48 protein-coding genes, 2 pseudogenes and 1 riboswitch are annotated in these 57,671 nt (G+C 65.3%); of the genes and pseudogenes, 25 read left to right on the top strand and 25 right to left on the bottom strand.

All coding sequences use genetic code 11. From position 1 onward, the window contains the following. The first annotated feature begins 18 nt into the window (after nt 1-18). Nucleotides 19-468, top strand: coding sequence for a DUF4383 domain-containing protein (locus tag FDW81_RS09450; protein WP_138133930.1), 450 nt, complete (start codon nt 19-21; stop codon nt 466-468). Between the two features lie 183 nt (nt 469-651). Here the strand turns inward: FDW81_RS09450 and FDW81_RS09445 are convergent. Together FDW81_RS09445 and FDW81_RS09440 are read right to left on the bottom strand one after the other, a co-directional pair. Further along, nucleotides 652-2,132: pseudogene (locus FDW81_RS09445) on the bottom strand (gamma-glutamyltransferase family protein); the annotation flags it as partial. A gap of 135 nt (nt 2,133-2,267) precedes the next feature. Next, on the bottom strand, nt 2,268-3,536 hold the full coding sequence (locus FDW81_RS09440) for a S8 family serine peptidase (RefSeq protein ID WP_138133929.1): 1,269 nt from the start codon (nt 3,534-3,536) through the stop codon (nt 2,268-2,270). A gap of 271 nt (nt 3,537-3,807) precedes the next feature. Between FDW81_RS09440 and FDW81_RS09435 the strand changes: the two genes are divergently transcribed. The 4 genes from FDW81_RS09435 (at nt 3,808) to FDW81_RS09415 (ending at nt 7,770) form a co-directional block, all read left to right on the top strand. Further along, the gene (locus FDW81_RS09435) at nt 3,808-5,349 is read left to right on the top strand and encodes a sodium:alanine symporter family protein (RefSeq protein ID WP_138133928.1); all 1,542 of its coding nucleotides are present in this window, start codon (nt 3,808-3,810) and stop codon (nt 5,347-5,349) included. Between the two features lie 277 nt (nt 5,350-5,626). Further along, on the top strand, nt 5,627-5,905 hold the full coding sequence (locus FDW81_RS09430; RefSeq protein WP_138133927.1) for a DUF4190 domain-containing protein: 279 nt from the start codon (nt 5,627-5,629) through the stop codon (nt 5,903-5,905). Nucleotides 5,906-6,118: 213 nt separating this feature from the next. Continuing rightward, on the top strand, nt 6,119-6,493 hold the full coding sequence (locus tag FDW81_RS18110; protein ID WP_171027158.1) for a hypothetical protein: 375 nt from the start codon (nt 6,119-6,121) through the stop codon (nt 6,491-6,493). 494 nt (nt 6,494-6,987) lie between these two features. Beyond that, nucleotides 6,988-7,770 carry a GntR family transcriptional regulator gene (locus FDW81_RS09415; protein WP_138133926.1) on the top strand — a complete coding sequence of 261 codons (783 nt, stop codon included), beginning with the start codon at nt 6,988-6,990 and terminating at the stop codon, nt 7,768-7,770. Between the two features lie 12 nt (nt 7,771-7,782). On the opposite strand, the gene FDW81_RS09410 is transcribed toward FDW81_RS09415, so the two are convergent. Then, entirely contained in the window at nt 7,783-9,036 is a 1,254-nt protein-coding gene (locus tag FDW81_RS09410; RefSeq protein ID WP_138133925.1) for a S8 family serine peptidase, read from the bottom strand. 212 nt (nt 9,037-9,248) lie between these two features. Between FDW81_RS09410 and FDW81_RS09405 the strand changes: the two genes are divergently transcribed. Next, a complete protein-coding gene (locus tag FDW81_RS09405; protein WP_138133924.1) occupies nt 9,249-9,452 on the top strand; it encodes a hypothetical protein in 204 nt (67 codons plus the stop codon). A 58-nt stretch (nt 9,453-9,510) separates the two neighbouring features. On the opposite strand, the gene FDW81_RS09400 is transcribed toward FDW81_RS09405, so the two are convergent. Further along, nucleotides 9,511-10,425 (bottom strand): LysR family transcriptional regulator, encoded by a 915-nt coding sequence (locus tag FDW81_RS09400; RefSeq protein WP_138133923.1) that lies wholly within the window; start codon nt 10,423-10,425, stop codon nt 9,511-9,513. Nucleotides 10,426-10,702: 277 nt separating this feature from the next. Here FDW81_RS09400 and FDW81_RS09395 point away from each other — a divergent pair, with 277 nt between their 5' ends. The 8 genes from FDW81_RS09395 (at nt 10,703) to FDW81_RS09360 (ending at nt 19,247) form a co-directional block, all read left to right on the top strand. Beyond that, nucleotides 10,703-11,782 carry a PrpF domain-containing protein gene (locus FDW81_RS09395; RefSeq protein WP_138133922.1) on the top strand — a complete coding sequence of 360 codons (1,080 nt, stop codon included), beginning with the start codon at nt 10,703-10,705 and terminating at the stop codon, nt 11,780-11,782. 68 nt (nt 11,783-11,850) lie between these two features. Beyond that, the gene (locus FDW81_RS09390) at nt 11,851-13,044 is read left to right on the top strand and encodes a hypothetical protein (RefSeq protein WP_138133921.1); all 1,194 of its coding nucleotides are present in this window, start codon (nt 11,851-11,853) and stop codon (nt 13,042-13,044) included. A gap of 8 nt (nt 13,045-13,052) precedes the next feature. Further along, complete coding sequence (locus FDW81_RS09385) at nt 13,053-15,023, top strand: tripartite tricarboxylate transporter permease (RefSeq protein WP_138133920.1); 1,971 nt, start codon at nt 13,053-13,055, stop codon at nt 15,021-15,023. An 81-nt stretch (nt 15,024-15,104) separates the two neighbouring features. Next, nucleotides 15,105-15,488, top strand: a complete 384-nt coding sequence (locus tag FDW81_RS09380) for a universal stress protein (RefSeq protein ID WP_138133919.1) — start codon at nt 15,105-15,107, stop codon at nt 15,486-15,488. Between the two features lie 222 nt (nt 15,489-15,710). Further along, the gene (locus tag FDW81_RS09375) at nt 15,711-15,974 is read left to right on the top strand and encodes a hypothetical protein (RefSeq protein WP_138133918.1); all 264 of its coding nucleotides are present in this window, start codon (nt 15,711-15,713) and stop codon (nt 15,972-15,974) included. 16 nt (nt 15,975-15,990) lie between these two features. Next, nucleotides 15,991-17,433 carry an SLC13 family permease gene (locus FDW81_RS09370; RefSeq protein ID WP_138133917.1) on the top strand — a complete coding sequence of 481 codons (1,443 nt, stop codon included), beginning with the start codon at nt 15,991-15,993 and terminating at the stop codon, nt 17,431-17,433. Nucleotides 17,434-17,617: 184 nt separating this feature from the next. Continuing rightward, nucleotides 17,618-18,739 (top strand): toll/interleukin-1 receptor domain-containing protein, encoded by a 1,122-nt coding sequence (locus FDW81_RS09365; RefSeq protein ID WP_138133916.1) that lies wholly within the window; start codon nt 17,618-17,620, stop codon nt 18,737-18,739. A gap of 25 nt (nt 18,740-18,764) precedes the next feature. Beyond that, on the top strand, nt 18,765-19,247 hold the full coding sequence (locus FDW81_RS09360; RefSeq protein WP_138133915.1) for a DUF4231 domain-containing protein: 483 nt from the start codon (nt 18,765-18,767) through the stop codon (nt 19,245-19,247). Nucleotides 19,248-19,711: 464 nt separating this feature from the next. Here the strand turns inward: FDW81_RS09360 and FDW81_RS09350 are convergent, their stop codons facing one another. Then, nucleotides 19,712-21,205, bottom strand: a complete 1,494-nt coding sequence (locus FDW81_RS09350) for a GntP family permease (protein ID WP_171027157.1) — start codon at nt 21,203-21,205, stop codon at nt 19,712-19,714. 147 nt (nt 21,206-21,352) lie between these two features. Here FDW81_RS09350 and FDW81_RS09345 point away from each other — a divergent pair, with 147 nt between their 5' ends. Both FDW81_RS09345 and FDW81_RS09340 read left to right on the top strand, forming a co-directional pair. Beyond that, nucleotides 21,353-22,087 carry a FadR/GntR family transcriptional regulator gene (locus FDW81_RS09345; RefSeq protein ID WP_370278891.1) on the top strand — a complete coding sequence of 245 codons (735 nt, stop codon included), beginning with the start codon at nt 21,353-21,355 and terminating at the stop codon, nt 22,085-22,087. Continuing rightward, nucleotides 22,084-22,857: an SDR family NAD(P)-dependent oxidoreductase gene (locus FDW81_RS09340; RefSeq protein WP_138133913.1), complete on the top strand. Its 774-nt coding sequence runs from the start codon at nt 22,084-22,086 to the stop codon at nt 22,855-22,857. The genes FDW81_RS09345 and FDW81_RS09340 overlap by 4 nt, the downstream gene beginning before the upstream one ends. 183 nt (nt 22,858-23,040) lie before the next feature. Here FDW81_RS09340 and FDW81_RS09335 read toward each other — a convergent pair whose 3' ends face one another. The 9 genes from FDW81_RS09335 to FDW81_RS09295 are packed head-to-tail and all read right to left on the bottom strand — an operon-like array spanning nt 23,041 to nt 32,028. After that, complete coding sequence (locus tag FDW81_RS09335) at nt 23,041-23,733, bottom strand: SDR family NAD(P)-dependent oxidoreductase (protein WP_138133912.1); 693 nt, start codon at nt 23,731-23,733, stop codon at nt 23,041-23,043. Continuing rightward, a complete protein-coding gene (locus FDW81_RS09330) occupies nt 23,726-24,985 on the bottom strand; it encodes an exo-alpha-sialidase (protein ID WP_138133911.1) in 1,260 nt (419 codons plus the stop codon). Before FDW81_RS09330 ends, FDW81_RS09335 begins: the two co-directional genes overlap by 8 nt. Before the next feature lie 5 nt (nt 24,986-24,990). Beyond that, nucleotides 24,991-25,767, bottom strand: a complete 777-nt coding sequence (locus FDW81_RS09325; protein WP_138133910.1) for an HpcH/HpaI aldolase/citrate lyase family protein — start codon at nt 25,765-25,767, stop codon at nt 24,991-24,993. Between the two features lie 51 nt (nt 25,768-25,818). Then, the gene (locus tag FDW81_RS09320) at nt 25,819-26,808 is read right to left on the bottom strand and encodes an aldo/keto reductase (protein ID WP_138133909.1); all 990 of its coding nucleotides are present in this window, start codon (nt 26,806-26,808) and stop codon (nt 25,819-25,821) included. Between the two features lie 34 nt (nt 26,809-26,842). Next, the gene (locus FDW81_RS09315) at nt 26,843-27,670 is read right to left on the bottom strand and encodes an ATP-binding cassette domain-containing protein (RefSeq protein WP_138133908.1); all 828 of its coding nucleotides are present in this window, start codon (nt 27,668-27,670) and stop codon (nt 26,843-26,845) included. Then, a complete protein-coding gene (locus FDW81_RS09310; protein ID WP_138133907.1) occupies nt 27,667-28,593 on the bottom strand; it encodes an ABC transporter ATP-binding protein in 927 nt (308 codons plus the stop codon). Before FDW81_RS09310 ends, FDW81_RS09315 begins: the two co-directional genes overlap by 4 nt. 1 nt (nt 28,594) lies before the next feature. Then, on the bottom strand, nt 28,595-29,518 hold the full coding sequence (locus tag FDW81_RS09305) for an ABC transporter permease (RefSeq protein WP_138133906.1): 924 nt from the start codon (nt 29,516-29,518) through the stop codon (nt 28,595-28,597). After that, nucleotides 29,515-30,450 carry an ABC transporter permease gene (locus tag FDW81_RS09300; RefSeq protein WP_138133905.1) on the bottom strand — a complete coding sequence of 312 codons (936 nt, stop codon included), beginning with the start codon at nt 30,448-30,450 and terminating at the stop codon, nt 29,515-29,517. Before FDW81_RS09300 ends, FDW81_RS09305 begins: the two co-directional genes overlap by 4 nt. 3 nt (nt 30,451-30,453) lie before the next feature. Then, nucleotides 30,454-32,028, bottom strand: a complete 1,575-nt coding sequence (locus tag FDW81_RS09295) for an ABC transporter substrate-binding protein (RefSeq protein WP_138133904.1) — start codon at nt 32,026-32,028, stop codon at nt 30,454-30,456. Between the two features lie 192 nt (nt 32,029-32,220). On the opposite strand from FDW81_RS09295, the gene pdxA reads away from it, so the two are divergent. Beyond that, a complete protein-coding gene (pdxA, locus tag FDW81_RS09290; RefSeq protein WP_138133903.1) occupies nt 32,221-34,599 on the top strand; it encodes a 4-hydroxythreonine-4-phosphate dehydrogenase PdxA in 2,379 nt (792 codons plus the stop codon). A 75-nt stretch (nt 34,600-34,674) separates the two neighbouring features. Continuing rightward, nucleotides 34,675-35,448, top strand: coding sequence for a DeoR/GlpR family DNA-binding transcription regulator (locus tag FDW81_RS09285; protein ID WP_138133902.1), 774 nt, complete (start codon nt 34,675-34,677; stop codon nt 35,446-35,448). A 73-nt stretch (nt 35,449-35,521) separates the two neighbouring features. Here FDW81_RS09285 and FDW81_RS09280 read toward each other — a convergent pair whose 3' ends face one another. Next, a complete protein-coding gene (locus tag FDW81_RS09280; protein ID WP_240720124.1) occupies nt 35,522-36,304 on the bottom strand; it encodes an alpha/beta fold hydrolase in 783 nt (260 codons plus the stop codon). Nucleotides 36,305-36,539: 235 nt separating this feature from the next. On the opposite strand from FDW81_RS09280, the gene FDW81_RS09275 reads away from it, so the two are divergent. The 4 genes from FDW81_RS09275 (at nt 36,540) to FDW81_RS09255 (ending at nt 39,967) form a co-directional block, all read left to right on the top strand. Then, complete coding sequence (locus FDW81_RS09275) at nt 36,540-37,322, top strand: GntR family transcriptional regulator (protein WP_138133900.1); 783 nt, start codon at nt 36,540-36,542, stop codon at nt 37,320-37,322. A 182-nt stretch (nt 37,323-37,504) separates the two neighbouring features. Beyond that, the gene (locus FDW81_RS09270) at nt 37,505-38,230 is read left to right on the top strand and encodes a hemerythrin domain-containing protein (RefSeq protein ID WP_138133899.1); all 726 of its coding nucleotides are present in this window, start codon (nt 37,505-37,507) and stop codon (nt 38,228-38,230) included. Nucleotides 38,231-38,266: 36 nt separating this feature from the next. After that, nucleotides 38,267-38,725, top strand: coding sequence for an SRPBCC family protein (locus FDW81_RS09265; protein ID WP_138133898.1), 459 nt, complete (start codon nt 38,267-38,269; stop codon nt 38,723-38,725). A gap of 594 nt (nt 38,726-39,319) precedes the next feature. Next, nucleotides 39,320-39,967, top strand: a complete 648-nt coding sequence (locus tag FDW81_RS09255) for a hypothetical protein (protein ID WP_240720122.1) — start codon at nt 39,320-39,322, stop codon at nt 39,965-39,967. Nucleotides 39,968-40,007: 40 nt separating this feature from the next. Here the strand turns inward: FDW81_RS09255 and FDW81_RS09250 are convergent, their stop codons facing one another. The 6 genes from FDW81_RS09250 to FDW81_RS09225 form a co-directional block, all read right to left on the bottom strand. Further along, nucleotides 40,008-41,387: an LLM class flavin-dependent oxidoreductase gene (locus FDW81_RS09250; protein ID WP_138133896.1), complete on the bottom strand. Its 1,380-nt coding sequence runs from the start codon at nt 41,385-41,387 to the stop codon at nt 40,008-40,010. Between the two features lie 14 nt (nt 41,388-41,401). Further along, a complete protein-coding gene (locus FDW81_RS09245; protein ID WP_138133895.1) occupies nt 41,402-42,166 on the bottom strand; it encodes a 3-oxoacyl-ACP reductase in 765 nt (254 codons plus the stop codon). A gap of 13 nt (nt 42,167-42,179) precedes the next feature. Next, nucleotides 42,180-42,812, bottom strand: a complete 633-nt coding sequence (gene thiE / locus FDW81_RS09240; protein ID WP_240720120.1) for a thiamine phosphate synthase — start codon at nt 42,810-42,812, stop codon at nt 42,180-42,182. Nucleotides 42,813-42,856: 44 nt separating this feature from the next. Beyond that, nucleotides 42,857-43,660: a hydroxyethylthiazole kinase gene (thiM, locus tag FDW81_RS09235; protein ID WP_171027156.1), complete on the bottom strand. Its 804-nt coding sequence runs from the start codon at nt 43,658-43,660 to the stop codon at nt 42,857-42,859. Then, nucleotides 43,652-43,747: riboswitch (TPP riboswitch) on the bottom strand. It overlaps the preceding gene by 9 nt. A 78-nt stretch (nt 43,748-43,825) precedes the next feature. Continuing rightward, the gene (locus FDW81_RS09230; RefSeq protein ID WP_138133894.1) at nt 43,826-44,827 is read right to left on the bottom strand and encodes a nucleoside hydrolase; all 1,002 of its coding nucleotides are present in this window, start codon (nt 44,825-44,827) and stop codon (nt 43,826-43,828) included. 29 nt (nt 44,828-44,856) lie between these two features. Next, complete coding sequence (locus FDW81_RS09225) at nt 44,857-46,302, bottom strand: MFS transporter (protein WP_138133893.1); 1,446 nt, start codon at nt 46,300-46,302, stop codon at nt 44,857-44,859. Between the two features lie 149 nt (nt 46,303-46,451). Between FDW81_RS09225 and FDW81_RS09220 the strand changes: the two genes are divergently transcribed. The 3 genes and pseudogenes from FDW81_RS09220 (at nt 46,452) to FDW81_RS09210 (ending at nt 48,575) form a co-directional block, all read left to right on the top strand. Further along, nucleotides 46,452-47,321 (top strand): ribokinase, encoded by an 870-nt coding sequence (locus FDW81_RS09220; RefSeq protein ID WP_138133892.1) that lies wholly within the window; start codon nt 46,452-46,454, stop codon nt 47,319-47,321. Then, nucleotides 47,318-47,818, top strand: coding sequence for a GNAT family N-acetyltransferase (locus tag FDW81_RS09215; protein WP_240720118.1), 501 nt, complete (start codon nt 47,318-47,320; stop codon nt 47,816-47,818). The genes FDW81_RS09220 and FDW81_RS09215 overlap by 4 nt, the downstream gene beginning before the upstream one ends. A 36-nt stretch (nt 47,819-47,854) precedes the next feature. Continuing rightward, nucleotides 47,855-48,575 (top strand): annotated as a pseudogene (locus tag FDW81_RS09210) (DeoR/GlpR family DNA-binding transcription regulator). A gap of 117 nt (nt 48,576-48,692) precedes the next feature. Here FDW81_RS09210 and FDW81_RS09205 read toward each other — a convergent pair. The 4 genes from FDW81_RS09205 to FDW81_RS09190 form a co-directional block, all read right to left on the bottom strand. Beyond that, complete coding sequence (locus tag FDW81_RS09205) at nt 48,693-48,980, bottom strand: hypothetical protein (RefSeq protein ID WP_138133891.1); 288 nt, start codon at nt 48,978-48,980, stop codon at nt 48,693-48,695. 243 nt (nt 48,981-49,223) lie between these two features. After that, the gene (locus FDW81_RS09200) at nt 49,224-49,457 is read right to left on the bottom strand and encodes a hypothetical protein (RefSeq protein WP_138133890.1); all 234 of its coding nucleotides are present in this window, start codon (nt 49,455-49,457) and stop codon (nt 49,224-49,226) included. A gap of 725 nt (nt 49,458-50,182) precedes the next feature. After that, complete coding sequence (locus tag FDW81_RS09195) at nt 50,183-56,656, bottom strand: DUF3320 domain-containing protein (RefSeq protein ID WP_171027155.1); 6,474 nt, start codon at nt 56,654-56,656, stop codon at nt 50,183-50,185. A gap of 159 nt (nt 56,657-56,815) precedes the next feature. Further along, on the bottom strand, nt 56,816-57,505 hold the full coding sequence (locus FDW81_RS09190; RefSeq protein WP_138133889.1) for a hypothetical protein: 690 nt from the start codon (nt 57,503-57,505) through the stop codon (nt 56,816-56,818). Nucleotides 57,506-57,671 lie beyond the last annotated feature (166 nt).

The following is a 57,671-nucleotide window of genomic DNA, read 5'->3' as shown; positions in this document are numbered from 1 at the left end:
CGCATTCAGGAGATCACCATGGCAACACACACCAGTACCGGAATGGCCACCCGCACCAACGTTCAAAAGGCGTCCCTGGCGGTGGGCGCAGTGTTCCTGCTGGTCGGCATCCTGGGCTTCATTCCGGGGATCACCGGCAACTTCGACCAGCTGCACTTCGCCGGCCACCACTCTGAGGCAATGCTCCTGGGCCTGTTCCAGGTCTCGGCGCTGCACAACATTGTCCACCTGCTCTTCGGCGTGGCCGGCATCGCCCTCGCCAAGACAGCAGGCGGCGCCCGCTCGTTCCTCCTCTACGGCGGGATCATCTACCTGGTCCTGTTCGTTTACGGCCTGGTCATCCCCCAGGATTCCGCCGGCAACTTCGTGCCGCTAAACGGCTACGACAACATCCTGCACCTGCTGCTGGGCGTCGGAATGGTCGCCCTGGCACTGGTCCTCACGCGGGGCCACAAGGCACGCGCGTAAGGCTTTCCCCGTTCAAAAAAGCGCTTGATCGGAACAAGGCGATGGGCCCGGCTTTCAGCTTCTGCTGCGGCCGGGCCCATCGCTCGTTAACCGGATAATTCAGTCCCGCCGGTTACCGTCCTGCCGCGCAGCCCTGCCTGACCCTCGGGTTGGCGGCCGCCTCCAGTACGCCCGTTCCCGGGTCACGCACCGGAGCAGGTACAGCAGCTGCCACTGGTCCTGCTGGTCCCCTCCGGGGGATCCGAGGGCGGCCACCGCCTGCCCGTCCTTCAGCACCAGTGTGGGTGTCAGGGTGGTGCGCGGCCGCCTGCCCGGGGTCAGCGTGGACGGGGCGCCCTCCTCCAGCCAGGTCATCTGCAGCCTCGAGCCCAGGCACAATCCCAGCTCGGGGATGGCCGGGGATGACTGCAGCCAGCCCCCGGAAGGAGTCGCCGAGACCATGTTTCCCCACCGGTCCACCACGTCAATAGGGCAGGTGTCCCCGCGGGTCACCCCGGTGGGCCTGACCGTCGGCTCACCCACGCCGGCAAAGGCACCGTCACCGCTCCCGGCGGTTGACGGCGGGACGTACTCCGTGCGCTGCGGCGGCACGAAGGGCTCGTGGCCGGGACCTTGCCAGGCCGGAACGCGTGCGAGGCAAGCTCGCCGATCAGCTGCCGGCGCTCGGCCCCATACTCCGGGCTGAGCAGGTAATCCAGGGGCACAGAGGCATCGCCGTAATATGCCTCGCGGTCGGCGATGGCGAGCTTCTGCGCCTCCAAAATGGTGTGTGCGCCGAGCGCGGTGGACGGGTCCAGGTACTCGTCGTCGAACCCGTCCAGGATGGCGAGCGTCTGGAGCAGCGCGGGCCCCTGGCCCCAGGGACCCGTCTTGGCGATGGTGTGGCCGCGGAACTCCAAGGTGGCAGCGGGCTCATAGCCGGCCGAGAAACCGGTGAAGTCAACTTCCGTCATGACGCCTGCATGATCGGTTCCTGAAGAATGGCGGTGCGGTTCCGCGAGGAACGCGACAGCTGCCTTGGCCACGGAACCCTCACGCCACTCACGCCGTGCCGCGTCAATCCGCGCTTCGCGTGTGCCTGCTTCCCCTGCAGCTGAATCTCCCGCGGCGACCAGCCGATGGAGGACGTCGGCGTACCCCTGGTTCGTCACGATGTCTCCGCCTGCCGGAACTTTACCGTCGGGCATCCAGAGGGCGGCCGACATCGGCCAATGCTCTTTGAACAGGCCGCTACGGAAGCGATGGTGCTGCCCACGCGCTCCAGGACAGGGTGTCCATGGCGGGCGTATCCGACGGCAAAGGAAAGTACATCCGCCAACTCCCACGTTCCGTGGTCCCGCAGCAGGAGCAGCCAGGCGTCGACGGCGGCAGGGACGGCGGCGGCGAGCGCACCGGCTCCGGGCACCAGTTCCAGCCCTTCGGCCAGGTAATGCTCCCGGCTTGCCCCGGCCGGGGCAGGGCCCTGCCCCATCAGCACCACGGGCTCCGAGGGCTGTCCGGCCGTGACGAAAACGCCAGTCATGTCGCCCGCCCGGCCCGTTCAGGTGCGGCTCGACGACATGCAGGACAAAGGCACCGGCGACGACGGCGTCGAAGGCGTTCCCGCCCCGCTCCAGCACCGCCTGCGCCGAGGCGGTGGCGAGCCAGTGGGTGGAAGCGGTCATGCCGAACGTGCCCTGCAGGGTGGGGCGGGTGGTGAACCTCTGTGCCGGTGTGTAGGCCACCGTCACACCCTCGCGTAAGAGGGCCAGTGATGGCAATCACCTGCCCGGCAGGCGCTTGCCCGGCGGAGGCGGCGCCTAGTGCTGCCGGCAGCCCACGGCCTCGCACGCGTTCACGCGGCCCTCGTCCCAGAAAGTGCCAGTGCCTTTTATCTTGTCCGCGGATGATTCGATTTTTGCCCGAACGGAGGTGTTCGAGGTCCCGGCAGACGTGCTCCACGTGAGCGCGGCAACGGCGGCGACCACCGGTGAGGCCATCGATGTGCCGCTGGCGATGTCATAGCCCTTGGACCGGTTGTTCTGGGTGCCTATAACAAACTCATGGTTGGGGAAGGTCGAGTAGACATCCACACCGGGAGCGGCCACATCCACCCATTCACCGTAGGTGGAGAAATGCGCCTTTGCATCGTTGTTGTCAGTTGCGGCCACCGCAATGACCTTCTTATAGGCCGCCGGGTACATGGGCGCCTCAGTGCCGGCGTTGCCGGCTGCGGCCACGATCACCACGCCCTTCTTCCACGCATTGTCCACCGCCGCTTCGAGGGTCCGGGAGGAAACGCGCTGCCCCAAACTCATGTTGATGACCTTGGCGTCATTGTCCACTGCCCACTCAATGGCCTTGACGATGGCCGAGCTGGAGGCGATTCCCCTGTCATTGAGCACCTTGGCGTCAAGGATGGTGCAGCCCGGGCAGACACCAGCCACACCCTCGGCATCATGCTCGGCGGCAACGATCCCGGCCACATGGGTGCCATGACCGTACTGGTCGTAATCCTCGGGATGATCGGGACGGATGGCCGTGTCACTGAAGTTCTCCCGTGCCACCACCTTGGCGGAAATGTCCTCGTGGTTGATTGCCACGCCTGAATCGATGATCGCAACCCTGATGCCGTTGCCGGTGGTGACGCCCCATGCTTCGACGGCGTCCACATCAGCATCCTTGGTGCCCGCGGGAACAGTGACGGTGTTGGCCGTATTGGTAAACGACTGTCCCTCGTTCTGCAGGGCGTACTGCCGGGGAAAGAACTTGTCATGCGTGGTGGCCGTAACCACCTGGTCCGGCTCAGCGTATTCAACTGCGGGGTTCCGGCTCAACGCCTCAATGAACTGATGTTCTTTACCGGCCGGAACTTTGATCTGCTGGGTGCCCGTGCTGCCCATGCTTGCTCCCTGGCTGAGTCCGTGCTGCGGCAGGACCTGGGCTGCCGCGCCGTTATCGCGGAACTTAACCAGGATGCTTCCGGGGAGATGGGACGGGTCATGTGCCGCGCTGCTCACGTCTGCCGTATTGACTGTGCTGAACGCCATCATTGCCGCTGCGAAACCAGCCAGGAAGATCTTTCTCATGGGGGTCATATTGCTCCAACAAACAGCGGCTGGATAGGGGAAATGGGCACATACTTTTTGGCAGCGTTAGGGGTTCGTTCTGGAGCCGTCCGCGTCCCCGGACAGGACGACGCGCCCACCGGCCACCAGCGGAAAGGCCCCAAATGGACTGCTGCCGGTCGCGTGTGAGAACTTCACAAGTTTTGTGTGCTGCGCGCCACAGTGTCCACCCGCCGTGTGCAGCACCCGATCGCATCACCCACAACGCTCTTTATGGAGGGAACCCACACTTATGAGCGATGTCTTGTCAGCCATCAATGACGTGATCTGGAGCGACTGGCTTGTCTATCTCTGCCTCGCAACCGGCGTCTATTTCTCCGTCCGCACCCGCTTCCTGCAGGTGCGGCACGTCAAGGGAATGCTCGATCAATTAGTCCAGGGCGAAAAGTCCGCCTCCGGCGTCTCGTCATTCCAGGCTCTGGCCATGTCCCTGTCCGGCCGCGTCGGCACCGGCAACGTCGCCGGCGTCGCCACTGCAATCGCCTTCGGCGGTCCGGGCGCCCTGTTCTGGATGTGGGCCGTCGCCTTCCTGGGCGCGTCCACGTCCTTCATCGAGTCAACCCTCGGCCAGATCTACAAGACCCGCGACCCGCTGACCGGCGAGTACCGCGGCGGCCCGGCCTACTACTTCTCCCGCGCCTTCGCCCATACCAGGGGCGCCGGCTTCTTCAAGGTCTACGGCTACGTCTTCGCGGCCGTGACCGTCCTTGCCTGCGGCGTTCTCATGCCGGGTGTCCAAACCAATTCCATGGCCACCGCGATCAGCGGCGCATGGACCATCGAGCCCTGGATTGTTGCCGTCGGCTCGGTCATCCTCCTGGCACTTGTGGTCATGGGCGGCGTGAAGCGCATCGCCAGCGTCGCGGCGTTCGTCGTGCCGTTTATGGCCGCCGGCTACATCATCCTCGCCCTGATCGTCGTCGTCATTAACGCCGCCCAGCTACCGGTGATCCTCTCGCTGGTGTTCCGCAGCGCCTTCGGCATGGATTCCGCCCTCGGCGCCATCATCGGCCTTGCCGTGATGTGGGGGGTCAAGCGCGGCGTGTACTCGAACGAGGCCGGCCAGGGAACCGGCCCCCACGCCGCGGCCGCCGCCGAAGTTTCACACCCGGCCAAGCAAGGCCTCGTCCAGGCCTTCGCGGTTTACATCGACACGCTGTTCGTGTGCTCGGCCACCGGCTTCCTGATCCTCTCCACCGGCGCCTACCGCGTCTTCTCCGGCGGCAGCGAAGACGGTGCAATCCTCGCCGAAGGCGGTCTGCTGTCCGCCTCGGCCGTCGTCGGGCCGCAGTATGTGCAGGCCGGATTCGACTCCGTTTTCCCCGGCGTCGGCGCCGCCTTTATCGCTGTCACGCTGGTCTTCTTCTGCCTGACCACGGTCATCGCCTACTACTACATGGCCGAGACCAATCTTCGCTTCCTCCTGGGCAACTCGTCGGCCAAGATGATTCCCGGCCTCCGCACCAGCCTCGGCCGCGCCACCACCATCGCCCTTCAGGTGGCCATCCTCGTCGCCGCTGCTTACGGTTGCGTGAACACCGCCGCCGATGCATGGGTGATGGGCGATATCGGCGTCGGGCTGATGGCCTGGCTGAACATCGTGGGCATCCTGATCCTGCAGAAGCCCGCTTTCAAGGCGCTGAAGGATTTTGAGCGGCAGCAGAAGCTCGGCCTCGACCCCGTCTTCGACCCGCAGCCTCTCGGGATCGCAGGTGCCACCTTCTGGGAGTCCTACAAGAAGGCGGACCTCGAGAAGGAGTCTGCTCGCGTCTAGCAGCCGAGCCTCCTGCACCGGTTCCAGTGCGCCGTGCCGTCCATTCGGCACGGCGCACTGCCGTTTCCCGCGGCCCCCGGGGTGGAGAGTGCGCTCGACTCCACCGCGGTGTGGACACAACGATCACCAGGGAGGCGCGGCACACGCTTATTTGGACAAAATACAATACTTTTGGCGCTGCAGCCGCCGTTCTTGTTCCGAATGTTGATACTTTTTGATTGCCGTTCCGCAATGTGCGGGCGGGGGGACCCAGCATTCGGATTGAAAGGCTTCACCTATGAGCACACCTCAGTACCAGCCGCAGTACCAGGGCTACCAGCACCCCAACATGCCGGCCAAGACCAACACGCTGGCGATCATCGCGCTGATCTCGTCCTTTTTCATCAGCCTGCTCGGCGTCATCCTGGGTCACATCGCGCTGAACCAGATCAAGACAACCGGCGAGGGCGGACGCGGCCTGGCCATTGCCGCGCTGGTCATCGGTTACGTGTCGATGGCACTGGCCGTCATCCTGATCATCATTATGTTCACCACGGCCGCCGCCTACCAGGGCTGACCACGCTGCAAAAAGGCCCTCTGCCCGGAGATTCCGGGCAGAGGGCCTTTTTGTAACGGCGCACCGGAGGCGTCACTGCGGCAGCGCACCGGCGAGGTGTTCGAGCAGAAACATGCGAGCGCACGCCGGGCGGTCGAGATGGCAGGGCAGCCGTCGGCGGCTGAGGGCGCGCGGACCCTCGTCTAACCGGGGGTACGCCCGATAAAATGGGCCATGGTGCTCTTCCCCATCATCGGGCTCCTCCTCTGGATCGCATTTCTTGCTGGTGTCATGCTCATCTGCGGCACCATCTGGGCTTTGGGCAAGACGGTCTGGTGGTCCCTGGATCTCCCGGACAAGCTCGACAACTCGCAGGCCGTCAGATCCAGGGCGCAGACACCCCCGCCGCCGCTACGGCCCCAGCCGCACAAGGCTCCGGTCCCGGAACGCCCCGGGCCGCCGCCAAAAGCTCCCCCGCCTCCTGTCCGGCCTGACTCCTACGACTCGTCCGACATCTGGCCCAAATGGACTCCCGCCCACAGGCAGTACAAAGCCCGGGAACTGGCCATCTGGCAGGAGCAGTTCGACGCCCTGAAGTCCCGCGAGTAAGTCCTGGCCGCGCGCGCCAGGTGCAACCGTGCGAAGGGTGCACGGATTCAGTCATAGGGCCAGCAAGCAAGGCTGGAACGACGACAGCGGGACTACCTCCCGTCGTCGTCTTTGGTGAGCGCCGGGGAACGGCAGCCGCTCCCGCGACGTCAGGTTGGTTCAATTCGAAGCCTGAAACTCCGGGCGCGCGCCCCGGTCAGGGATCGAGCCGCCGGCGCAGCAGGCAGAACTCGTTGCCCTCGGGGTGGGCGAGGACGTGCCACTGCTCGTCGCCTGTCTGTCCCACCTCCCCGAGGACGCCGCACCAGAACCCCGCCAAGAGTTCCGGATCGGCTCCAGTTCAGGACCAGTTCGCTGATACGGGAGACCATGGAGCCCAATGTACGGAGGCCCTGGCCCAAGAGTCAGCAGACGCACGCTTGTCCAACAAACGCATCAGACCTTGCATTAGGCTGGAATCCCCCGGAAAAACCGACAAAAGAGCGAGGCATAACGTGCACCAGGACGCCGCCCGGTTCCTGTCCCAGCCGGTGGCCGCCCAACCCGGCGCACCCCTGCGCGTCGCGGTGTACTCCCGGATCGCCGAAGCCATCCGCAACGGCCTCCTCACCCCCGGCTCCATGATCCCCACCGAAACCGAACTCGGCACCGACATGAAAGTCAGCCGCACCGTGGTCCGCGAAGCCCTCATGCTGCTCGAGGAGGACGGGCTCATCAGGGCGCGGCGCGGCGTGGGACGCTTCGTCTCGGACACACTCCCCCGCATCGGCATCGAACGCATCCAACCCTTCGAGGAAGTCCTCGGCACCCCCGGACAGCAGGCGGAGGTCAAACGCACCCAGGTGGTCCGGCAGGCAGCCTCCGAATTCGTCGCCCCCGGCATCGGCGTCGAGCCCGGCACCGACTGCTGGCTCTGGGAATCAGTCCTGATCCGCGACGGCGAGGCCATCGCCCACCTGCAGGAAAACGTCACCGCCCAACCCGTCAGCTTCGGCAAGAGCCCCGCCGCGCCCCTTGAGATTAACGACGACGGCGGCACCACCTTGCTTGCCGCACTCAACAAACAGCTGGGCAGGCTGCCCGGGCCGGGCGAGTGCCAGATCAGCCTCAGCCAGGTGGGTCCCAGCCGGGCGAAGCTGCTGGACCTGCGCCCGTCCGACCCGGTGCTGGTCCTTACCCAGTACGTCCGGAACGGCAACCGGCCCTTCTACCTCGCCAAGTGCCTCGTCTCTGCCCGCGCCGGGCACCTCTCGGTGGTGCAGCAGTTCCAGTCCTGATTCGGGCTGTGTCTAAGGGCGTACACAACCGACGGCGTCGCAGGCGTTCACGCGGCCGTGCGCCCAGTAGGTCTGCTGGCCGTTGATCTTCTCTGCCGTTGATTCGACCTTCGCACGCACCGAAGTAGATGTGGCAGCGGGGTTGGTACTCCAGACAAGCGCGGCAGTGGCGGCGACCATTGCTGAGGACATTGAGGTTCCGTTGCCGACGTCATACCCCTGCGAGCGCTTGTTCTGTGTCCCCAGGACGAACGTGTGGTTCGGGAAGGTGGAGTAGACGTTGGCTCCGGGCGCGGCGACGTCCACCCAGCCGGCCCCATAGGTTGAAAATGACGCTTTGGCATCGTTGTTGTCGGTGGCACCGACGGCGATGACGTTCGGGTAGGCGCCCGGGTAGATCTTGGTCTGGTTGCCGCCGTTACCCGCTGCGGCAACCAGCACAGCGCCCTTGTTCCATGCGTTGTTCACAGCAGTTTCCAGAGTGCGTGACGCCCGGACTCCGAGGCTTATGTTGATCACCTTGGCACCGTTGTCCATGGCCCAGTTGATGGCGTCCGCAACGCCTGAACTGGATCCGACCCCGCTGTCGTTCAGGACTTTGCCGTCCAGGATGATGCAGCCCGGGCACGTGCCCGCCACGCCGCGGGTGTTGTTGGCTGTGGCGGCAACGATGCCGGACACGTGCGTGCCGTGGCCATAATTGTCGTCCCCGGTTTCCCCGTTGGTGAAGTTAGCGTGAGCTGCCACCTTCGGGAAAATGTCGGGGTTGTCGTTGGCTACGCCGGAATCGAGCACTGCAACCTTGACGCCTGCTCCGGTGGTGGCGCTCCACGCTTCCACCGCGTCCACGTCAGCATCGGCCTTGCCGCCGGCTACCGTCAGCGTGCCCTCGGTGTTCGTGAAGGATTGCCCGGTATTTTGCAGCGCGTACTGTCGGGGAAAGTATTCGTCATCGGACGCGGCTGTCACAACATGGTCCGGCTCGGCGTATTCGACTGCGGGGTTTCGGCCTAACGCATCAATAAGTTGCACTTCCTTGCCTGCCGGGACCTTGATGAGGTGCGCGCCGGTGCTGCCGATACTTGGACCTTCGCTAAGCCCATGCTGGCGCAGCACGTTCGGCGCTGCGCCAGCATCCCGGAACTTGACCATGATCTGCCCCACGACGTGCGACGGATCCGGTGCCGCATTGCCCGCCACTGTCGGGTTGACCAAGCCAAACGCCATGGATGCGGCTGCGAAACCAGCCAAAAGGATCTTTTTCATGGCGCCATCTTGCTCCAACCCCCACCGAATAGCTATGACTTGGTGATCGTCAACGAGCGTGATTACGCCCTGATCCCGGCACTCGCCTCGGCCAAGCTGGTGGCAGTGACGTACGGCGGGGGCGGCTCGGCGATCTTCGAGCACGGCCGGAAGGTGGCTGTGGTCCCCTCAATTCCGGTGCCGGTGGTCAACACGATCGGCGCGGGCGGGCGATGCCTTGCGCAACGCTGGTGCTGGGCCTGCGTGGCGGACTGGACTGTGCCAAGGCACTGGCCGTGGCAAACGTGGTGGGCGGGGACGCGGCGTGCGACCCCTCGTCCCAGCCGGAATTGGCACAGCTGGGCCACTACGTCGAGCGGCCTGCTGCCACCTCCCTCTGGCAGGAGCAGTTCGACGCGCTGGACTCCCCCCGATAGCCAAATAACGACGACGGCGGACTGCCTGCTTTGGTGCCCGCCGCCCCGCCGGCGCCTGTCATCGAAAGTCGGCACTGCTTTCCTTCGCGACCTCCAGCAGGGTGGTCTGGAAAGCAATCTCCGCCGCAGCGCGGACCCTGTCATGCCGGTGCGCCAGCAATACGCGGCGGGAGGGGGCGGTGGAACCCAGGGAGACGATACTGACGCCAGGGTGTTTGTTCACCACAGCGGTCCGCGGGGCAAGGGCAATGCCCAATCCAACACTCACCATGGCCTGGGCTTCCTGGTAGTCGTTGGCATGGAATGAGATGCGGGGTGAAAAGCCTGCGGCCTGGGCGCTGCGGTGCAGCACCTCCACCACGGGATGTTCCTCTTCCCGGACAATCCACTCCTCGTTGGCCAGGTCTGCCATGTCCACCTGCTTGCGGCGGGCAAGCCTGTGGTCCCTGCCCACAATCAGGGCGGTGGCATCTTCGAAGACCGTGGTGAGGGCGAAATTCTCGGGGCTGATCCGGTTCCACTCGTAATCCCAGAGCAGGGACATCCCCACCTGCCCGTTTTCCAGCATCTCGATTAAGTCGTTGAAGCGGCTGCTGCGCACGTGCAGGTCTATTGCCGGGTACTGGGCTTTGAACCTGCTGATCACCAACGGGAGGAATGATCCACCCAGTGTGGGAAAAGTCCCCATGGTCAGGCTTCCCCGGTTGAGGCCTGCGATCTCGGCCAGGTCTGCTTCGGCCGCTGCCATCTGGCGGAGGATCCTCCGGGTGTGGGCCGTAAGGACGTGCCCAGCATCGGTGGGCACCATCCCCCGGGCCGTGCGCTGCAGGAGCGGCTGCCCCACTTCAGCCTCGAGCCTTCGGAGCTGCTGCGAAACGCCCGACGGTGAATAGACGTGCTTGTCCGCCGCGGCCGTGATCGAACCCAGTTCCACCACATCCAGCAGCAGTTCCAGCCTTCTGACGTTCAGCACAGCCCTTGCCTCCTTGAAGCTTTCCTTAATACCCCCTCACAATTCTATGCATTCGCTTCATGAGTCTTGCCATCATGCAGGGTGTCCAAGGGCTACCCCAGCCTTCCCCCGTTCCAGGCCGCTGCTCCGACCCTGAAACTCGGCCTCTGTTTGAAGTAAAAGTGCATAGACCTGCATTTTTTGGCGTTTGTAATTCATATAGGACCGGCGTCACACTGGGTTATCCGAGGCGGCCAGTGACCCCCGATGAGGCCCCGGGAAAGGTGTTGAAGCAATCATGTTAAAGATCCCTGCCACGTGGATGCGTGGAGGAACCAGCAAGTGCTGGGTCTTCGAATGGGACAGCCTGCAGGTCCCCGGCAAGACCGTGGATGAGGTTCTCCTGCGTCTGTTCGGCAGCCCGGACAACCGCCAGATCGACGGCGTCGGCGGTGGCACGTCCACCACCAGCAAAGCCGTCATTCTTTCCCGCTCCATCTCGGACGAAGCGGACGTGGATTACACCTTCGCCCAAGTGGGTATCGAGGAGCAGCGCGTGGACTGGGGCAGCAACTGCGGAAACTGTTCAGCCGTCGTCGCGCCCTATGCCATCCAGCGCGGCTGGGTGACCGCCGGCCAGGACAGCACTGCCGTACGGGCGTTGAATACCAACACTGACCAGCTCATCCTGCAGAAGGTGGCCACTCCCGGCGGCGCACTGGCCGACTCCGGGGACCAGATGATCCCCGGCGTTCCCTTCCCCGGTTTGGCGGTCGGAATGGGCTTTTTCAACCCCGCCGGCAAGACCACGGGCAAGCTCTTCCCCACCGGGGACCCGATGGACAAGATGACCTTTGACGGACGCCAGGTGCCCGCCACCCTGATCGACGCCGGTGCGCCGGTGATCGTCCTCGAGGCTGAAGCTGTTGGCCTGACCGGGCACGAGACGGCTGCGGAGATCGACAGCCGGGCAGACCTGCTGGTGCACCTTGACGACGTGCGCCGGGACGCCGCCGTTCGCATGGGCCTGGCCGAAAGCCGGGCGGACGCCGAACGTGCCATCCCCAAGCTGGCACTGGTGGCCAAGGCGGATGATGATGACGAGGCCGACGTGGTGGTCCGGATGCTCTCCATGGGCCGGCTGCACCCAGCCCTGGCCATCACCGGCAGTGTTGCCCTGACCATGGCCGCCCAGCACGAAGGAACGGTGGTGGCCGACCTGATCACCGGCGACGTCGCCTCCGGAGTAAACCTGCGGACGCCGGCGGGCCTGGTCCAGACCTGGTCCGAGACCCGGGACGGAACCCCGGTTGTCGGCGCCCTGCGAAGTGCGCGGCGGCTGGCCGACGCAGAACTCCTGCTGCCGGACGTCTGGTAGCGCCACCCCGAAGCATGCCGCTTCCGTGACCCCTGTTCACCGGAACGGCACAAACGAAGGACACCTCAATGACGAGTCAAAAGTCTGCCCTGGAACCTCCCTTGGGCTTAGACGAAACAGCGGCTTCCGAATTGCCTGAGCCGCCGCAACACAGCCGCCGGACCGTGCTGGGAGCCGTCGCTTCCTTCGCCGTCCTCGGCCTGGCAACCACCGTCCTGGGCGAAGGGCTCCTCAATCCGCCGTCCAGCACCGAAGACGGGAACTTCAGCGGTGAAACCCTTGAATTCCTGATTCCCCTGGCCTCAGGCGGCGGCACCGACACCTGGGCGCGCTTCATCGGCACCGAGCTGACCAACTACATCCCTGGCCGTCCCGGCTTCGCTCCCGTCAACGAACCCGGTGGCGAGGGTATCTCGGGCACCAACAAGTTCGCCCGCTCCGCGAAAACCGACGGCACAGAAATCCTGGTGGGAACCGCGTCCACGGTGGTTCCGTGGGTATTGGGACGCTCCGCGGTGAAGTACTCGTTTGAGGACCTGAAACCCGTGGTGGTCAACGGCACCGGCGGGGTCATTTACGCCCGCACCGAAGCCGGCGTCAAGGGAATCGGCGACCTCGTTAACAGGGACAAGCCGCTCGAATTCGGCGGGATCAGCGCCACCGGCCTGGACATCACCACCCTCGTGGCCTTCGACCTGCTCGAGGCTGATGTGACGTCCACCTTCGGCTTCGAAGGGCGCGGCCCGGTCAACCTGGCACTCCAGCGCGGCGAAATCGACCTGGACTACCAGACCACATCGGCCTACGGCTCCGCCGTCGAAGGCATCGCCAAGGAAGGCAAAGCCACCGTCCTGATGTCCTTCGGGCAGCTGGACGACTCAGGGGAAGTAGTCCGGGACCCGAACTTCCCCGAGGTCCCCACCGTTGCCGAGGCCTACGAGCAACTGCACGGCAAGAAGCCGTCCGGCGAGAAGTTCGAGGCCTACAAGACGCTGCTCGGGCTGACCTACACCTACCAGAAAGGCCTCTGGGTCCCGCAGGAGACGGCCGAGAAAGCCGTGACGCTGCTGCGTGAATCAAGCGAAAAGCTCGGTGCCGACAAGGAATTTCAAACCAAGGCCGCCAAAGTCCTCGGCGGTTACCCCCTCGTAGCGGACGCCGACATGGCCGACCGTGTCCGGGATGCCTACACCGTCAGCAGCTCCGTCAGGTCCTACGTGAAGGAACTGCTCGAGAGCAAATACAACATCCACGTTGAATAAGGACCATCATGCTTGACTCCGCTATGGCAGCGCTGGCATCACTCGCTGACCCGTCCCTGCTCCTCATGCTCCTGATCGGCACCGTCGCCGGGCTGGTCATGGGCCTCATCCCCGGCCTTGGCGGCACCGGCGCCGTCGCGATCCTGCTGCCGATTACTTTCGGCATGGAACCGCCCCAGGCCCTGGCGCTCCTCATCGGTGCCCTCGCCGTCGTCCATACCTCAGACACGGTCTCGGCCGTCCTGCTCGGCGCCCCCGGTTCAGCCTCGGCGAGCGTAACAATGCTGGATGGATACGCCATGGCCAAAAAAGGCAAGGCAGCCAGGGCTCTAACCCTTGCCTTCCTGTCCTCCATGGCCGGCGGCATCATCGGCGCCATCGGCCTGACGCTCGCCATCCCGCTGGCCCGCCCCCTCGTGCTGTCCTTCGCAAGCCCCGAACTGTTTATGCTGACAGTCCTCGGCGTCGCCCTTGCCGCCGTCCTCTCCCGCGGCAACATCATCAAGGGCGTTTCTGCGGGCCTGCTCGGCCTGGTCCTCGGCATGGTGGGAACCTCCCCCACCACGGCTGAAGAACGATTTACCTTCGGCAGCCTGTTCCTCGGCGACGGCCTCTCGCTCGTTGCCGTGGCGCTGGGCATCTTTGGCCTGGCCGAAATCGCGTCCCGCGCCAGCCAGCGGCGCGGCCAAAAGGAGAACATCACGCTCGGCGGCGGCTGGGGCCAAGGCATCCGTGAATGGCTGTCCCATTGGACCCAGGTGATCCGCGGCGCACTCATCGGCATCTGGGCAGGCGTCCTGCCCGGCGTCGGCGCCACCGCCGGAACCTGGCTGGCCTATGGACAGGCAGTGGCAACCGCCAAGGACAAGCGCAAATTTGGCAAGGGCGACCCCCGCGGCATCGTGGGCCCCGAAAGCGCCAACAACTCCGTGGAAGCCGGCGACCTCATCCCCACCCTCCTGTTCGGCATCCCCGGCGGTGTCCCCTCGGCCATGCTCCTGGGAATGCTGCTCACCTACGGCATCCAGCCGGGCCCCTCCATCATCACCGAACATCTTGATTTGATGTACCTGATTGTGTGGTCCTTCGCGATCGCTTCGATCCTCGGCGCCCTGTTCTGCTTCCTCAGCGTCAAGCAGCTCGCCAAGCTCACCAAGGTCCCGTTCGCCGTCCTGGCCGCAGGCCTGGTCGCCGTGATGCTGCTCGGCTCCTTCCAGGAAGGCGGCCAGCTGGGGGACCTTTGGGTCATGATCATCCTGGGCGTCTTCGGCTGGCTCCTGAAGTCCACCGGATTCCCCCGGGCCCCGTTCCTGATCGGCTTCGTCCTGGCCATCCCGCTGGAGCGCTACTACTTCCTGACCGACAGCCTCTACAACGGGCTGGACTGGATGGCCCGCCCCGGCGTGCTGGTCTTCCTCGCCATCCTGGTCCTGCCCATCCTCTGGGCCTTCATCAAGTTCATCCGCGCCCGCAGGAACACCAACCTCGACGACGGGCACCGCAACGAGCGCCCGGAAGACGACGAGAGCCCGCTGAAGAACTCTGTATGGTCCCTGACCGCCGCCGGAATCTTCGCCGTCGCATTTGCCGCCGCACTGATCTCCTCGGCATCGTTCTCACCGGAGGCACGCCTTGTGCCCCAGCTGGTGAGCATCGGCGGACTGGTCTTCTCCGGGATCCTGCTCTTTACCGAGATCCGGACACGGCTCCGGGCCAGGACAGCCTCAACCGGGTGGACGCTCGATGCCGGCTTCGCGATGAAGACCTTCCTGTGGATGACAGCCTTCCTCGCCCTCACCGCAGCTTTCGGCTACCTCATCGCCGTGACGGTCTTCATCCCGGCGTTCCTGCTCATCGTGGCCAGGGCGCGGCTCAAGGTGGCCATCATCTACACCGCCGCGCTGTACGTCGTGCTTCTCGCGCTCCCGTCGCTGCTGCCCATCGATTTGCCGCAGGGCTGGCTGAACACCCTTGTCTAGGCAGTCCGCGGCCTCCCCCAAAAACCACCGAAAACACCGGAACCACCGCACCCACCGGATCCACAGGAAAGAAGCAACGCCATGACGGTTCTCGTCGCCTACGTCCCCTCGCCTGAGGGCCGCGAAGCCCTGACCCAGGGCATCACCGAGGCAGTCCTTCGGACCTCGGACCTCCTGATCGTGAATGTCGGCCGCGGCCACCACGGCCTGGAGCCAGCCGAAATGCAGGACATTGAAGACCAGCTCCGGGCAGCCGGGCGCGAACTGGCCATCGAGTCCTCCATCCTCGCGGACCCCGGTGACGCGGTGATCCAGATCGCGCAGGACCGGAACGTGGACATGATCGTCGTCGGCCTGCGGCATCGCTCCATGGTGGGGAAACTCATCCTGGGAAGCACCGTGCAGCGCATCCTGCTGGACGCCACCTGCCCGGTCCTCGCAGTCCGCCCGGACAGGCTCAACTAGCCATCCGGCTCAACCAACCACCCGGCGGGGCCTGCACTGGTCCCCCCTGTGGCTGCCGGCCACCGCCGGCAGGCGTGTCCAAAACCCTGCATTCCATCGCAACAGGAACCCCGAAGGACGGGCGCGGGAAAGGGCCACGCAGAAGAAGGAGGCAGGGAACCCCAAGGTTCCCTGCCTCCTCCCCAACATCCGTTTAAGCAGTCAGCAGTCAAAGGAACGAACATGTCCACCCGCCCGACCCATCCGGGTTCAGCCAGGAAGGCTGCCCGCCCCGAGCCGGTTCCGAACTGGTGCACGTTGTCCAGAGCAGACCAGATCGAAATTAAGCAGCAGGGCCGGACCATTGCCAGCGGCCGCATCGACATCCTCGCGCTTGACGGCAGCATGCTGTGGATCCACCGGGACACCGGCCACGGCCGTGCCCTTTTCCTGCGCAGCGACGGCGTCACGGTTTACCGGCGCCCGAAAACCGGCGCCACCACCTGAACCCCCGAGGAAAACAATGACAAAAACAGCACAACACACCGCAGCCCCTGAGGCCGGGACCACGGAGCAATCTGCCCCGCGCAGTCCGCGCCGCCGTATCCTACTCATTGCGGTGGCCGCTTTTGTGATTCTGAGTCTGGCCGCCCTCGTGCTGGGAGGGAGCCTCTTCAACCCGGCGGCCGCCACAACCTCGGAGCCGACTTTGACTGCCACCCAGATCATCCCGCTCGTGATCCTCGTCCTGATGTTCATCATCGCCACGAAGTGGCCCCTGAACATCGGCGTCATGGGCCTGGTGGCATCCTTCGGCGTTGGCTATTTCATGCTCGGAATGACCGACCGCGAGATCCTCGCAGATTTCCCCGCCACCATCGTGCTGACCATCATCGGTGTTACCTACTTCTTCAGCATGGCCCAGCGGAACGGCACCATCGACATCATCGTCCAGACCTGTGTCCGCCTTGTTAGGGGCAAAACCATGGTGCTGCCCTGGGTTTTCTTCCTGCTGGCCGCCGCACTGACGTCGCTGGGCACCTTCTCGCCGGCCGCCGTCGCGCTCCTCGCCCCGGCTGCCATCGGCTTCGCCTACGAATCCCGCATCCACCCCGTGGTGATGGGTGCCTTCATTATCAACGGAGCCCATGCCGGTGGATTCTCCCCGCTGTCCGTGGCCGGCGTGCTGGTCCACAACATCGCCGAGGAGAACGGTTTTCCCATCTCCCAGGGCGGGCTCTTCATCGCCAGCTTCGCCGTCAACTTCATCCTGTCCGTCCTCACCATCGCCGTCTTCGCCCTGCTGGGGCGGCTGCACGAGGGTGGAACCGGACAGGCCATCGACCTGGATACTTCGAAGACCACCCGTCCCCACGGCCAGCAAATCCTGACCCTGGTGCTGATTCTGGTGATGCTTGTCTGCACCCTTGGCTTCCGCATGCCGATCGGCTTCGTTGCCCTCTCCGCGGGCCTGCTGCTGGCGCTGATCAACATCAAAGAGCACCAGAGCTTCATCGGCGGCATCTCCTGGTCCACAGTCCTGCTGGTGGCGGGCATGATCACCTACGTCTCACTGCTCCAGCACGTGGGCGTCATCGACACACTCGCCGAACAGGCCCTGGCCCTCGGAGCTCCGCTGCTCATCGCGCTCGTCCTCTGCTACGTGATCGGCGTCGGTTCGGCCTTCGCCTCGTCCACTGCGCTGCTCACCGCTTTTATCCCGCTGGCCGGGCCGCTCCTGGCCACCAGCAGCCTCAGCGCCTCCGGAACCGTAGCCGCCCTGGCCATCGCCGCGACCGTCGTCGACGTTTCCCCCTTCTCCACCGACGGCGCGCTGGTTGTAGCCAACACGCCGGAAGATGACAGGCAGCGCGTCTACCGGCAGCTCATGATCTACGCCGGCGCCATTGTCCTGGCCGCCCCCATTCTGGCCTGGGCGCTGCTGGTGCCCACCGGCATCATGTAGGGCTCCCCCTTTTTATCCTGCAGGGTTGAGGGAGGCACGACGGCGGGCGGCGGCTTGGGTGCCGCCGCCCGCCGTCAGACTTTAAGGACTCTGGACAGGACTTCCCGCTGCAGCTCCCCCGCTGGCAGGGACCGCCGACGGTATAATTTTCCCAGGCAAGGCTTGGGTTTAAGAGGCGTGGACAATGGCTGGTTCGCTCCCGACCGCCTCGGGTCGGATCTTCATCAGTTACCGGCGGGAAGAGACCGCGTACCCGGCCGGCTGGTTATACGACCGGCTGGCAGACCGCTACGGCGGTGGCCAGGTTTTCAAGGACGTCGACTCCATCCAGTTGGGGGATGACTTCGTCGAGGCGATCACCCGGGCAGTGGGCTCCTGCGACGTGGTGCTGGTGCTGATCGGTGATAAGTGGACAACGATCTCCGATGAGCACGGCCGGCGCCGGCTCGACGACCCTGACGATTTTGTGCGCCTGGAGGTCCAGGCCGCTTTGACCCGCAACGTCAGGGTGATCCCGATCCTGGTGGACGGGGCCAGGATGCCGCGCGCCGATGAGCTGCCCGAAAGCCTGGCCAAGCTGGTGCGCCGCCAGGCCCTGGAGTTCAGCCCGGCGCGCTTCGAATTTGATACCAGCCGGCTGTTCAAAGTTCTGGACGGGACCCTCGCTGAGTTGCGACGGACACAGGAGGACAGCGGCGTGCAGCCGACGACGGCGGAGGAGGCGCAGGCTGCGCCGGCGGCCGCGGGAGAAGGTAGGAAGGCGCCAGGGCAGCGCGGGCGATTTTCGCCGCGGACCCTGCTCGTGGGAGGAATTGGCGCCGTCGCCGTTTTGATCCTGCTGGCCGTCCTCGTCGTTGCCAACCTCCAAAGGGGACCTTCACCGACCGCTGACCCTGCTGACGGGCAGGCTCCCGTCCAGGCAACGGGCGGTATCGACGTCGACGGCACTCCCGTCACCAGCGAAGACGGACTCCGGCTGACCGGACTGCAGGCCACGAGCCGGCGTGATCCTGATCCTCCCCGCGTCGGGGACACGGTCACGGTGAGCTACGCCTTGACGAACATCACGGAGCAGCCCCTGCGGCTGGAGTACACATTTGTCGGGGCCCGCGATGAGGCAGGGGAACACCACGACGCCGAGGACATGAACGAAGGACGGGTCCTCGCACCCGGTGACACCGTCAACGCCCAGGGCCGGGTCCTGCTTAACAGTCCCGGTACATGGGAAATGTGGCCCTGTTACGTGCTGACCGACGAACGCTTCTGCCCGGATAAGTGGCAGGTCTTCTTTGTCCTGGCTGAGTAGCCAGCGTGAACGGAGGGGGAAGCCCATGGTGCGCCGCGAGGATGGCCCAAGACCGGCACAGCCCGTCGCGGCCGTGGTTCCGCCTGCCACTGAAGATCCCACATGGGACCGGCTGGAGGACCAGATCAGCTGGTATGACCGCAAGAGCAGCGACGCCCAGCGCCGGTACAAGTGGCTCAAGCTGCTGGAACTCGCGGTCGCCGCGGCGCTGCCGGTTGTTGCCGGTGTAGGAAGCCCAGCTCTGGTAACTGGCATACTGGCCGCCGTCATCGTCGTCCTGGAGGGCGCCCAGCACCTCTACCAGTTCCAGGAACGCTGGATCACGTACCGTTCCACCGCCGAGGCACTCAAGCACGAACGGTACCTGTACCTGGCCAAGGCCGGACCCTATCTGCGTGCGGACCGTCACCAGCAGCTGGCCGAGCGGATCGAGGGCCTGATCTCCCAGGAGCACGCCAAATGGACCAGCAGCCAGCAACAGGCCCCGAGCCGCTCGGAAGCCGGGTAGCTGCTGATCCCCGGGGCTAGAGGCAGGCGGGCTGTTAGGCGGGGTCGACCGGGCCGGAGGGTTTGCCCAGGGCATGGGCCACGATCTGGTGCACTACGGGATCATTTGGTGTCTGGTCGGGTTTGAAGACATCTGCCAGGCACTCGTCTTGGACAGTGATGTTGGTGACGTGCCGGGCCGGTCCTGCCAGGAACTGGCTGGTGTACGGAATGCCCCTGGTCCAAGGGCGGTTCGACGAGCGCGCAGAATTTTGTGGCCGCCTGTCACTTCCCTGGCCTGTTTGGCCCGCTTGGCCCTGCAAAGGTTTTGGCAAGAAGGAAGCCCCGCTCAGTCCCATTCATGGTGCAGGCCGAGTGTCCCGTCTCTCTGCTCAAGCCGGTCGTCGCAATGAAGTTCGGGTCGCCTGGTGACAGCAAAGTGCCCCGGAATGCTGTATTCCGGGGGGGCACTTTGGGATGGGGGAGCTAACCCATGACAAGGTTGAGGATAAACAACAGCGGGATGGATCCGGCCCACACAGCCGTGGTGATGCCCGACCAGCCGCGAAGCGCTGCAGTGCCTTCGAGCCCGGTGAACCGGGTGACCACCCAGAAGTAGGAGTCGTTGAAGTAGCTCAGGATCATGGATCCGGCGGTGCAGGCCATGGCGGCCACCAGCGGGTCGATGCCGAGGGTGCCCACCAGCGGAGCTGTGACGGAGGCGGCGGTGATCATGGCCACGGTGCCGGAGCCCTGGGCCAGCCGGACCAGGGTTGCCACGAGGAAGGGCACCAGGAAGGCCGGCAGAGCTGTGGCGGCGATGGCTTCAGCCAGTGCGTCGCCGACGCCCGAGCTCCGGAGCACCTGTCCCAAGGCGCCGCCTGCACCGGTGATCAGCAGGATGAGGCCTGCGGAAGCAGCTGCTTCGGCAAACCAGTGCTGAACCCTGCCGCGCGGAGTCCACCGCGGCAGCAGCACGTAGACGGCAAGCAGTACGCCGATGATCAGGGCGATCACCGGGTTGCCGATGAAGGCGAAGGGAACAACCCAGGCGGACGGCACGTATTCGCCGCCGACGACTCCCTGTGCGTTCTGGTCGATGGCGCCCGTCACGGTGTTCAGCACGATCAGCAGCAGCGGGACCACGAGGGGCAGGGAGGCGAGGAATGCGCCGACGCGGTGCGGCTTGGCGCCCTCGGGCGGGGTGCCCAGATCCAGCTGGGGATCGGCGGGAAGGTCACTCTGCGCGTGGTCGTCGATGTCGTCGTCGGCGGCGATTCCCGTGCCGCCGTGCTGGGATCCTTCCGCGGCACCGACCAGGGCAGCACGGCCGTAAACCGCTTCGCGGACCTCCTCGGTGATGGAGTTTTCGAGCTTGGGTCCCATCCACTTGGCGTAGCCCACGGCAATGGGGAGGAGGAGCACGGTGAACACCAGGCCCGTGAGGATGACCGCGCCCAGGTCCGTCCCGAGCAGGCCGGTCACGGCCAGCGGACCGGGCGTCGGCGGCACCAGGTGGTGCGTCAGCGTCATGCCGACACCGAGCGCCAGGGCCAGTGTCACGTAGCCGGCGCGCTTAACCCGCGCGATGGAGCGGGCCAGCGGGTTCATGATCACGTAGCCGGAGTCGCAGAACACCGGGATGGACACCAGGGCACCGACGGTGCCCATCGCCCAGGGTTCCCTGCCCTTGCCGAAGAGCCGCAGGAAGGCGAGGGCCAGCGCGTTGGCAGCGCCGGACACTTCCAGGATCTTGCCGATGGCCACGCCCAGGCCGATGACGATGCCGATCGAGGCAAGGGTGTTGCCGAAGCCTGTGGTGATTGCTTTGACGATGTCGAGGGGGCTTTGGCCAGCCACGAGGCCGGTCACCAAAGCGGCAATGAGCAAAGCGACGAATGCGTCGAGCCGGGTGCGAAGTACGAGCACGACGATGGTCGCGATGCCCAATACCAGCGCAAGCAGTAGTTGTATATCCACGTTGATGTACTCCTTGGGGACAAGAGTCCGGGCGCGTTGCCCGGCTGCTCCTCGAAGGGTGCCAGTGCCTTTTTGGAATTGACTCCATCGAGTGACGAGTGCCACACTATCGGGACATAAGACATCTGACAAGCCAAGGAAGGAGAGATGCCGGTGAGCCGCCAGACACTCGCGGATTCCGTGTTCGTTGATTTGTTGGAACGCATTCTCTCCGGAGACATCCCGCCGCAGGCGTCACTGCCCGCGGAGGCAGAGCTGGCAAAGACTGCCGATGTAAGCCGGCTAACGGTGCGCGAGGCACTGAAGACACTGCAGGCCCAAAACATCGTGACGGTGCGGCGTGGCCTGGGTACCTTCGTGAATCCTCCCGACGAGTGGACGGGGCTGGAAGCCATCCTCCGTGCAGCAGCCCGCGGCACCGGGATTGACGAGGCAGCGCTGAAGCTTCTCGAGGTCCGCCGCATCATGGAAACGGGGGCTGCGGAATTAGCGGCCCGCCATGCCACACCTCAGCATTTTGCGGCCATGGAAAAGGCGATTTCAGACTTGGCGGCGGCCCACGAAGCCGGCGACCTGGACGCCGTGACCCTGGCGGACCTGGCCTTCCACAACGTGGTGTTTAGGGCGTCGGCGAACCCGTTCCTCCCGGCTCTGCTGGGCCAGCTGGGCCACCTGCTCTACACCACCCGCCGGGAAACATCGGCGTTCCCCGAAGTCCAGCGCCATGCCATTGAGCACCACAGGCTGGTACTGGCCGCGATAGCCACGGGCGAACCGGATAAGGCCCGCAAGGCCATGGACGAGCACATCAACCAGACCTACGACGACTACGCGCGGTTTATCAAAGCACGGAAATCCAACACAGGAGTTGAAACAGCATGACCGAGACCACTTTCCCCGCAGCACGCACCGCAGTTCTGACCGGTGCAGCTTCAGAGCGCGGCATCGGACGCGCAACAGCAGACCGGCTGGCCCGTGAGGGATGGAACATCGCCATCCTGGACATCGACGGTGAAGCCGCGGCCGTGGCTGCCAAGGAAATCGGGGACAAGCACGGGGTGCAGGCTCTGGGCCTTCAGACGGATGTATCGGACGAGGAGTCCATTGATGCTGCCATCAGCAGGGTGGAAGCCGAACTGCCTCCCATCGTTGCCCTGGCGAACATCGCCGGCATCAGCTCACCGCGGCCCTTCATGGAGGAAACCAAGGAAGGCTGGGAGCGGGTCTTCGCGATCAACATGACCGGGACCTTCCTGGTGACCCAGCGCGTCCTTGGGGGCATGATTGACCGGAAACTTGGCCGGGTTGTCAGCATTTCGTCCATCTCCGCCCAGCGTGGCGGTGGCACCTACTCCAAGGTCGCCTACAGCTCGGCGAAGGCCGGCATCATCGGGTTCACCCGGGCACTGGCCCGGGAAATGGGCGAACACGGAATCACCGTCAACTGCATCGCGCCGGGCCCCGTCGACACCGACATCATGGGCGGCACCCTGACGGAAGAGCGGAAGAAGGAGATGTCCAAGGACATCATGGTGGGCCGGGTGGGAACAGTGAAAGAAATGGCGGCTTTGATGACCTTCCTTATGGGCGAGGACGCCGGCTTCATCACCGCCGCAACGTACGACATCAACGGCGGACTGCAGGTTTCCTAAAGCGGTTCGGGTCCGCCCGGTTTCGGCTGGGATCAGTCCCTCCGGAAAAGTACGACGGCGGTGCGGCCGGCATGTCTGCTGGCCGCACCGCCCGTGAGAGAGCGTCACGGGGAAACCGGCGTTAAGTGAGAGAGCGTCACCGGAAAACCGGCGTTAAGTGAGGGAGCGTCCCAAGGGGTGGGGTTAGAGGGAGGCGCCGCCACAGATCACGTAGTTTTGGCCGGTGATCGACTTGCCGTGCGGGCCCAGGAGGAATGCGGCCAGGGCGGCCACGTCCTCCGGATCCACCAGCGCACCCAGGGCGGGCATCTTCACCGGGGTGGCGGCGCGGCCGGGGTCGTTCAGCATGGGGGTGTCTGTGGGTCCCGGGGACAGTACGTTCACCGTGATCCCCCGCGGCGCGAGCTCCTGGGCCCACGTTCGTCCCAGCCCCATCAAAGCTGCCTTCGTCGCGGCGTAGTGGCTCTTGCCGGGCGACCCCGTGGAGGTGCGGCTGCCCAGCAAAACGATCCTGCCGCCGTCGTGCATGGACGGCACCAGGGCGTTGGCCAGCACGGAAGCCGCCGCAACGTGAACGGCAAACATTCCAGACAAAGCGGACGGATCCAGCTCCCCCAGCGGCGCGGTCCGCTGGAAACCGGCGGCGTGCACCAGGGCATCGGCCGGCCGCAACCCGGCCACAGCGTCAGCCAAAGACTCGGGCTCGGACAGGTCGGCCTGCAGCCACTCAAACTTCCCGTCCAGCGACGTCGGCGTCCGACTCAGCCCGGTCACCGCCCATCCGTCGGCCAGCAGCCGCCGGGTGATGGCCAGGCCTATCCCGGAACTGCAGCCCGTGACCACCGCGTGCCGCTCCCCCGCGACCTGTTCAGTCATTGATGGAGCCGTCCTCCAGGCCGCCCGGCGTCTGCGTGCCCTCGTACGCCCACTGCGGGTCCACCCGCACGAACTTGATGGCCTGCCGGAAGTACGTGTACGCGATGTTCAGGGAACCGTCCGGGCCCTGGTGGATGGACGGGTAGGAGTATTCGCGGTTCAGCCCGTCGCGGGAGTTGTTGGAAAGGCAGTACCCGTCCCCCACATCCAGGTTCCGGCGGATGGGCCACGACCGGCCCGAGTCCTCGGAAATCGCCAGCGTCATGGGCGACCTCGGCGTCCCCCAGAACGCCTTCCGCTCGCCGTCAGCAAGGGCGGCGGCAAGCACCGGCTCAGCCAGCTGGCCCTGCTCCTCGGCCAGGCCGTCGTCGTCAATCTCGTCATAGAGGGACAGCCGGCGTTCGGTGTTCTCCTGCGCTCGGCTGTGGTTGTACACCAGGGCCAGGCGGCCGTCGGCGAGCGCGGTGAACTGGATGGAGGAGTTGTTGTTGGGCAGCTCGGTGGGGACGGGCTCGCTCCAGGTGGAGCCGTCGTCGGTGGAGCGGGATTCGTAGATCGAGTCAGCCCAGCGGCTGCGGAACAGGGCCAGCAGGGACCCGTCGGCCACGGGCTGGATGTTCATGTGGACGCAGCCCACGCTGCCGGGCAGGACGTGCTCGCTCCAGGTGGCGCCGGCGTCGTCCGAAATCATCACGGCGCTGTCGTCGCTGTTGCCCACCCACTTCTCCCCCGGCACGGTGATGCAGCGGAAGATCGGCACGATCAGGCGGCCCGACGGCAGCACCACGGGCAGCTGGCGGACGAACACGCCCCCGGTCTCGTTCGCGGGGAAGAGCGTCTCCACCTCGCCCCAGGTGCGGCCGCTGTCCGTGGAAATACGACGGCGGACCTCGGCGGTGTCCTGGTTGCCCGCCTTCTGCGCGGTGTACAGCAGCCAGAGCAGGCCGTCGGGCGCGGTGAACAGGATGGGGTTCTGCTCTGACCTCGTCGAATCATCAGAGAGCTGCTGCGGTTCGGACCACTGGCTGCTGCCGGGTTCGAGGGCGGAGAACCAGATGGAGATGTCCGGCACGCCTTCCTGGGTTCCGCCGAACCAGACGCAGCCGAGCCGGCCGTCGGGCAGGGTGAGCAGGTTGGCCGCATGGCTCTGCACGGTGGGTGCCGGCAGGTAGGCGAAGTCGGCGCCGTCGGCCCGCTTCACCTGTCCGTCCGGAGTGATGGTGCTGTAGGCGTCGGTGGTGGTGTTCTGCATAAGACTTAGTCCTTCTTGGTGGCGGCGTCGAGGTGGGACTTGGCGATCTGTTCCAGGTGCGTCAGGTCCGAGGCGATGGTGGTGAACGTGTAGCCCTGCTGCAGGCGCTGGTGGGCAACGGAGCCGGCAGCGGTGTGGATCCCGGCGGCGATGCCCGCGGAGGCTGCGGCCTCGGCGATGGCCTCCAGCGCGGCGTTGAATTCGGCCTCAACCTGCGGGTCGCCCGGGAACGCGCCGCCCACGGCGATGGTGAGATCGGAGGGTCCGACGTAGATGCCGTCCAGGCCCGGGGTGGCGCAGATTTCCTTGACGTTGGCCAGCCCCTCCGGCGTCTCGATCATGGCCAGCACCAGCGTGGTGCCGTTGGCGTCGGCGGGCTTCGGCCCGATCCGGAGTGCCGAACGCATGGGCCCGTAGGAGCGGCCGCCCATCGGCGGGTACTTGGCTGCGGCCACCGCCGCGGCGGCGTCGGCGGCGTTGTTGATGAGCGGGACGATCACACCCACGGCACCGGCGTCGAGTGCCTTGCCGATCGCGGTGAAGTCGTTGGCCTCCACGCGGACCATGCCGACGGCGCTGTGCCCGGCGTCGATGGCCATCAACCCGTTGAGCACGCCCGAGTAGCCGAGCAGGCCGTGCTGCGCGTCCAGGGCAACGTAGTCGTAGCCGAGCCGGCCGATGCGTTCGGTGGCCACGGGCGCGTCCAGCACTGCCCAGTAGCCCACCGCCTGCTCACGGGCGCGGATCTTTCGGGCGAATTCGGTGGCCAGTTCGGAGGTCATCAGAGTCCTTCAGTCAGTCGGTTCAGCAAAGGGTTCAGTAAGGCAAGTGTGTCAGCGGTTGTAGGCGGGCATCGGGCCGCGCAGCGAGGTGCCCACGGCGTCGCAGGCTTCCACGACGTCGGCCGGCAGCGGCCCGTTGGCCACGGCCGCGAGGTTCGCACGGAGCTGTTCCACCTTGGAACCGCCCAGCAGCATGGAGCCGACGCCGGGCCGGTAGGCGAGCCAGCGCAGCGACAGCTCGGCCAGGGAAACCCCGGCGTTCGAGGCGATGTGGGACAGCTCCCCGATCGCGTCGAACAGCTGCTTGTCCCAGTACCGCTGCGTGTACATGGCCGCGAGCTTGGAATCGCCGTAGCGGCCCTCGGTGGGCTTGGCGTCGAAGCTGTGCTTGCCGGTGAGCAGGCCGCCGCCCAGCGGGTTGTAGACCATGGTGTGCACGTTGTGGGTGGCGGCGAATTCGAGGTATTCCTCCTCGAGCCGGCGGGCCACCAGGTTGTAGAGCTGCTGTGCGACGACGGGCTGCGGCGCCCCGACTTCGCGTGCGGTGTGGATGACGTCAGCGATTTGCCAGGCGGCGAAGTTGGACACACCCAGGGCGCCGATCTTCCCCTCAGCGACCAGTTCGGCCACGGTGGACAAGGTATCCGAAAGAGGTGTGGCCCGGTCCGGCTGGTGCAGGTAGAACAGGTCGATGCTGTCCACGCCCAGCCGGCGCAGGCTGCCCTCCACGCTGGCACGCAGCCCGGCGGGCGAAAGCGGCGAGTGGGAGCCAGCATCAGCGTGGGGCATGCCGGCCTTCGAAGCCAGGATGACGCCGTCGCGCTTTCCCTTCAGAAGGCGTGCGAGCATCTCCTCGGTGACACCGCCCACGTAGGCGTTGGCGGTGTCGATGGTGGTGATGCCGGCGTCGAGCGCTTCCTCCACCATCCGGCCTGCGGTGGCCTCGTCGGCGGTGTCGCCGAAGGTCATGGTTCCCAGGACCAGCCGGGAGATGGGAAGTTTCAGGCCGTCCACCTGGGCGCCTTCGGGCTGAGTGCTCATGCGTTGATTCCTCGTGGCTGCGTTCGTTGGAGAGTCAGGAGTTGGCGAGGGCCAGGGAGCGGACAATGTGCCGCGGCTTCAGGCCCGTCATGGTGGAGGGGTCCAGCGCCGCGCGGCGGAGTTTGCGGGTGTAGTCCTCCTTCGGGCTGGTCAGGACGGAGGCGGTGGAGCCGAGTTCGACCAGCTTGCCCTTCTGCATCACCATGACGGTATCGCTGATCTCCTGCACCACGCCAAGGTTGTGCGAGATGAACACGTAGGTGATGCCGGTGTCGTCCTGGATGGACTTCAGCAGCCGCAGCACCTGGGCCTGCACCGAGACATCCAGGGCGCTGGTGGCCTCGTCGCAGACCAGCAGTTCGGGCTTGGAAGCGAGCGCGCGGGCGATGCCGATGCGCTGGCGCTGGCCGCCGGAGAACTCCCCTGGGTGCTTGTCCAGGGACCGGACCGGCAGGCCCACCTGGTCGATCAGCTTCGCGGCCGCCTTGTGCCGTTCTGCCTTGGACCGGACGCCCTGCAGCTTCAGCGGCTCCGCCACGATCTCCTGCGCGGTCATGTGCGGGTCCAGCGAGCCGTACGGATCCTGGAACACCATCTGGAACTTGGAACGCATGGGCCGCAGCTTGGACTCGCTCATGGACGCGATGTCCGTGCCATCCAGGGTGATGCTGCCGCTGGTGGGCGTCACCAGCCGCATCAGGGCCTTGGCCACGGTGGACTTGCCGCAGCCGGATTCACCCACGACGGCGATCGTCTTGCCTTTGTCCACGGAGAAGGAGACGTCGTCAACGGCCCGGAAGGTGCCGCCGGGCACGTGGTAGTCCACCACCAGGTTGTCGACGGCGAGGAACGGCTTCGTCATGGCTTTGCTCCGGTCTGGGTCAGGGCTGGGTCAGTGGTGGTGGCGGAAGAGCCGCCTGCGGCGTGCGCACCGCGCGCATCAGCAGGCGTTTCGTCCCACGGCCCCAGCACCGGAACGGCGGCCAGCAGGCTGCGGGTGTACTCGGTGGCGGGGTGGTCCACGATCTGCTGGACCTCGCCGGACTCAACGAACGAGCCGTCCTTCATCACGTGGATGCGGTCCGAGATGAGCCGGGCCACGCCGAGATCGTGTGTGATCATCAGGATGCCGATGCCGCGCTGTTCCTGAAGTTCCAGCAGCAGGTCCAGGATGCCGCCCTGCACGGTGACGTCCAGGGCCGACGTCGGCTCGTCCGCCACCAGCAGCTGCGGCTCGGAGGCCAGCGCGATGGCGATCAGCACGCGCTGCAGCATGCCGCCGGAGAGCTGGTGCGGGTACTTCTTCAGCTGCTTCTCCGGCGTGGGGATGTGCACCTGCTCCAGCAGCCGGACGGCCCGGGCCTGCAGCGCGTCCTTGTCCTTGGCGGAGGCGGCGCCGGCGATCCGGATCGCCTCAAACAGCTGGCTGCCGATCGAGTGGACCGGGCTCAGCGCCGTCATCGGGTCCTGCGGGATCAGGGCGAGGGTTTTGCCGCGCACCTTGTCGATGGCCTTGGGATCGGCGGAGATATCGACGCCGTCAATCATCACGGTGCCGGACAATACCGCCAGGTCCTCGGGCAGCAGGCGGAGGATGCCCATCGCCGTCGTCGACTTGCCGGAGCCGGACTCGCCGATGATGGTGACTGTCTCGCCGCGGTGGATGCTGAAGCTGACGGAGTCAACGGCGCGGATGATGCCGGCGTCGGTGATCAGCTCCACCTGGAAGTCGCGGACCTCCAGCAGCGGCTGCTCCTTGAACGGGGTCTCAGTGGAAGCGCTCATGTCAGGCACCCTTCTTCTTGCGGCGGGGACGGTCGCGCAGGCCGTCGCCCAGCAGGTTGACGCCCACCACCATGAGCACGATCACCAGGCCGGGCAGGGTGACCATCCACCAGGAGGTGGTGATGTAGTCCTGGCCGTCGGAGATGATCCGGCCCCAGGTGGCGAAGGGCCGCTGCGGGCCGGCGCCCAGGAAGGACAGCGCGGATTCGAGCAGCACGGCCTGGGCCAGCAGGAGCAGCACCACCAGGGTTGCCTGCTTGATGACGTTGGGGATGATGTGCTGGATCAGGATCTGGATCTTGTGCAGGCCCAGGATCCGGGCGGCGGAGACGTACGGCTTTTCGCGTTCCACCAGCACCATGGAGCGGGTGAGGCGGGCGACTTCGGGCCATTGGGCGATGGCGATCACAAAGGTGATCACCGGGATGGAGGGGCCGAACAGGGCCACCACCAGCAGCAGCATCATCAGCAGCGGCAGGGACATCTGGGCTTCGAGGAGGCGGGAGACGATGGTGTCCACCCAGCCGCCGTAGTAGCCGGCGGCCGCGCCGAGCATCACGCCGATGGCGCCGGAGACCAGGACGGCCAGCAGGCCGATGGTCAGCGAGACCTGGCCGCCGTGCAGCACGCGGGAGAGGAGGTCTCGGCCCAGCTGGTCGGTGCCGAACAGGTGTCCGTCTGTCAGCGGCGGCAGGCGCCGGGCGGAGAGGTCCTGGAAGTTGGCGTCCGGCAGCGGCAGCACCTGGGCCAGGATGATCGGGATGATCACCAGCAGGGTGCAGACGGTGCCAATGATGAGCTTCCACTGGGCGGATTTACGACGGCGGGTGGCGCCTGCCCGGGCGATGTCCGCCTTGGTGACGGCGCTGGGGCTGGGCTGCCGGGCCGGTTGCGCTGCAGCAGGTGTTGCGGTGTCGAGGCTCATGCTGTTGCCGCCTTTCCAAGACGAACACGGGGATCAAGGAGCGGGTAGGCGAGGTCGATCAGCAGCTGCACGGCCACGGCCAGGAGCGCGGTAACCAGGACGGTCGCCTGGATGAGGGGGTAGTCGCGGGTTTCGAGGGCCCGGACAATGAGGGAGCCGACGCCGGGCCAGGCGAACACCACTTCCACCACCACCACGCCGTTGAGCATCGCGGCGAACCGGGTGCCCAGGGCGGTGAAGACGGGAATGGCGGAGTTGCCCATGGCGTAGCGCCAGGTCAGCACCGAGTTTTTGACGCCGCGGGAGCGGGCCACGGTGAGGTAAGGGGCGGCGAGGTTGTTGGTCATTTCACGCCGCACCATGCGGGAGATCAGGGCGATCTGCAGGATGGCGATGGTGACGGTGGGGAGCACCAGCCCGCCCCAGGTGGCGAAGCCGGATGCCGGGAACAGGGGGATCAGCACGGCGAAGCCGGTGAGCAGCATGATGCCGGTCCAGAAGTCGGGCATGGACTGCCCGGCGATGGTGAGCACGTTGACGCCGAATTCCTTGCCGGTGTCCGGCCGGCGGGACATCCACACACCCAGCGGGATGGCGACGACGGCGGTCAGCAGGATGGCCGACGTGGCCAGGGTGAGGGTGTACGGCATCCGTTCGAAGACCACCTGCATGGCGGGGGCCTGGAAGGAGTAGGACTGGCCCAGGTTGCCTGTGAACAGCTGCTGGAGGAAGATCCAGTACTGCTCCAGCACGGGCCGGTCCAGGCCGAACTGCTCCCGGACCGCGGCGAGCTGTTCGTTGCTGGCCAGCGGCCCGGCGTAGGAGACGGCGGGATCGCCGGGTGCCATGCGGATCAGGATGAACACGGTGGACACCGTGAGGAACACGGTCAGCAGGCCCTGTCCCAGGCGCTTGAGGATGTAGTTCGTCATGGCTTAGGCCTCCAGCCGGACATCAACGAGGGGGTAGGAGTTGGTGGGTGCCAGGTTGATGTTGGACACCCGCTCCCGGTGGGCGAGGACGGACTTGGGGACGAACGCCCAGGCGCAGGGCCAGGTGTCCCACACCGCCTGCTGGGCTTCGTTGAGCAGTTCGGTCCTGCGGGCCGGGTCCGCTTCGGCGGAGGCGGCCTGGATCTTGGCGGTGACCTCGGGGATCACGTAGCCCTGGTAGGTATCGCGGGTGGCTTCCTTTTCCGGGGTGCCGGCGTACATGCCCTGCAGCATGGTGATGGCCAGTCCGGTGGGGCTGGGGTAGCCGTTGCCCAGGAGGTCCCAGTCGCCCTGCTTGCCCTGGCGCCAGGCCAGGATGTTGCCGCCGGGTTCAAACTGCTGCAGCTCGGCCTTCACGCCGATCTTGCCGAACATCTCCACCAGCGCCTCCATCACGGAGGTATCGGAAGCGAACTCGCCCGTCTCCCAAATGATCTTCAGGGTGAGGTCCTTGACGCCGAGCTCGGCCAGGGTGGCCTTGGCCTTCTCGGGATCGTAGACATACTCGCCCGTCTTGTAGTAGCCGGTGAGGCTGGACGGGGTGACGCCCTCGGCCTGGGTGACGGAGTCCACCAGCACGTCACGGACCAGGGACTCGCCGTCGATCGCCATGCTCAGCGCTTGGCGGACGCGGGGATCGGCCAGCGGGTGGCCGGCGGGCTTGCGGAAGTTGAAAAAAATCTGGTTCAGGCGGAGGCTGGACGCTTCCTGGAGTTCAACGCCGGGAAGTCCGGCGAGCTGTTCGCGGGAGTCGGGGGTGATGGAGTCGATGACGTCCACCTCGCCGCTGCGCAGGGCAATCACGCGGCTGGATTCCTCGGGGAGGAACCGGACTTCCACGTTGTCCACCTGCGGGGCCGGGCCCCAGTAGTTCTCATTGCGGGCCAGGCTGTAGGTACCGGCGCCGCGGTTGAACTTGGTGACCACGTACGGGCCGGTGCCCAGGCCTTCCTGCAGTTCCTCCGGCTTGTTCTGCGCGGCCGGGGTAATCAGGATCATGCTCATGAGCGAGTCCAGGATAGGGATCGGCTTCTTGGACACCATCTTGAAGGTGCGGTCATCCACCGGGACAACCTCGGGGAATTCGGGGAAGAAGCCGGCCACAAACGAGCCCTGCACCTGCTGGTACATCTTCAGCGCGGTGGCAACGTCCTCCACCTTGACGGGGCTGCCGTCCGAGTAGCGGATGCCCTCACGGAACCGCACGGTCCATTCGGTGGGTCCGGTCATTTCGAAGCGTTCGGCCAGGACCAGCACGGGCTTGGTTTCGGGGCCGATGGCGGTGAGGCCCTGGCGGACGGCGCGCTGCACGGTGACGGCGGCGTCGAACTGGTTGAGCTTGTTGTCCAGGCTGACCAGCGACCGGTTGAGGGCCAGGGTCAGCGTGCTGGGTCCCGGCAGGCCGGTGGGGCCGGCACAGCCTGCGAGGCTGCCGGTGCCCAGCAGAAACCCTGCGGCCGCACCGAACTGCAGCAGGCGGCGGCGGGAAATCTCACTTCCTTGAGGAAGAACGGTCATCGTTGACCTCTCGGTAGATCGGGGGACGGCTGCCGGCCGGAGTGGCTGCGCCGAATGTTGTGTCCATCACTTTGCCACTCCTGCGCAAATTGCGCAACCCCTCTAGCGTGATCCGCGCAACCATGTCATGATGATGGGGAGGCTTCCCGCTAAGTGGCGGGATCCCAGCCGACTACGGACGAGAGGAGCAACGTGGCTTCCGTATTTGTGCAGGCCGACGATTTCTCCGGCGCCGCCGAGGTTGGCTACTGCTTTATCCAGCACGGGCTCTCCGCGCAGGTCCTGCTGGGCACGGGCAAAGCTTCGGCAACGCACGACGGCGGGACCTCCTTTGCGGGCTCCGTAACCGACGTAGTGGTTGCTGATACGCACTCCCGCGGGCTTCGCGAGTCAGCCGCCGGGGCGCTTGTAAAGGACGCCTTCTCAGGTCCCGAGGCGTCGGGGGCGCAGGTGATGTTCAAGAAGATGGACTCCCTGTGGCGCGGCAACATCCGTGCGGAAGTGGCTGCGCTGACTGGCCTTGGTTTCCATGCCGTTGTTGCGGGGGCACTCCCCCAGCTTCAGCGTTCCGTCGTGGACGGGCGGCCGCTGGTGGCCGGCACTCCCCTGGCGGAAACGGACCTGTGGCAGGCGGAACTTTCGGCACCACCGGCTGACATTCCATCCCTGCTCCGGCCGCAGAATCCCGCCTCGGTTCAGACCGTGGACCTGGCCGCGGTCCGGTCCGGCTCGCTGCCCAAGGACTTGGCTGCGCTGCTGAATCCCGACCAGCCGCAGCTGGTGGTGGCCGACGGCGAAATAGTGCAGGACCTGGCGCACGTGGTGGACGCGGTGCTGGAACTGGAGTTCCGCGCCGGTGGCCGCCCCATTGTGCTGGTGGGAACGGGCGGGGCGGCCGATGTCCTCGCACAGCGGCTCGCTGCACAGCTTGCGCGAAATGCGCAAACTGCGACACAGGCGGACGCAACCACCGCAGAACCGCAGGAAGCCCCAAGGCCGGTGCTCGCCGTCGTCGGCTCCGCCTCCAAAACTGCGCAGGCGCAGCTGGCCCGGCTGGAAGCCCCGGGCTTCACCGTGGTAAGGCTGCACCCGCTCTACGCCGGCGCCAAGGATGCCTATGCTCCCCAACTGGCCCAGGTTATAGACGTTTTGAGGGCAGGCAACCCCGTGATCATCACGTTGGCGGCCCAAAAAGTGGACCCGTCTGCATCAGCCCGTATCGTGCAGGCCCTGTCGAAGTTCGCCGCCGAGGCTGCGAAGGCAACCCCCACTGACCTGATCCTCACCGGCGGCGAGACGGCCCGGGAAGTCCTGGACGCCGTCGGCCGCCACAGTCTGGTTCCGCTCGCGGCCGTGCAGCACGGGGCCGTGCTGAGCCGCGCCGATGACGGGACGCTGGTGGGCACCAAGCCCGGCAGCTTCGGCGACGATCTGGCCCTCTTACAGCTTTACGACGAAATCCGGGAGCGCCGCGGACAGCCCGCGCAGGCTCCCACCACCAACCTTCCCCCGCTGGACCAACCCTCTGGAGCAGACATGACAACCGAAGCAAGCAAGACCGAGCAGAACGAACTCCCCTACGTGGCCGTGACCATGGGTGACGGGGCCGGGGTGGGGCCGGAGGTGGTGGTGGCCGCCGTACTGGATCCGCAGAGCAACGCCGAGTGCCGGCCCGTGGTGATCGGCGACGCGCTGCGACTGCGCCAGGCCGCTGACGTCCTGGGCATCGAGGCGGACATCCAGAGCATCGGGAACGTGGAGGACGCGGTGTTCACGCCGGGCCGGGTGAACGTGATCGACCTGGCGCTGCTGCCGGAGGACCTGCCGTGGGGGCAGCTCTCCCCCGTGGCCGGACACGCTGCGTACGAGTACATCCGGGTGGCCAGCGAGCTGGCGATGGCCGGGAAGGTGCAGGCCATCTGCACCGCGCCGCTGAACAAGGAGGCGTTGCACGCGGCCGGGCACATCTTCCCCGGACACACCGAGCTGCTGGCGCACCTGACGGGCACGGAGGAAGTGTCCATGATGCTCTCCACGCCCAAGATCCGGGTGATCCACGTGACCACGCACATCGGGCTGGTGGACGCGATCCGGAAGATCAACCCAGACCTGGTGGAGCGCACCATCCGCCGCGGCCACGAGGCGCTGGTCCGGGCGGGCATCCCCAACCCGAAGATCGGCGTGTGCGCCATCAACCCGCACGCTGGCGAGAACGGCCTGTTTGGCCAGGGCGAGGAAGCGGAGAAGATCGAACCGGGCGTGAAGGCCGCGCAGGCTGCCGGGATCAACGCCGTGGGCCCGCTGCCGGCGGACACGCTGTTCTTCCTGGCCGGCAGGGGCGATTACGACCTGGTGGTGGCCATGTACCACGACCAGGGCCACGGGCCGGTGAAGGTGCTGGGCATCGAGGCCGGCGTGAACATCACGGTGGGCCTGCCGGTGATCCGCACCTCCGTGGACCACGGCACCGCCTTCGACATCGCCGGCAAGGCGATCGCCGATTCCCGGTCCATGGTGGAGGCGCTGCACCAGGCGGCGGAGATGGCCACCCGGCCTGCCGTGGCCGTGTAACTCGCGGATTCTTTGGGGGCCGGAACTAGCATGGTTACCACTGCCACCGCCATACCCACGGGAAGGAGACCGGGAATGCTCAGCGCAAACGCGCGGCGCGAGGAGATCTACCACCTTGCCGTGACCACCGGCTTGGCTTCCGTGGAGGAACTCTCCGCCCGGTTCGAGGTGACGGCCTCCACCATCCGCCGTGACTTGGCTTTGCTGAATGGGCAGGGCCGGCTGGCCCGTACCTACGGCGGAGCCATGGCCTTGGGCGCGCACCCGGAGGCATCGCTGCGGCAGCGCACGGGCGAGGCGTTCGAACAGAAACACGCGATCGCCCGCTGGGCTGCAGCCGTGATCGTGCCCGGGGAGAACATCCTTCTCGACGCCGGCTCCACCGTCGGTGCCCTGGCCCATGAACTGCGCGGCTTCGAGAAGCTGTCCGTGACGACGCCGGGAATCAACACCATGCAGGAGCTCGCCGATTCGGAGGGCATCGAGGTGGACTGCCTGGGCGGCCGGCTGCGCAGCCTTTCGCAGAGTTTTGTGGGTCCGCTGGCCGAGGCCGCGCTGGAGCGGATGAGCTTCGACCGGGTGTTCCTGGGCGCCGACGCCGTCACCGCCGAGGACGGCATCTGCGAAGCCGACCACGCCCAGACCCGCCTCAAAGAGCTCATGGCCCGCCGCGGCCGGGAAGTCTACGTGCTGGCGGACTCCTCCAAGCTCGGGCTCCGGCCGTTCCACGCCTGGGCGCGGCTGGCCCTGCCCTGGACTTTGGTGACGGACGACGGCGCCGACCCCGCACAGGTGCAGAATTTTCGGGACGCGGGGATTGCGGTTGAGGTGGCTGCGGTCGGAGGATGACCGGCTCACCCTCACCGATCGGCCAGCAGTTGCGGTAAACCCATCGGAGCTGCCAATGCTGGAGAAGTGAAGGTCACGCACCGGCGTCGAGACCCCGCCAGAAGGCCCGCACGCGTTCGTTCCAGCGGTCTGGAACCTCTTGGAATGGCTGGTGCGCTTCGCCTTCCATAACTTCGAATACCGCGCCGGGAATCTTGTCCGCCACGGCACGGCAGAGCTCGGGACGGGTAATGACATCGATGCCGCCTGCGAGCACCAGCGTGGGGACGTTCAATTGGGGAAGCCGTTCGCTCGTGTCGTGATCGATCAAGGCATCGATAAAAGCTTCCACATCCTCGCTTCTCTGCTTGTGCGGGAACGCGAGCACCTCCTCAATGACCTGGTTCACCGTGCCGTCGTTGTGCGCACGCGGTGTGTAAACGCTGAGGAAAAGCCCTTCGAGGAATAACCGCTCGCTGGACGCCTCCCGTACCAGCGACTTCATGAAGTGTGACCAGGTTTTGAGGTATGGATCCATGGCCGTCCATGTGCTCTGCAGAACCAGGCTTCGGACGAGTCCGGGGTGACGCAGGGCCAACTCCTGGGCAATGACGCTTCCGCCGGAAAAACCGGCCACGTGGGCAGAACCGATGCCGAGCGCCCTGAGGACTTCGGCTGCATCGTCCGCCAGCACATTAACGGACAGCACGCCATCCGGATTGGCGGTGCGGCCCGCGCCCCGGTTGTCGAAGGCAGTGAGCCGGTAGTCCCCAGACAAACCATCCAACTGGAACTGCCACGACTCGACCGTATCTCCGAGGCCGCCGATCAGCAGTACATCCGGCCCTTTGCCCATTTGCTCCGTCCAGATGGCCACGTCCCCACTTTGTACGTGCGCTCCCATGGCTTTGTCTTCCTCTCGCCACGCTATCTTCTGTCACTTCAGCAGGCCGGGCCGGAGCACCGGCGCTGGGGTTCAAGTCTGTGCTGCCGGCGTCCGTGGGCGCAACGGCTGATGATGGAGTTCGCGAACCACCAGTGCTTGTCCAACAAACGGGTAGCACTTGTTAGGCTGGAATCCCCGGACCAACCACCACCAAGCGAGGCATAACGTGCACCAGGACGCCGCCCGGTTCCTGTCCCAGCCGGTGGCCGCCCAGCCCGGCGCTCCCCTGCGCGTCGCGGTGTACTCGCGGATCGCCGAAGCCATCCGCAACGGCCTCCTCACACCCGGTTCCATGATCCCCACCGAGACCGAGCTCGGCACGGACATGAAGGTCAGCCGCACCGTGGTCCGCGAAGCCCTCATGCTGCTCGAGGAGGACGGCCTCATCAGGGCGCGGCGCGGCGTCGGGCGCTTCGTTTCGGACACGCTCCCCCGCATCGGCATCGAACGCATCCAACCCTTCGAGGAAGTCCTCGGCAGCCCTGGACAGCAGGCGGAGGTCAAACGCACCCAGGTGGTCCGGCAGGCGGCCTCCGAATTCGTCGCCCCCGGCATCGGCGTCGAGCCCGGCACCGACTGCTGGCTGTGGGAATCGGTCCTGATCCGCGACGGCGAGGCCATCGCCCACCTGCAGGAAAACGTCACCGCCCATCCCGTCAGCTTCGGCAAGAGCCCCGCCGCGCCCCTTGAGATTAACGACGACGGCGGCACCACCTTGCTTGCCGCACTCAACAAACAGCTGGGCAGGCTGCCCGGGCCGGGCGAGTGCCAGATCAGCCTCAGTCAGGTGGGACCCAGCCGGGCGAAGCTGCTGGACCTGCGCCCGTCCGACCCGGTGCTGGTCCTGACGCAGTACGTCCGCAACGGCAACCGTCCCTTCTACCTGGCCAAATGCCTGGTCTCGGCCCGGGCCGGGCACCTTTCGGTGATGCAGCAGTTCCAGTCCTAGTACGCCAGCGACCAGAACCGACCTCAGCCATCCTTCGGCAGCCGCCTCAGCTCACGCCAAGCGCAAAACAGAACGCTGCGCTGCCGTTCTTCGGAGGCTTATTGTGCGGCTCGGAACCGGGCGATACTATTCTGCGCGGGGAGAGGTGCTGGTCTCGCATTACGAGCGTTAGGGGCCCTCAATTGACTGACTTTTTCACAATGCAGCCCGGCGAAACGGCAGCTCCCCTTCCGCCGGGTCCTGTGCTCTGCACCGGAACCGCAACCATGCGGCGCGTTCATCGCTTTTTCCTCTGGGCCTACGACGAGGCTCCGGGCCTGGTTCGGTCAGTCGCGTCCGGAGACACCGCCCGCGCCACCTATGTCGGGGAAGTACTGGGGAACTTCGACAAGGTGCTCCATGTGCACCACGAGGGCGAGGACCTGCTCATGTACCCGCAACTGGGGCAGCGGGCACCGGCTTGCGCGCTGCATATCGCACAGATGCTCGAGCACCACAAACAGGTAACCCAGCAGCTGGAAGGAGTTGAGCCCATCCGCCTGCGCTGGATGGAAACAGCCGACAGGGAGACCGGCGAAGAACTTGCGAAACGGTACGAGGACCTGAAGTCTCTCCTCAACGTGCACCTGCGCCGGGAGGTCACAGAGGTGATGCCGGCCGTGGACCGGGTCATGAGCGAAAAGGAACTGTCCGCCCTCGGCCAGCACGGGATCGAGCAGTTCGACAAGAAGTTCCTGGTGGGCTATCTCGGAATGGTACTTGCTACCAATCCGCCCGGAGAGCGGGAGGAATTGTTCAAGGAAATTCCCGTGCCGGTGCGGCTTGCGTACCGCTTGGTCGGACGGAAGCTGTACCGGAAACAGTACGCGACGCTCTTCCCGGGGCGCCCGATCCCGGAAACACTCTAGGCGCAGGGCAACTGGAAGCGTCCCGGAGGTACCTTCATGAAGCCAATAAGTGTCTCTGCCCGTTTTCACCAGACGCCGGAAGCAGTTTGGGACTTCATTTTCGGCGACGGGCTGCAGCGTGTCGCCGCTGCTTCAAAGATGGTCGAAAGGATAGAGGATTACGAACTCCGGTCGAACGGGACGCCCCGCTACACGATGGTCATGAAGGCCGGACCCCTCCGCCTGCGAAGCGTTTCCGACTACCTTGTCTATGAAAGGCCGCGTAGAAGCGTCAACAGCGTTATAGGTGGCTTGTTCGACGGCGGAACAGCCTATATCGATCTCCATCCCGAGGGCTTGGGGACACGCGCGGACATGCACATCGAGCTGGCACCCCGCAACTTGCCTAAACGCCTCGCGATGACGCTGCTACGACCCCTGCTCGTTCCCATGCTGGCAGCCGATTTCCGAAGGTGGGTGCCTGCCGCCAAGCAATATCGGCGGAACAAGGACTAAGCCAAACGGCATCACCCAGCAGGCCTCCCCGGTTTCATGGCCAGGGCCGCCCTCCCCGGAGGCATACTTCCTGGGGTGTGCCCCCGGCCGAATCCTTCGGGACATTCCCGGAGTTTTTGTCCAGGTATGCCGACTTGGATCGTGTCATGGCCTGCATATGTGGACAAAAACTCCTAGTGGTGGTGGTTCAGACAGGCTCAACCAACGAGTGCGGTTTCGACAGGCTTGACCACCGGAGTCAGAAGCGTCTCCACCAGGTGCGGGGCGAAGTCCTCCACCAGCGAGAGGACCAAGCTACATTGCACTGCAAGCCCCCGGGTTTGAAACAATTAACACTGCAGCATCCAGCTACCAAAGGGGCGTCGTGGTGAACAGAATCTCCGTGCTCGCCACTGCAAGCTCAACCTCAGCGCTGTCCCCTGAGTTGGCCGGTCCCGCCACCTATGCCAGCCCGCATGCGCGTCACCTTCGGCGATGACCGCCGACAAGACATATCGGGGCCAGCACCGTGTGCGTCGGCTGCTCTTGAGTGTTTTTCTGCTCGGAGGGCTCGCGTCAGTGCTGGTACTTTTCGGTCCCCGATTACTCAGTGAGTTGCGCACAGAGGACGGCTCGCTGCTCTGGCGGCCAGAGTGCGTCGTCGAAACCCCGGAGGGGGAGGTGGGACTTGATCGTGATGCAGCGAAGCGAGCTACTACAGCGGTGGCGCTCCTCGCCCGCGGGGTTGCAGCTCCGGACACCTCCGGCATCGACGCGGCGGTGTTGCAGCGGCTGGCCGACGGGCCACCCGGAGACGCCGGCCCTTCCCTGACCTGCCGGGGCTCGGCCGACAGGGATTTGCAGGAACAGCAATTAGGTGCCACCGGGCTGACACCGCGCGCCGAGCAGTTGCGCGCAGCAATGACCGAGGTGTTCGGTGACCAAAACCTGGGCGGGTTTGCCCCGGGTGGCGTAGATCAGGGCCACGGAGCGAACTCGACGCACTACGACGGCCGGGCGATCGACATCTTTTTCCGCCCGGTGACCGAGGAGAACCGTCGTCAGGGGTGGATACTGGCGCACTGGCTCGTCGCCCATGCCGAGGACCTGGACATCCAGTACGTCATTTTCGATGACCGGTTTTGGAGCGCACACAGCTCACGAGGGCAATGGCGGGACTACGACGCACCTGAACCCGGCAACGAGATCCTTCGTCACCTCGACCATGTACACGTGGACGTGCTGGGCGGAAGTCCCGGCTGAGGGAATTTGCCCGGCGGCGGTTTGTTACCCAGGTGCCTGATCAGCCCCGGCCAGGTGGGCGGGCACCAACCTCCTGCAATGCCTTTTCACGTCCCTGATGCCGGCGTGCAGCGGGGCGTTCGAGTCCCAGGTGTCCGCGCAGGGTTTCCGCGGTGTAGCGGCTGCGGAAGAGACCGCGGCGCTGCAGGACGGGGATTACACGGTCCACGAACTCGTCCAGTGACTCCGGCAGCAGCGGGGGCATCAGGTTGAATCCATCGGCGGCGCCTGAACAAAACCACAGCTCGATCTGGTCGGCAATCTGCTCAGGCGTTCCCACCATGGTGCAGTGGCCCCCGCCGGCGGCCAGCCGGCCCAGCAATTGCCGAACCGTGGGCTTTTCCGCTTCGATGATCCGCAGGATGGTGGTATAGCGCCCCTGCGGGCCGGTGAACTCGCTCGCCGGCGGCAGGGCCGGAACAGGGGCATCCAGCTCCCACCCGCTGCAGTCCTGGCCAATAAAGGTGCCCAACTGCGCCAGCGAGTGCGCGGCCGGGAGCAGCGCGTCCACCTCGTCCTGCTTGCGGCGGGCCTCCGCCTCGGTAGCACCAACGTAGGTGACCAGGCCCGGCATGATGGCGACCTTGCCCGGGTTCCGCCCGGCCGACGCGATCCGCCTTTTCATGTCGGCGTAGTAGTCCTGGGCGGAGGGCAGGTCATACGCCACGGCATAGATCCCCTCGGCGTACCGGGCCGCCAGATCACGTCCCTGTTCGGAGGCGCCTGCCTGGAACAACACCGGCCGGCCCTGGGGCGGCCGGGGTACGGTCAGCGGGCCCTCCACTCGAAAATGATCACCGGCGTGGTGCAGCGGCTGCAACTTGTCCGGGTCCACGTAAACGCCGGCGCGGTCCATCACCAGCGCATCGTCAGCCCAGGATTCCCAGAGCCGCCCGGCTACCTCGATGAACTCGGTGGCCCGCGCATACCGTTCCCCGTGGCCGGGCATGGCTTCCATGCCGTGGTTGCGGGCTTCGGCATCGAACATGGACGTAACCACGTTCCAGCCCGACCGGCCGCCGCTGATGTGGTCAAGGGATGCCAGCATCCTGGCGGCGTGGAAGGGCGTGTAGAAGGTGGTGGATACGGTGCTGACCAGCCCGATCCTGCTGGTTGCGCGCGCCATCGCGGCCAGGGTGGTCAGGGGTTCCAGGAACCACCTCGGTCCCTGGTCCGGACTGCCCACGCTGTGGCCGTCGGCAAAAAACACCGCATCGAAGAGCCCGCGTTCGGCGCTTTGCGCCAGCTGCTCATAGAAGGCAATATCGCCAAGCTGCTCCACCGGCGAGTCGGGCCGGCGCCAGGCGGCTCCGTGGTGGCCGCAGCCAAAGAGGAAGGCGTTGAAATGGAGTTGGCGCTGGCTCCCGTCCGTGTCCTGCATGGCCGTCCGTTCCGTCAGTTCATGACCAGGCCGCCGTCGACCACAAGGTTCTGGCCGGTGACGGAGCGGGCCCACGGGGAGGCGAAGAAGAGGATGGCGTCAGCAAAGCTGGACGGAGTGGTGACCTTGCGCAGGGGCGTGACGGCGGCGATGTAGTCGAAAACCTCCTCCGGCGTGGCGGCGCTGGCGTCGGTGGTGCGGAGCAGCCCGCCGGAGACCATGTTCACCGAGACGTTGTGCTGGCCCAGGTCCGCGGCCATGGTCCGGGTCAGGGCCAGCAGCGCCGCCTTCGCTGCGGTGTAGTCGTGGTAGGGAACCACCGGGTTCTGGAACAGGTTGGTGCCGATGTTGATGATCCGGCCGAACCCGGTCTCCAGCATGCCCGGCAGCGCCTGCTGGGTGGTGTTGAGCGCGCCTCGGACGCTGCCTGAAAACTGGGCCTCGAATTCAGGCCAGGTAATGCCCGCCGCGCCGGAGCGGGCGTCACCGTTGAAGGAGAAGTCCGCCAGGGCGTTGTTGACCACGGTGGTCACGGGGCTGCCGAAATGCTCCTGGGCTAGGGTGAGCATGGCGGCCACCTGGTCGGCGTCGGTCACGTCCGCCTGCAGGGCTACAGCCTGGCCGGGGCCGTACTTTGCTGCCAGGGCTTCGCTCTCCTCGGCGCTGTTGCGGTAGTTGATGACAACGCGGGCACCCTGTTCGGCAAAGGCCTGGACGATGCTGTGGCCGAGGCCGCGTCCGCCGCCGGTGACGAGGACGAGCTGTTCTGAAATGTGCACGGTTTCCCGCTTTCTATTCGTTGGTGTTGGAACGGCCCCACTGGGCCACAAGGTCTTCGGCGCTGCGTTGCGGATTCTCGGCAGCGCAGATGGCGGAGACCACCGCGATGCCCGCCGCTCCGGCAGCGCGCAGCGACGCGACGTCGGGGGCTTCGATGCCGCCGATGGCCACGCAGGGCAGGGCTGTGGCAGCCGCTATCTGCCCGAAGCCTTCGATGCCCAGCGGCGCCGGGTGGTCAGGCTTGGTGGCGGTGGGCCGGATCACCCCTACCCCCAGGTAGTCCACCGTTCCCGGCGGCAGGGCCTGCAGCGCTGCCAGGTGTTCGGGGGTGTTCGCTGTTAGGCCGACGACGGCGTCCGGGCCTACCAGCGCCCGGACCCGGTCGACGGGAAGGTCGCTTTGGCCCACGTGGACTCCGTGCCCGGCGGCACCGGTGGCGCGGGCGGCAAGGAACACGTCGATGCGGTCATCCACCAGCACCGTGGCCGCATGCCCGACGGCGTCGGCGGTCTGCAGGAGCAGCTGGTACAGGTCCGCGGTGCTCGTGGTCTTCTCGCGGATCTGGACGACACGGACACCACCGGCCACCGCCGCGCGGGCGGTTTCCACCACTCCCCGGGGACCGCACAGCTGGGTGTCGGTCACCAAGTAAATGCCCTCGATAGGTCTGGGCGTCCTGTCCCCGCCGTTCACGAGATAACCACCCGGGAGGTGAAAGCGGGAGCGTCGATACCGGTCAGGGCGTCAAGGAACGCGACGGCGAAAGTGCCGGGGCCCCGGGCGCCCTCGGCTGCCAAGTCCGCTGCCACCGTGTAGACGGCGGTGGCAGCCGCGGCGGCAGCCAGCGGGTCGTCGTCGACGGCGGGGAAGGCGGCGGTGACGGCGCCCAGGGCGCAGCCTCCCCCGGTCACTTGGGTCAGGTAGGGGTGGCCGTTGCTGACCCGGATGACGTCCGTGCCGTCCGTGATGACATCGGTGGGGCCGGATACCGCAACGACGGAGCCGTAGCGGTAGGCAAGGCCGCTGGCCGCTTCAAGCGCGGCTTCGGGCCCGTCCACGGCGTCAACGCCGCGTCCGCCCTGACCCTCACCGGCAAGGGCCAGGACCTCCGACGCGTTGCCGCGCACCGCCGTCGGCCGGCAATCCAGCAGCTCGGCGGCGAGCGCCGTCCGGACCGGCAGAACGCCGACAGCCACCGGATCGAGAACCCAAGGCGTCCCGGCCTCTCTGGCGGCGCCCACCGCCTCGCGCATGCCGGCCCGCTGCTCTTCATGCGGCGTGCCGACATTTACCAACACTCCGGACGCAACCCTCGCGAACGGCCTCGCCTCGGACGGGACGTCCACCATGGCTGGCGCGGCGCCGAGGGCCAGCAGGACATTGGCGGTGAAGTTCGTGACCACCGTGTTGGTCAGGCATTGAATCAGCGGCGTGGTTTCCCGGACACGTTCAAGCATGGTCCAGGCATGGGCAGGCGTCAGGCGAATAGTCATCCGCGACATCCCTTCGCTAGTACGAACTAGATCAGGTTCAACGGGTGTTCTCTCAGCCCTGCCAGCAGGGCACCCCGTGTCACTAACGCAAGACTCTACTCCCCGGCGAACAGTGGAAAAACCTCGTGCCGGCGCTGGCGGCCTTTCCTCGTCATGAAGCAGGGGTTAGACAGGCTCGGCCACCAGGGATCCGGCAGGCTCAGCCACCGGGCGCTCGAAGTGACCAAGCAGCGTCTCCACCAGGTGCGGGGCGAAGTCTTCCTCGAGCGAGAGGACCACGCGGCACCGCGCCCCGGACACCGGAGGGTACCCCGCGTACAGCCCGCGCATGTCGCACACGGTCTGCCCGCGGCCGGGCCCGTCAGAGGTGTCGACGGCGGCACGCACCACGGGTGCCAGGGCAGGCTGAACAGCACCAACAGCGAGCGCCGCCGCGAGCGGGTCGTGCATGGCGGAGCAGGGCCGGCCGTAGATGCCCTCGTAGAACCGGAAGTAGTAACCCAGCATCTCCCCCAGTGCGCGCGGCACCGCACTGGGAGAAGAAAGCAGCACCTGCCGGTGGTGTTCCTCCAGCACCGATGCCATGGTCACGTCCAGCGGCACCAGGGTCACGTCCCAGTCGGCGGCCAGCACCAGGGCCGCGGCCTCGGGGTCGTGCCAGATGTTCGCCTCGGCCACGGGCGTGATGTTCCCCGGCGCCAGCGCGGCCCCGCCCATCACGGTCACCGACTCCACCAAAGACGGCAGCGCAGGCTCCAGCCGCAGAGCCTCGGCAAGATTCGTCAGCGGCCCGATCGCCACCACCCGCAACGAACCCGGATACAAACGGGCAAGCCGCACCAGCATCTCGGCCGCGGACTCGGCAACAACAGAAGCAGCAGAAGGCGCCAGCACAACCTCACCAACACCGTTCTCCCCATGCACCCACGGCGACCCGCCCCCAAAAGAACCAACAAGAGGATCGTGCGCACCAACGGCCACCGGCACAGAAGCGGCCCCAGCCAACGACAGCAGATCAAGAGTGTTCCGGGCACCAACCGCGGCACTCACGTTCCCGCTCACGGTCCCAATGCCCACCACGGAAGCAAGCGGGGAAGCGAGCAGGTAGGCCAGGGCGAGGGCGTCGTCGATGCCGGTGTCGCAGTCCAGGTAAACGGGGGCAGTCACAATAGATTCCTTCGAAACAGATAGAGGGGTTAGACCGTCTCGCCCTTGGGGGCGGCGACGAAGAGGCTGACGATGAACGCGGCGGCGGTGATGCCCACCGAGATCCAGAGGGCGGTGGCGTACCCGGCGGCCGTGGCCTGGGCGGCGAAGGGCGCCACCAGCACGACGCCGAGGCTCGCCCCGATCCCGAACGAGGCACCGTTGATGCCGGGCAGGGAAGCCGGGGCCTCCTTCGGCGAGAGAAGCACGGAGAGCCCGTTGATGGCGGTCAGGAAGAAGCCGTTGTAGAAGATGCCCAGGCAGGCAATGGCAACAAACACCGCCACAGGACTGGAGGAAAACATCGCGGCAACCACGGCGCAGACCAGGCTCAGCGAGGTCCCCAGCCGCAACGTACGCACCCACCCGCGCCGGTCCGCCAGCCACCCGGCCAATGGTGCGGCGAAGACGCCAATCAGCGCGGCGGGGGTGAGGAACAGCAAAGCCGAGATGGAGGCGGAAAGCCCGAAGCCGCCGTCGGAATCCTGGCTCAGCAGCACCACGGTGAAGTTGATGACGGCGAAGATGCCGGCCAGGGTGAGGACGGTGGTGGCGATGACCGGCCACACCTGGCGGGAGCGCAGGTGGTGCACAGCGATGAGGGGGTGGCTGCGGCGCTTCTCGATCATCCAGAATCCCGCAAAGGACAAAACGGTGCCGGCCAGCAGGGCCAGGGCGGTGGGCGACGTCCAGCCGGCGGCCGAACCGTCGGACACGAAGTACGTCAGGAACACCAGGAACAGCGAGAGGGAGCCGGCGCCCCACCAGTCCATGGCGCCGCGCACCCCAACCGGCCGGCCGGCGGGCACCATGCGGAGGATGCACAGCGCGGCGATGGCGGTGAGGACGAGCACGACGACGAAGATGGACCGGAAGCCGAGGGTCTCGGCCATGAGCCCGCCCACGTAGCCGTCCACGCCGCCCACTCCCCCGTTGATGGCGGCGATGATGCCCACGGAGGTCCCGAAGACCTTGGCCTGCAGGTTCTCGCTGAGCACGATGTAGGCGAGCGCGAACACGGCGCTGGAGACGCCCTGCAGGAACCGGCCGGTGACGAGCAGCGGCAGGGTGGGCGCGGCGATGCAGAGGATGGTGCCGGCGCCCATGATGCCCAGGACCAGCAGCAGCGCGGCGCGGCGGCCGATGAAGTCGCTCCATCGGCCGATCACGGGCCCGGCGATGGCGCCGGCCAGGAAGAACATGGACTGGACGGGGGCGGCGCTGTCCGCGCTTTCGCCGAAGTCCGCGGCGATCTGCGGCAGCGCGGGCGTGACCATGCTGGCGTTCAGCTGGAAGGACAGCACGCCCAGCAACAGGGTGGAGATCAGCAGGGCGGCGCGGCGGCCGGAGAGCCTGGTTGCGTCGTCGTCGGGAAGTACGACGGCGGCGCCTCCATCCGCGGGAGGCGCGGCTGCGGCGGGGGTCGGGGTGTTCACATCAAACTCCTTTGTTCGAGCAGAGCGGATCGTCTTTTCGTGGCGATTGGAGTTGTTATACAACCACGTATGACTCACAAGTACAACCATGCGCTACACTTTTTCGAAACCCCGGCCGCTTCCGGCCCTCCCCCTGAGAGAGTTTTCCCATGAACACAACACGTCCTGCCGTCACCGTGGTCGGCAGCATCAATTTGGACCTGATCGCCACCGCCGAGCGGCTTCCGACGGCGGGCGAAACCATCGGCGGCGCCGTCCTGTCCGAGCAGCCCGGCGGCAAGGGCGCCAACCAGGCCGCGGCCGCGGCGCGGCTGTGCGGCAGTGCCCGGATGATTGGCGCCGTTGGCAAGGACGCGTCCGGGCAGCGGATGCTGGACGCTCTTGCTGCCGCCGGCGTTGATACCTCCGACGTTGCCGCCCTTCCCCAGCCGACCGGGACGGCGCTGATCGTGGTGGATTCCGACGGCGAGAACCAGATCGTGGTGTGCCCGGGCGCCAACGCGCACCTGTCGCTGGACGGTGTGGAGTTCGGCCCGGAGGAGACGGTGCTGTGCCAGCTCGAGGTGGGCCTGGACGTGGTGCTGGAGGCCGCCCGGAAGACGCGAGGTTTCTTTGTGCTGAACGCGGCGCCGGCGATGGACCTGCCGGCGGAGCTGCTGGAGCGGTGCGACCTGGTGATCGTCAACGAGAGCGAGTACGCCTTGATCCCCGCCCTTGCCAAGGCGAAGCTGGTGGCGGTGACGTACGGCAAGGACGGCTCCGCGATGCTCGAGCACGGCCGGAAGGTGGCCGAAGCACCCTCCGTTGCTGTTTCCGTGGCGAACACCGTAGGCGCCGGCGACGCGTTTTGCGCCGCCCTGGTCCTGGCGCTGCGGAGTGGACTGGACTACACCCGTGCCCTGACCGTGGCCAACGCCGTGGGGGCCGATGCCGTGGGCGATCCGTCCTCCCAGCCGGATTTGGCACAGCTGGGCTACTACGTTGAGCGGATCGCCGCCGCTTCGGGCGCTTCCTCGTGATTGGTGAGTTCCGACTGGCGGTGCCGGCCGACTTTGCAGAGGTCCGCCGCATCACCCGCGACGCCTACCTCCTGGCCGGGCACTTCGCGGCCGACCATCCGTACATGAGTGTGCTCGAGGACGTGGAGCACCGGGCCGAGCATGCGCAGGTGTGGGTGGCGGAAGCCGCCGGGAAGGTGGTGGCGGCCGTGACGCTGACGTTCGCCGGCCAGCCGTACAGCGAGATCGCGCAGGACGGGGAGCTGGAGTTCCGGATGCTTGCCGTCGACCCGGCGCACCAGGGCTGCGGCGTGGGCCGGGCGGTCGTGCGCGAGATCGTGGAGCACGCCCGGCAGCTGCCCGGCATCGAGGCGATCAGCATCACCAGCGCCACGTTCATGGAACGGGCCCACAGCCTCTATGAGTCGCTGGGCTCCCGGCGCGCACCGGAGCGGGACTGGTCCGTACCGGGCGAGGACGTGCTGCTGTGGGTGTTCACGCTCGAACTCGATGGCTGAGCCTCCCGAAACCTGGCTTCCAAATAGCGCTCGTTTATGGCCCTTGCCCTGGTCCCTAAGATACCCGCCCGGTTCGGGGTGACCGCGTTCGCCATCCGCCGGGACCTGGCGCTGCTGAACGGGCAGGGCCGGTCGCCCGCACCTGCGGCGGCGCCATGGCCCTGGGCGCCCACCCGGAGGCGTCGCTAAGGCAGCGCACCGGCGAGGCGTTCGAGCAGAAACACGCCATCGCCCGGTGGGCGGCGTCCATGATCCGGCCCGGGGAGAACATCCTGCTCGACGCCGGCTCCACCATGGGTGCTCTGGCCCACGAACTGCGCGGGTTTGAGGAGCTGTCCGTGACCACGCCGGGCATCAACACCATGCAGGAGCTCGCCGAATCGGAGGGCATTGAGGTGGACTGCCTCGGCGGCCGGCTCCGCAGCGTCAGCCAGAGCTTTGTAGGGCCGCTGGCCGAGGCGGCATTGAAACGGATTAGCTTTGACCGGGTGTTCCTCGGCGCCGACGCCGTCACCGCCGAGGACGGCATCTGCGAAGCCGACCACGCCCAGACGCGCCTCAAAGAGCTCATGGCACGCCGCGCCGGGAAGTCTATGTCTTGGCCGACTCGTCCAAGCTCGGCCTGCTGCCGTTCCACGCCTGGGCACGCCTTGCGCTCCCCTGGACTTTGGTGACGGACGGCGGCGCCGCCCCCGACCAGGTGCAGAAGTTCCGGGACTCGGGGATTCAGGTTGAGGTGGCTAGCGTCGGCCCTTGAGCCTGTTGAGGCCATCAGTCACCCGAGATCCTGTTCCGGCCCCGACGGCCTGGACAGTCGCTAATCGAGGCCAGCCCGTGAGGACCAGCTCATTCCGTAGCCTTTCAATGTTTGAACTTAACTGGCGGCGATCATAGCCACATACGCACTGACGGCGACGATGATTCCGCCAATCGCACCGAATGCATAGGCTGCACACGCAGTGGTGTCTCGCCAAGACCCAGCGCTACGGTTACCGTCTGTCGCCGAAAAAGCGGCAAGAACGCCAGCAGCCGCAAGAGCAAGTACCCCGATGAAGTTACTAATGGCGGGCGGCGTGGTAGCGGCAGAGACCACTAACAGCACTATGGCGGCAATAAATGCTCCGATTAAAAGCGCAATTGAAGCCCGAATTACAGTGGTCATGATGCCCCCAAGAAATAGATTGATTAGCCGCGAAGCACTAGCCCTACGCGGGACGACGGTTTCGACGAGGTTATGTATCCCGGGAGCCATCGACACCGACACTGCCCAAGAACTTGCCTGTTTCGAGAGCTCGACTCGAAAGCCCAAGATGACATTACCAAGTCTGACTTTGCCTCCTATTGCCTAGGGAGACTGCAGCATATCCCACCCGTCCTAGGTGATAACGGGCAATAAATCGGAAACCTAGTCGCCGGCTGCTATGGCAAGGGCAACACTCTCCAACGCTTCTTCCTTGCTTATCCCCGCAAGTTCAGCAATCATCTTCACCATGGCCTCACTGACACGGCCAAGTGCAGCTATGGCCTCGGGGCAACCGCCTGGCAATTCCTTTGTGATAGTCATAAAGGCTTCACGATCGTTGCGGACAAAACTAGTAAGGATGCCGACTCCGGCGCCAGCACTGGGGTTATTAGACACTTACACTCCCTAATGTATTTTCCTCGTGAGTGAGGCTATAGAAAGTTTATGCCAAGATTACTCCATTCCAAGGTAAGCCGTTCCCTGTAGGACTACGTTGTGAATTTTTGAACAACTCCCCTGACGCTTCAACAGGAGCCACCACACCTATCAGCAGCAAGACCTGTAGTGCTGTCAGGAAGCACCGGGGGCTGTATCACTTGCGAGATGAGATCTTCCATCATCTGCCAGACCCTACGGCTAAACGTGAATGGCCAGCTGGCTCGTATCACGGCAGCCTAATTTGTACGAGGCGTTCGAGCAGAAGCATGCCATTTCCGCTGGGCAGCATGGGCGGCATGGGGCCGAACTCCAGCGTTTAGTCTAAAAAATAGCGACAAGACTGGAAACGGCCTCCGCGATGCCGCCATCATGTGCATGAATGAAAATCTACTTCTTCGCACACTTTTTAGAACTCGATCCGAGACTGTCTCCTGCTCGTACACAACTGGCTTGGCGATTGGAAGTCTCAGCGGGAACGGCTGTGGGGGATTCGGATGAACTCGGTCTCATCCCATCCGATGATGGTAGCAGCGGCGCCCAGACCCAAGCATTGCAGAAGGCTTCCGAGGGCGTACTCCGCGTCTCACCGCTGCATATATGGCGTGACGCGATAGAGACACGATCGCACCTTAGCTAAACCACGCGGCCCTACTTTGCGCCAACGGAGACGGTGTTGGTAGCCGCTAAGGCAGTTGCACCAATTCTCCCCGAAGCTTGAGCCTTTGTGTGTCTACACCGTATTGCAAACCCTGATTCAGGCGGGCAAGAATGCCAGCAGTTCGCTTCTTCCCCCCGAAGGTTCGCAGTGCCTCCCTATGCAATTCATCAACAGCGACGCCACCAGAAACACGGACAATCTCGACCATTGCGTTTCGAATCTCAACCACGCTGATGTGTTCGGGCTTTCTCGTTATGTCGCCATCATTCGGCCTGAACTGTTCCCAAGTCACCCGATCAACCGAGGCATCCCACACAAAACCGTCGTCATCGGAGTAGTTCACCGATTCGTCCAGCACATCGAGCACGGAGTTCGCCCTTTGGGAGTTCATTTTGTTGAGGTCGAAGGCAGCGCAGACAAGTTTTGCTAGGCGTTCCTGGTGGATCGGCGCTTCTGCTTCCACCACCGCCCGGATCGCCTCACGCACGGCAGCCACCGAACGCCGAGAGTGGAGGGTGTCCAGCACCTCCACGCTGCCGAAACGCCGAACCGTCCAAGGTTGATATTTACGCCGGGAGTTTGCACAGCCCGTGGCCGGTCGAGGATCTGAGCGAACAGCCTCCAGCAAGGCTTGCTGACCAAGCCCGGATTTATTTGTGCTGGCTACCAGAACGTAGTCCTGTGTGGATCTGGCCGACTCGACGGCAGGCCCTCCCGAGCGTGCAGTAACGGGAGCGTCGGCAGCCGGAACATACTGGGACTTTCGAACAAGCCGCTCCGCTTGATGCGCCTGCGCCAACGCCGCCTCAAGCTTGTCCAGCACCGCGTCCCGGTCGGCCAGCCACGCCGGCAACCATACCCGCTCCACTAAAGGCCACCGCATCATCCGCGTCAGGACATCCCTGGGCAGCCCGTCCCTGTCCCCCGCCGTCCGACGGGCAGCCCAGGCCGGCCCGTCCAACAGAATCGCCATCAGCTGGCGGGACGGGTCTTCCGCCGACGCAACACTCAGGTCCACCTTGAAATCGGACAATCCCACGTCCGACGAAACAACAAAGCCGCGGTCCCGCAGCGCGTCGGCTATCTCTTCCCGGTGCAGGTCAACGCTGGCGGCACGGCGCCCATCGTAGGGCAGAGCAGCCGTTCCCTGCTCGGCCAGATCAAGGTAGGACCGCAGGTGCTTGATGCCAACGGAGCTGGTCTCCTCGGAGCGCAGGTCGGCCGGGTTGAAGCTGGAGAAGACCACAACCTGCCGGCGTGCACGGGTGACAGCAACGTTGAGGCGCCGTTCCCCACCAGACCGATTCAAGGGGCCAAAGTTCAGCGGCAGGTAGCCCTTGTCATTCTTGCTGAACCCCGTGGAGAACAGGATGACGTCCCGCTCATCACCCTGCACGTTCTCAAGGTTCTTGACGAACAGCCCTTCTGCATCCTCATCAAGGGCAGCGACGATACGCGGATCCTCCGTGTCACGCAGCAGGCCTTCGATCAGTGCGCGTTGCTGCAGGTTGAATGTCACCACACCCACGGAGGGAGTTCCCGCGGGATCAGCATCAAACCTGCGACGGATCTCGGCGACCACCGCGGCAGCCTCCACAGGATTGGTACGGAGGACCTTTGACGGTCCCGAGCGGTGGAACTGGCCGTCAACCCGGACGAAGTTCACGCCGTGTCCGCGGACACCCGAATTCGCAGCACCGTGGGACGGGCCGGGGAACGAGGAAAGCTTGCTGTCGTAGTACTGCTGGTTGCTGAAAGCGATGAGCGATTCGTCCTGGCTCCGGTAGTGCCAGGACAGCCACTGCCGCGGCACCCGCGCTTCCACGCATTCGGAAAGGATCGACTCCATATCCTCCACCACGGAGATCTCGGCGTCGCCGTCGCTGCCGGCGTCGGAGGAAATCTCCGCGAACGACGTGGGCGGCATCTGCTTGCTGTCACCCACCACCACCACTGACGCACCGCGGCCCATGGCACCCACCGCGTCGGCCACCCGGATCTGTGAGGCTTCATCGAACACCACGATGTCGAACAGACCGGCCTTGGCCGGGAAAAACCGTGCCACCGAATCCGGGCTGACCAGCGTGCAGGGCATGATCCCCGTGATGAGGTCTGCGTAGTGTTCCATCAGTTCCCGGACCGACATGCCACCCCGCTGCCTGGTCAGTTGCCGTTGCAGCTCGCCCATGCGCCCCGAGGTCGACGACGACGAGACCGTCCGGGAGCTCAGGACCCCGGCGGCAAGGTTGGTTTTGAGCAGCTCGCGTACGGTTTCGGCGCGTGTAGTGAACCGTTCGATGGTGCGCTCGTGCACCGCGGCATCAAAGTCGGCCAACCCTGTAGCGATGCGCCGTTCGGCCAGCGACCCTTCAGCCAAGCCGCGTTCAAAGGCTGCTGCTGCGTCATCTGCTTCCAGCTCGCCGTCCAGGATGGCACTACCGGCGTCGATCAGTCCCGCGGCACGCAGCGGTTCGACATGACGGATCAGCTCAAGCCACCGCGTCAGCGGTACCGACCCCGCCGCGTCTAGTCGCCGCGGCACGGACGTTTCCCACCATCGGGCCAGGAAGCCTCGCTCACCGGTCCACGCACGCAGGTCATCGCTACCCACACCTTGGATTTTGTGGAATTCTTCCCAGGCATGGGAAAGCTCCCGCAGCCATCCGATGACGTTCTGGTGGACGTCGGGGGCATCCTTCAGGAACGTGCGGAGCTCGGTCTGGAAGCTCACGGCGCCAGGCTCCGGGGACGGCTGCACCGCCTGCGCGGCCCAGCGAAGCCAGGAAATGCGGTGTCGTAGCTCGGCTTGGGCGTCCGGCGTAAGCGGATTCCATTGCTGATCCGCAGGAAGCCCGGGTAAAGAGCCCCGCGTTGCCCGCAGGCCGGAGACCTCGTGCTGGACGGCCACCAGCTTCTCCAGCAGCGGCACCAGCTCCTTGTGGCGGATCTCAGCGCCAGGAACAAGCACGGAAGACAGTTCAGCGGCCACTGCCAACAACCGTTTTTTGCGTCCCCAGAACCCGGAAGCTGCGGCCTGCTGTGCGCGGCCGAGGATTTCTGGCAGCGGAAGGTCCATAGCGGCCGGCGCAACTTGCTCAAGGCCTGGATGCTGGACGGAGGCAAAGGCCGTAACCAGTTTCTCCAGCTGTTCAGCATTAACAGACCAATCGCTGGAGCGGACCACATCCAGGGTCCCTAGCGGGACGTCCCGGTCCTGCAGCAGCGTGGCGAGTGTTGCGACGTCAGCAGGCGTCTGAGCTGCGTCCAGAACCGACGGCAGTCCTGGCGTTGGCCGCAGGGCATTCATCGCCTCGTTGAGGCGACGACCCAGAGCCAGCAGTTGCTGCTCCTGCGGCCCACCGCTGGCGACTGAGGCAAACCGCCATGGGTGGTCAAGCCCAGGACGGACGGGGTCAGTGAACTCCGGAAGTTCCCGGAACACCTGCCGGACTGAGTTCACGGTGGAATCATTCAACGACGCGACCAGCTCCGGGCTGAGCTGCACCGTGGCGGAGTCAGGTTCATAGGTCAGCGACTTGGTCCGCGCGCTGTACAGGGACAGCTGCGCGCCGTTCTCCTCATGGACGTTGTTAGCGTATCGGACCAGCCCACGCCGGGCTGAGGCAAGGTCGGTTGAGGCGGTCTCAAGCTGCTGCTGATTCGCGGACAGGCGCAGTTCCAGGGCATGTTTGATCTGAGCCCTGACCACCGCCGGTTTGCTGCCCTTGTCATGCAGGTCAAGGGAGAACGGCCCCATGCCGACGTCGTCGAGCCGCTTCTGAACAACATCGAGTGCTGCCCGCTTCTCTGCGACAAATAAAACCCGTTTGCCGTCGACAATGGCCCGGGTCAAGAGGTTGGTAATGGTCTGTGACTTTCCGGTGCCCGGAGGACCTTCCAGGACGAACGTCTGGCCTGCGACTGCAGACGCGACTGCCTCCAGCTGCGACGAGTCCGCCGGTATTGGGCATTTCGCTGCAAGGGCATCAAGGTCGACGTCGGGCGTGACGGGAACGCCATCAGAATAAAGTTCTGTGGGGGTGCTGATCAGGTGATTGACGAGGCTGTTGGCCGTAAATTCCTTCCAATTCTCGTCAAGGTCCTTCCACAACCGGAACTTGGCGAACTGCAACATGGACAGATCCACGGTGTTTTCCACCCGGAAGGCGAGGCCCTTTGCCGAAACGGCGGCCCGGACTGCAGTGAAGGCAGCGTCCAGATCGATTCCAAAACCGTCCTCCTCCGGCTCGGCAAGGCCCGGGATGCGCAGGTCATGGGACTGGGCCAATTTTTCGAGGAGGCAATAGTTTGGCGTCGACTGGCCGGTCTCATCCAGTGTGACCCGATACAAACCGTTTTTACCTGCGGAAGTCAGTTTCACCGGAACCAGGACCAGCGGGGACCGAAGCGCCCGGCCGTCCAGCTCCCACATCAGGCTGCCGATGGCCAGGTAGAGGTTGTTGGCTCCGGTTTCCTCGAGCTGCGTCTTCGCCTTGTAGGCAAGCCCTCGCATCTTGGCGTTGTAACCATCTACGCTGACCTCGGCGAACACGGACTTCTTGGAGCCGAGCAGGTCCGCTAGTTCGTTCTGGGGAAGGTCCTTACCGAAGCGGATGCCACGCTCCTGGTGGATAGCGCTGATTTGGTTCGACGGAAGCAGGCTTACGGACGTGCCCTTGCTGATAAGGTCCTCGAAGGCGCCCATCCAAGCGGTAGGCACTGCAAGGGGGAACCGGGCCGTTTCCGTGAAGTTGATGAGCCTGTTTCGCAGGCTCAGGTCCAGCAGGGCGTTCTTCCATTGGACCACCCGGGCTGGAACATCGGTTGTGGTCCTGGCCGTTCCTCCGCTAGAAGCTGCCTTCTCTGGCGGCGCCGGCGCAGTCTTGGTCTCCGGGACGTAGTTGACCACAGTGTAGGTTCCGGCATCGGACATAGAGCGGGCAGGCAGCGGATAGATGCCATCGAGGCGGGCACGCCTGATGTCAGTCACCGCGTTGATCTCGTCGTTACCGCTTTCCACATAGCGGTTCAGCGGGCTGCTGCAGAGCGCGGCCGCCGAGATCGGCTGGCTGCCAGTGAGGAGCGTGGTTTCCACAAGGCCGATGAAGCCCCGCTGGACAAGGCTGACCAGCTCGGGAACGTCGTCGGACGCTGCAGTGCTGAGGCTGCCTTCCTCGCGCCAGTAGCCGAGGAAGGCGTGGCCGTCCACCAGCCATAGGAGGGGCCTGATGCCGCAGAACTCCAATGCGGCGGCCAGGACCAGCGTGGTGTCGAGGCACGTGCCCAGACGGTCCTCCAGGACTTGAGCCGGCGTGCGGACCTGCTGGCCTTCAAGTCCCCAGCTGGCGGGTGGCATGCTGTAACGGATGTCGCGGGCGCTCATGGCCTGGGCGATCGCGAACACGATCTGGTCAACCCTGTCCCCGTCTTCCAGGTACCCGTCGAAGCTGCCGCTGCCCGTTGTTTGGACGAGGACGTCGGCGGCCTCGGACATGAGCTTGGCAATGCTGGGGTGATGAGGTTGTACGTACGCGGCCAGGAACTCGTAGGAAACGAGCCCGCGTCCGGCAATCCACAACTGGGCGGGCAGGAGCGTCAGGTCCTTCTCTGCACGGCCGAGCTCCACCCCGGCAGCATCGACGCCCGGTGATTGGACGGTCACCAGCACTTTCCCCGTCTGGCGGTCCGCAAGTTCATACATGGTGGCAGCCTCAACCGGGACGTTGAGGTCATCGAGCGTGAGGGTCTGACCCGCGGCCAGGTCAACGTACTGCTGGAAGTCGCCGGAGATCCGGCCCGACTGAGCGGAGGCCTCCACATGGACCACGGCACCACGAATTTCCGCGCCAGCGTTGGTGATCTTGACCTGCCTGACGAAGCGGAAGCCGTTGTGCGCCATCGCATAGCTCAGTGCATCTGCAGTAGTCACCTCGACAACAACGTGAGGAACGGATGCCGCCAATTCAGGGAACGCGGATTCACCCGAAAGACTTGCCTCCGGCAGGGCGGGCTGGGCGACGGCGGCCGGCAGAGCCTGCTGGTCTTCGTCCGGTTGTTCCCGGTTCGGAGAGGACCGGTTCTGGTACTCGGTGAGAAGCGCAACCAACTTGCTGTGAGTTTGGTCCAGCTCAATCACTTTGGCCAGCCTACCTGCGGTGTCCAGGGCACGGAGGGTATCGGCGTCGTCGAAGGACTCGTTGTGTGCCCAACGGTTGCGGGCTTGGCGCAGCTCGGAGGTGTGGCTGCGCGCATCGCGCGGAAGGCTGAAGGGGTATCCAAGTGAGCCCATGGATTCAGTCATGATGCGCAGCTGCAGGCTGAGATCCGTGGGCGTGTACGTCTGCGCCGCGCGTCCGGCGTTCTCGTCCTTGTGCTGGATGATCTTCGTCCAGGCCACTCCGGGGGCTACCTTACCAAGCACTCCTGCGATGTATGGCTCAAGGCCAACCGCCAAGGCCTCAAGCGCCCGGCCCACGTACTCGCGGTTGGACAAACTCATCAAACTCCCCCATCTACGGCACCGCCATCAGTACCGTCATTCAATGAATGCATCTCATCATGGCATCCGGCCCTGACATTCCTGCCCGTTTGGTGTTTCTGGCGCCGCTCAGCGGTCAGCAAGCCCTTGAGTTACGGACCGAACCGTTGCACTTCCGGTTTATCGTCCGATCCGGCCTTCAAGTTCTTCCTCGATCCGTCGATTGCGTGCGGAGATGAAGGCGTTGCTGAGCCGCAAGTACTCAAGGTATTCGTCACGATTCTTCGGAACGGCTGTTGTGCTGAATTCGGCGAAGGGGTGGAAGAAGCGAATGGTCTTGCCGTTATCCTCCACGAGGTCTTCCAGCAAGAAGAAGTTGACGTACCCGGCGAAATCCTGGAACAGCGCGAAGAATTCCGCATACCGGAGCAGGACATTTGCAAGGGGGCTCGGCTCACCAAGATAGTGGCGGCGGATGCACTCCAAGGTCAGATCGAAGCGATCGGCGATCTTGGGATGGAGTCCGCGTGCACCATTGATCGTCGGCTTTCCGCCGATCCTGTTGCCTGGAAACACGAGCGTGCTGCCGGGGGTATAGCCGAGGTACTCGGGCAGGTCGTCTTTCCGTATGTCACGGATAACCTTCCTAGCCTTCTTTCGCAGTCTGGTGGTGATGGCGTCGCTGGCGAGGACGAAAACAGCGGACGAGGATCGGTGCACGAGGTACGCGCGGGGTTCCATAGTCAGGTCGAATTGGGGGCCGGTAGGCAACTCCTTGCTCCACAGCAGCTGGTGGTACTTCCGCAGGGCAGGGCTGAACGAGTCAGGGTCCTTGCCGGCCGGAGTATCGGAGTGGAAGTCGAAAGTCATCGGTGTTCCCCATGCTCAATGCGTATGTCGTGGTGCGTGGATCGTCTCACGTGATCCCACGGACAAAGCCGGTCTTGATTCAATGCTGCCGTGTTCCTGCGCCAATGCTGAGAAGAATTTATTCATCTTGGTTCAGCTCGGGTTACTCGCCCCGCAAGGGTCACTG

Source organism: Pseudarthrobacter sp. NamB4 (assembly GCF_005796185.1).
In the GTDB taxonomy this organism is placed as follows: domain Bacteria; phylum Actinomycetota; class Actinomycetes; order Actinomycetales; family Micrococcaceae; genus Arthrobacter.
This window is presented reverse-complemented; position numbering and strand designations above follow the sequence as displayed.

What these genes read in the sequence shown, in the direction of transcription:
- FDW81_RS09450 (WP_138133930.1), top strand. Translation starts at nt 19, where the DNA reads ATGGCAACACACACCAGTACCGGAATGGCCACCCGCACCAACGTTCAA.
- FDW81_RS09440 (WP_138133929.1), bottom strand. Translation starts at nt 3,536, where the DNA reads ATGAGAAAGATCTTCCTGGCTGGTTTCGCAGCGGCAATGATGGCGTTC.
- FDW81_RS09435 (WP_138133928.1), top strand. Translation starts at nt 3,808, where the DNA reads ATGAGCGATGTCTTGTCAGCCATCAATGACGTGATCTGGAGCGACTGG.
- FDW81_RS09430 (WP_138133927.1), top strand. Translation starts at nt 5,627, where the DNA reads ATGAGCACACCTCAGTACCAGCCGCAGTACCAGGGCTACCAGCACCCC.
- FDW81_RS18110 (WP_171027158.1), top strand. Translation starts at nt 6,119, where the DNA reads ATGGTGCTCTTCCCCATCATCGGGCTCCTCCTCTGGATCGCATTTCTT.
- FDW81_RS09410 (WP_138133925.1), bottom strand. Translation starts at nt 9,036, where the DNA reads ATGAAAAAGATCCTTTTGGCTGGTTTCGCAGCCGCATCCATGGCGTTT.
- FDW81_RS09405 (WP_138133924.1), top strand. Translation starts at nt 9,249, where the DNA reads ATGCCTTGCGCAACGCTGGTGCTGGGCCTGCGTGGCGGACTGGACTGT.
- FDW81_RS09395 (WP_138133922.1), top strand. Translation starts at nt 10,703, where the DNA reads ATGTTAAAGATCCCTGCCACGTGGATGCGTGGAGGAACCAGCAAGTGC.
- FDW81_RS09390 (WP_138133921.1), top strand. Translation starts at nt 11,851, where the DNA reads ATGACGAGTCAAAAGTCTGCCCTGGAACCTCCCTTGGGCTTAGACGAA.
- FDW81_RS09385 (WP_138133920.1), top strand. Translation starts at nt 13,053, where the DNA reads ATGCTTGACTCCGCTATGGCAGCGCTGGCATCACTCGCTGACCCGTCC.
- FDW81_RS09380 (WP_138133919.1), top strand. Translation starts at nt 15,105, where the DNA reads ATGACGGTTCTCGTCGCCTACGTCCCCTCGCCTGAGGGCCGCGAAGCC.
- FDW81_RS09375 (WP_138133918.1), top strand. Translation starts at nt 15,711, where the DNA reads ATGTCCACCCGCCCGACCCATCCGGGTTCAGCCAGGAAGGCTGCCCGC.
- FDW81_RS09370 (WP_138133917.1), top strand. Translation starts at nt 15,991, where the DNA reads ATGACAAAAACAGCACAACACACCGCAGCCCCTGAGGCCGGGACCACG.
- FDW81_RS09365 (WP_138133916.1), top strand. Translation starts at nt 17,618, where the DNA reads ATGGCTGGTTCGCTCCCGACCGCCTCGGGTCGGATCTTCATCAGTTAC.
- FDW81_RS09360 (WP_138133915.1), top strand. Translation starts at nt 18,765, where the DNA reads ATGGTGCGCCGCGAGGATGGCCCAAGACCGGCACAGCCCGTCGCGGCC.
- FDW81_RS09345 (WP_370278891.1), top strand. Translation starts at nt 21,353, where the DNA reads ATGCCGGTGAGCCGCCAGACACTCGCGGATTCCGTGTTCGTTGATTTG.
- FDW81_RS09340 (WP_138133913.1), top strand. Translation starts at nt 22,084, where the DNA reads ATGACCGAGACCACTTTCCCCGCAGCACGCACCGCAGTTCTGACCGGT.
- FDW81_RS09335 (WP_138133912.1), bottom strand. Translation starts at nt 23,733, where the DNA reads ATGACTGAACAGGTCGCGGGGGAGCGGCACGCGGTGGTCACGGGCTGC.
- FDW81_RS09330 (WP_138133911.1), bottom strand. Translation starts at nt 24,985, where the DNA reads ATGCAGAACACCACCACCGACGCCTACAGCACCATCACTCCGGACGGA.
- FDW81_RS09325 (WP_138133910.1), bottom strand. Translation starts at nt 25,767, where the DNA reads ATGACCTCCGAACTGGCCACCGAATTCGCCCGAAAGATCCGCGCCCGT.
- FDW81_RS09320 (WP_138133909.1), bottom strand. Translation starts at nt 26,808, where the DNA reads ATGAGCACTCAGCCCGAAGGCGCCCAGGTGGACGGCCTGAAACTTCCC.
- FDW81_RS09315 (WP_138133908.1), bottom strand. Translation starts at nt 27,670, where the DNA reads ATGACGAAGCCGTTCCTCGCCGTCGACAACCTGGTGGTGGACTACCAC.
- FDW81_RS09310 (WP_138133907.1), bottom strand. Translation starts at nt 28,593, where the DNA reads ATGAGCGCTTCCACTGAGACCCCGTTCAAGGAGCAGCCGCTGCTGGAG.
- FDW81_RS09305 (WP_138133906.1), bottom strand. Translation starts at nt 29,518, where the DNA reads ATGAGCCTCGACACCGCAACACCTGCTGCAGCGCAACCGGCCCGGCAG.
- FDW81_RS09300 (WP_138133905.1), bottom strand. Translation starts at nt 30,450, where the DNA reads ATGACGAACTACATCCTCAAGCGCCTGGGACAGGGCCTGCTGACCGTG.
- FDW81_RS09295 (WP_138133904.1), bottom strand. Translation starts at nt 32,028, where the DNA reads ATGACCGTTCTTCCTCAAGGAAGTGAGATTTCCCGCCGCCGCCTGCTG.
- FDW81_RS09285 (WP_138133902.1), top strand. Translation starts at nt 34,675, where the DNA reads ATGCTCAGCGCAAACGCGCGGCGCGAGGAGATCTACCACCTTGCCGTG.
- FDW81_RS09265 (WP_138133898.1), top strand. Translation starts at nt 38,267, where the DNA reads ATGAAGCCAATAAGTGTCTCTGCCCGTTTTCACCAGACGCCGGAAGCA.
- FDW81_RS09250 (WP_138133896.1), bottom strand. Translation starts at nt 41,387, where the DNA reads ATGCAGGACACGGACGGGAGCCAGCGCCAACTCCATTTCAACGCCTTC.
- thiM (WP_171027156.1), bottom strand. Translation starts at nt 43,660, where the DNA reads ATGACTATTCGCCTGACGCCTGCCCATGCCTGGACCATGCTTGAACGT.
- FDW81_RS09220 (WP_138133892.1), top strand. Translation starts at nt 46,452, where the DNA reads ATGAACACAACACGTCCTGCCGTCACCGTGGTCGGCAGCATCAATTTG.
- FDW81_RS09205 (WP_138133891.1), bottom strand. Translation starts at nt 48,980, where the DNA reads ATGACCACTGTAATTCGGGCTTCAATTGCGCTTTTAATCGGAGCATTT.
- FDW81_RS09195 (WP_171027155.1), bottom strand. Translation starts at nt 56,656, where the DNA reads ATGAGTTTGTCCAACCGCGAGTACGTGGGCCGGGCGCTTGAGGCCTTG.
- FDW81_RS09190 (WP_138133889.1), bottom strand. Translation starts at nt 57,505, where the DNA reads ATGACTTTCGACTTCCACTCCGATACTCCGGCCGGCAAGGACCCTGAC.